Source organism: Ureibacillus manganicus DSM 26584 (assembly GCF_000772945.1).
GTDB lineage: Bacteria > Bacillota > Bacilli > Bacillales_A > Planococcaceae > Ureibacillus > Ureibacillus manganicus.
Window position 1 is genome coordinate 57,672 of the sequence record NZ_JPVN01000007.1, and the last position, 57,671, is coordinate 115,342.

Annotated in this window: 47 protein-coding genes and 2 pseudogenes (1 of these 49 only partly in view); 33 read left to right on the forward strand and 16 right to left on the reverse strand. The window is 34.4% G+C overall.

Annotated elements, in window-relative coordinates; genetic code table 11:
• The 6 genes and pseudogenes from CD29_RS07125 to CD29_RS07150 all read left to right on the forward strand — a co-directional run.
• Window positions 1–635, forward strand: the 3' portion of a protein-coding gene (locus CD29_RS07125) for a transporter substrate-binding domain-containing protein (protein ID WP_036184697.1). It extends 202 nt beyond the left edge of the window; only the last 635 of its 837 coding nucleotides appear in the window; the start codon falls outside the window, past its left edge; the stop codon is at window positions 633–635.
• Between the two features lie 39 nt (window positions 636–674).
• Window positions 675–1,409 (forward strand): amino acid ABC transporter permease, encoded by a 735-nt coding sequence (locus tag CD29_RS07130; RefSeq protein ID WP_036184699.1) that lies wholly within the window; start codon window positions 675–677, stop codon window positions 1,407–1,409.
• A 43-nt stretch (window positions 1,410–1,452) separates the two neighbouring features.
• Window positions 1,453–2,148 (forward strand): amino acid ABC transporter permease, encoded by a 696-nt coding sequence (locus CD29_RS07135; RefSeq protein WP_036184701.1) that lies wholly within the window; start codon window positions 1,453–1,455, stop codon window positions 2,146–2,148.
• A 21-nt stretch (window positions 2,149–2,169) separates the two neighbouring features.
• Complete coding sequence (locus CD29_RS07140; protein ID WP_036184704.1) at window positions 2,170–3,201, forward strand: uroporphyrinogen decarboxylase family protein; 1,032 nt, start codon at window positions 2,170–2,172, stop codon at window positions 3,199–3,201.
• A 226-nt stretch (window positions 3,202–3,427) separates the two neighbouring features.
• Window positions 3,428–4,066, forward strand: coding sequence for a DNA-3-methyladenine glycosylase family protein (locus tag CD29_RS07145; protein WP_036184958.1), 639 nt, complete (start codon window positions 3,428–3,430; stop codon window positions 4,064–4,066).
• 17 nt (window positions 4,067–4,083) lie between these two features.
• Window positions 4,084–4,623 (forward strand): annotated as a pseudogene (locus tag CD29_RS07150) (methylated-DNA--[protein]-cysteine S-methyltransferase).
• Between the two features lie 271 nt (window positions 4,624–4,894).
• Here the strand turns inward: CD29_RS07150 and CD29_RS07155 are convergent.
• Window positions 4,895–5,362, reverse strand: a complete 468-nt coding sequence (locus CD29_RS07155; RefSeq protein ID WP_036184706.1) for a DUF2975 domain-containing protein — start codon at window positions 5,360–5,362, stop codon at window positions 4,895–4,897.
• A 277-nt stretch (window positions 5,363–5,639) separates the two neighbouring features.
• The gene (locus CD29_RS07160; protein ID WP_052124043.1) at window positions 5,640–6,233 is read right to left on the reverse strand and encodes a TetR/AcrR family transcriptional regulator; all 594 of its coding nucleotides are present in this window, start codon (window positions 6,231–6,233) and stop codon (window positions 5,640–5,642) included.
• A gap of 140 nt (window positions 6,234–6,373) precedes the next feature.
• Between CD29_RS07160 and CD29_RS07165 the strand changes: the two genes are divergently transcribed.
• From CD29_RS07165 to CD29_RS07180, 4 genes and pseudogenes are all read left to right on the forward strand, one after another.
• Window positions 6,374–7,144 (forward strand): SDR family NAD(P)-dependent oxidoreductase, encoded by a 771-nt coding sequence (locus CD29_RS07165; RefSeq protein WP_036184708.1) that lies wholly within the window; start codon window positions 6,374–6,376, stop codon window positions 7,142–7,144.
• Window positions 7,145–7,233: 89 nt separating this feature from the next.
• Complete coding sequence (locus tag CD29_RS07170) at window positions 7,234–8,187, forward strand: zinc-binding dehydrogenase (RefSeq protein ID WP_036184710.1); 954 nt, start codon at window positions 7,234–7,236, stop codon at window positions 8,185–8,187.
• Between the two features lie 384 nt (window positions 8,188–8,571).
• A pseudogene (locus CD29_RS07175) lies at window positions 8,572–9,828 on the forward strand (pyridoxal-phosphate-dependent aminotransferase family protein).
• Window positions 9,829–10,372: 544 nt separating this feature from the next.
• Window positions 10,373–11,647, forward strand: coding sequence for a Rid family detoxifying hydrolase (locus CD29_RS07180; RefSeq protein ID WP_036184712.1), 1,275 nt, complete (start codon window positions 10,373–10,375; stop codon window positions 11,645–11,647).
• A gap of 74 nt (window positions 11,648–11,721) precedes the next feature.
• On the opposite strand, the gene CD29_RS07185 is transcribed toward CD29_RS07180, so the two are convergent.
• Window positions 11,722–12,720: a DoxX family membrane protein gene (locus tag CD29_RS07185; RefSeq protein ID WP_036184713.1), complete on the reverse strand. Its 999-nt coding sequence runs from the start codon at window positions 12,718–12,720 to the stop codon at window positions 11,722–11,724.
• A 297-nt stretch (window positions 12,721–13,017) separates the two neighbouring features.
• Between CD29_RS07185 and CD29_RS07190 the strand changes: the two genes are divergently transcribed.
• The 8 genes from CD29_RS07190 (at window position 13,018) to CD29_RS07225 (ending at window position 24,153) form a co-directional block, all read left to right on the forward strand.
• The gene (locus CD29_RS07190; RefSeq protein ID WP_052124044.1) at window positions 13,018–13,929 is read left to right on the forward strand and encodes a hypothetical protein; all 912 of its coding nucleotides are present in this window, start codon (window positions 13,018–13,020) and stop codon (window positions 13,927–13,929) included.
• 131 nt (window positions 13,930–14,060) lie between these two features.
• Window positions 14,061–15,563 carry an amidase family protein gene (locus CD29_RS07195; protein ID WP_036184714.1) on the forward strand — a complete coding sequence of 501 codons (1,503 nt, stop codon included), beginning with the start codon at window positions 14,061–14,063 and terminating at the stop codon, window positions 15,561–15,563.
• Window positions 15,564–15,723: 160 nt separating this feature from the next.
• Window positions 15,724–16,527, forward strand: coding sequence for a bifunctional DNA-formamidopyrimidine glycosylase/DNA-(apurinic or apyrimidinic site) lyase (gene mutM / locus CD29_RS07200; protein WP_036184716.1), 804 nt, complete (start codon window positions 15,724–15,726; stop codon window positions 16,525–16,527).
• 54 nt (window positions 16,528–16,581) lie between these two features.
• Window positions 16,582–17,343, forward strand: coding sequence for a PdaC/SigV domain-containing protein (locus tag CD29_RS07205; RefSeq protein ID WP_036184717.1), 762 nt, complete (start codon window positions 16,582–16,584; stop codon window positions 17,341–17,343).
• A gap of 156 nt (window positions 17,344–17,499) precedes the next feature.
• Window positions 17,500–18,840 (forward strand): DUF262 domain-containing protein, encoded by a 1,341-nt coding sequence (locus tag CD29_RS07210; protein ID WP_036184719.1) that lies wholly within the window; start codon window positions 17,500–17,502, stop codon window positions 18,838–18,840.
• Window positions 18,840–20,690, forward strand: a complete 1,851-nt coding sequence (locus CD29_RS07215) for a GmrSD restriction endonuclease domain-containing protein (RefSeq protein ID WP_036184728.1) — start codon at window positions 18,840–18,842, stop codon at window positions 20,688–20,690. Before CD29_RS07210 ends, CD29_RS07215 begins: the two co-directional genes overlap by 1 nt.
• Window positions 20,691–20,915: 225 nt before the next feature.
• On the forward strand, window positions 20,916–22,607 hold the full coding sequence (locus CD29_RS19620) for a TRAP transporter substrate-binding protein (protein WP_052124045.1): 1,692 nt from the start codon (window positions 20,916–20,918) through the stop codon (window positions 22,605–22,607).
• A gap of 247 nt (window positions 22,608–22,854) precedes the next feature.
• Window positions 22,855–24,153 (forward strand): phenylacetate--CoA ligase family protein, encoded by a 1,299-nt coding sequence (locus CD29_RS07225; protein WP_036184730.1) that lies wholly within the window; start codon window positions 22,855–22,857, stop codon window positions 24,151–24,153.
• 230 nt (window positions 24,154–24,383) lie between these two features.
• Here CD29_RS07225 and CD29_RS07230 read toward each other — a convergent pair whose 3' ends face one another.
• The 3 genes from CD29_RS07230 to CD29_RS07240 are packed head-to-tail and all read right to left on the reverse strand — an operon-like array spanning window position 24,384 to window position 27,518.
• Entirely contained in the window at window positions 24,384–26,000 is a 1,617-nt protein-coding gene (locus tag CD29_RS07230; RefSeq protein ID WP_036184746.1) for a YndJ family protein, read from the reverse strand.
• Window positions 25,987–26,601: a DUF4166 domain-containing protein gene (locus tag CD29_RS07235; RefSeq protein WP_036184749.1), complete on the reverse strand. Its 615-nt coding sequence runs from the start codon at window positions 26,599–26,601 to the stop codon at window positions 25,987–25,989. Before CD29_RS07235 ends, CD29_RS07230 begins: the two co-directional genes overlap by 14 nt.
• An 8-nt stretch (window positions 26,602–26,609) precedes the next feature.
• The gene (locus tag CD29_RS07240; protein ID WP_036184752.1) at window positions 26,610–27,518 is read right to left on the reverse strand and encodes a DoxX-like family protein; all 909 of its coding nucleotides are present in this window, start codon (window positions 27,516–27,518) and stop codon (window positions 26,610–26,612) included.
• Between the two features lie 349 nt (window positions 27,519–27,867).
• On the opposite strand from CD29_RS07240, the gene CD29_RS07245 reads away from it, so the two are divergent.
• The 5 genes from CD29_RS07245 to CD29_RS07265 all read left to right on the forward strand — a co-directional run bounded on the left by CD29_RS07245 (window position 27,868) and on the right by CD29_RS07265 (window position 34,697).
• Entirely contained in the window at window positions 27,868–28,866 is a 999-nt protein-coding gene (locus tag CD29_RS07245; RefSeq protein WP_081976175.1) for a tRNA dihydrouridine synthase, read from the forward strand.
• Between the two features lie 360 nt (window positions 28,867–29,226).
• Entirely contained in the window at window positions 29,227–30,081 is an 855-nt protein-coding gene (locus CD29_RS07250) for a hypothetical protein (protein ID WP_036184758.1), read from the forward strand.
• A 172-nt stretch (window positions 30,082–30,253) separates the two neighbouring features.
• On the forward strand, window positions 30,254–31,132 hold the full coding sequence (locus CD29_RS19955; RefSeq protein ID WP_036184761.1) for an HD domain-containing protein: 879 nt from the start codon (window positions 30,254–30,256) through the stop codon (window positions 31,130–31,132).
• A gap of 61 nt (window positions 31,133–31,193) precedes the next feature.
• A complete protein-coding gene (gene dpaL / locus CD29_RS07260) occupies window positions 31,194–32,387 on the forward strand; it encodes a diaminopropionate ammonia-lyase (protein ID WP_036184765.1) in 1,194 nt (397 codons plus the stop codon).
• 33 nt (window positions 32,388–32,420) lie between these two features.
• Entirely contained in the window at window positions 32,421–34,697 is a 2,277-nt protein-coding gene (locus CD29_RS07265; RefSeq protein ID WP_036184772.1) for an ATP-binding cassette domain-containing protein, read from the forward strand.
• Window positions 34,698–34,944: 247 nt separating this feature from the next.
• On the opposite strand, the gene CD29_RS07270 is transcribed toward CD29_RS07265, so the two are convergent.
• The 3 genes from CD29_RS07270 to CD29_RS07280 all read right to left on the reverse strand — a co-directional run bounded on the left by CD29_RS07270 (window position 34,945) and on the right by CD29_RS07280 (window position 36,883).
• Window positions 34,945–35,313 (reverse strand): RidA family protein, encoded by a 369-nt coding sequence (locus tag CD29_RS07270; protein ID WP_036184773.1) that lies wholly within the window; start codon window positions 35,311–35,313, stop codon window positions 34,945–34,947.
• Window positions 35,310–36,269, reverse strand: coding sequence for a threonine ammonia-lyase (locus tag CD29_RS07275; protein ID WP_036184774.1), 960 nt, complete (start codon window positions 36,267–36,269; stop codon window positions 35,310–35,312). The genes CD29_RS07270 and CD29_RS07275 overlap by 4 nt, the downstream gene beginning before the upstream one ends.
• Window positions 36,270–36,442: 173 nt before the next feature.
• Entirely contained in the window at window positions 36,443–36,883 is a 441-nt protein-coding gene (locus CD29_RS07280) for a YtoQ family protein (RefSeq protein WP_036184775.1), read from the reverse strand.
• Window positions 36,884–37,029: 146 nt separating this feature from the next.
• On the opposite strand from CD29_RS07280, the gene CD29_RS07285 reads away from it, so the two are divergent.
• Both CD29_RS07285 and nadX read left to right on the forward strand, forming a co-directional pair.
• The gene (locus CD29_RS07285; RefSeq protein WP_036184776.1) at window positions 37,030–37,638 is read left to right on the forward strand and encodes a DUF421 domain-containing protein; all 609 of its coding nucleotides are present in this window, start codon (window positions 37,030–37,032) and stop codon (window positions 37,636–37,638) included.
• 213 nt (window positions 37,639–37,851) lie between these two features.
• The gene (gene nadX, locus CD29_RS07290) at window positions 37,852–38,631 is read left to right on the forward strand and encodes an aspartate dehydrogenase (protein ID WP_036184777.1); all 780 of its coding nucleotides are present in this window, start codon (window positions 37,852–37,854) and stop codon (window positions 38,629–38,631) included.
• A 76-nt stretch (window positions 38,632–38,707) separates the two neighbouring features.
• On the opposite strand, the gene CD29_RS07295 is transcribed toward nadX, so the two are convergent.
• From CD29_RS07295 to CD29_RS07310, 4 genes are all read right to left on the reverse strand, one after another.
• Window positions 38,708–39,388 (reverse strand): phosphoribosylaminoimidazolesuccinocarboxamide synthase, encoded by a 681-nt coding sequence (locus tag CD29_RS07295; RefSeq protein ID WP_036184779.1) that lies wholly within the window; start codon window positions 39,386–39,388, stop codon window positions 38,708–38,710.
• A gap of 266 nt (window positions 39,389–39,654) precedes the next feature.
• A complete protein-coding gene (locus CD29_RS07300) occupies window positions 39,655–41,709 on the reverse strand; it encodes a S9 family peptidase (protein WP_036184781.1) in 2,055 nt (684 codons plus the stop codon).
• A gap of 164 nt (window positions 41,710–41,873) precedes the next feature.
• A complete protein-coding gene (locus tag CD29_RS07305; protein WP_036184783.1) occupies window positions 41,874–43,130 on the reverse strand; it encodes a GNAT family N-acetyltransferase in 1,257 nt (418 codons plus the stop codon).
• Between the two features lie 50 nt (window positions 43,131–43,180).
• Window positions 43,181–43,801 (reverse strand): TetR/AcrR family transcriptional regulator, encoded by a 621-nt coding sequence (locus tag CD29_RS07310; protein ID WP_052124046.1) that lies wholly within the window; start codon window positions 43,799–43,801, stop codon window positions 43,181–43,183.
• Between the two features lie 301 nt (window positions 43,802–44,102).
• Here CD29_RS07310 and CD29_RS07315 point away from each other — a divergent pair, with 301 nt between their 5' ends.
• Both CD29_RS07315 and CD29_RS07320 read left to right on the forward strand, forming a co-directional pair.
• A complete protein-coding gene (locus CD29_RS07315; protein ID WP_036184970.1) occupies window positions 44,103–44,834 on the forward strand; it encodes a glucose 1-dehydrogenase in 732 nt (243 codons plus the stop codon).
• Window positions 44,835–44,877: 43 nt separating this feature from the next.
• Window positions 44,878–45,648, forward strand: a complete 771-nt coding sequence (locus CD29_RS07320) for an SDR family NAD(P)-dependent oxidoreductase (RefSeq protein ID WP_036184786.1) — start codon at window positions 44,878–44,880, stop codon at window positions 45,646–45,648.
• Between the two features lie 217 nt (window positions 45,649–45,865).
• On the opposite strand, the gene CD29_RS07325 is transcribed toward CD29_RS07320, so the two are convergent.
• The gene (locus CD29_RS07325; RefSeq protein ID WP_036184788.1) at window positions 45,866–46,867 is read right to left on the reverse strand and encodes an EAL domain-containing protein; all 1,002 of its coding nucleotides are present in this window, start codon (window positions 46,865–46,867) and stop codon (window positions 45,866–45,868) included.
• Window positions 46,868–47,066: 199 nt separating this feature from the next.
• Between CD29_RS07325 and CD29_RS20860 the strand changes: the two genes are divergently transcribed.
• Window positions 47,067–47,975: a methyl-accepting chemotaxis protein gene (locus tag CD29_RS20860; protein WP_036184791.1), complete on the forward strand. Its 909-nt coding sequence runs from the start codon at window positions 47,067–47,069 to the stop codon at window positions 47,973–47,975.
• Between the two features lie 138 nt (window positions 47,976–48,113).
• On the opposite strand, the gene CD29_RS07335 is transcribed toward CD29_RS20860, so the two are convergent.
• Complete coding sequence (locus tag CD29_RS07335; RefSeq protein ID WP_235801794.1) at window positions 48,114–48,983, reverse strand: alpha/beta hydrolase; 870 nt, start codon at window positions 48,981–48,983, stop codon at window positions 48,114–48,116.
• A 343-nt stretch (window positions 48,984–49,326) separates the two neighbouring features.
• Here CD29_RS07335 and CD29_RS07340 point away from each other — a divergent pair, with 343 nt between their 5' ends.
• The 5 genes from CD29_RS07340 (at window position 49,327) to CD29_RS07360 (ending at window position 55,190) form a co-directional block, all read left to right on the forward strand.
• Complete coding sequence (locus tag CD29_RS07340) at window positions 49,327–50,292, forward strand: 2-hydroxyacid dehydrogenase family protein (RefSeq protein WP_036184972.1); 966 nt, start codon at window positions 49,327–49,329, stop codon at window positions 50,290–50,292.
• 31 nt (window positions 50,293–50,323) lie between these two features.
• Entirely contained in the window at window positions 50,324–51,682 is a 1,359-nt protein-coding gene (allB, locus tag CD29_RS07345) for an allantoinase AllB (protein ID WP_036184801.1), read from the forward strand.
• Between the two features lie 30 nt (window positions 51,683–51,712).
• Window positions 51,713–53,038 (forward strand): allantoinase, encoded by a 1,326-nt coding sequence (locus CD29_RS07350; RefSeq protein WP_036184802.1) that lies wholly within the window; start codon window positions 51,713–51,715, stop codon window positions 53,036–53,038.
• Window positions 53,039–53,118: 80 nt separating this feature from the next.
• Entirely contained in the window at window positions 53,119–54,786 is a 1,668-nt protein-coding gene (locus CD29_RS07355; RefSeq protein ID WP_036184804.1) for a PucR family transcriptional regulator, read from the forward strand.
• A gap of 20 nt (window positions 54,787–54,806) precedes the next feature.
• Entirely contained in the window at window positions 54,807–55,190 is a 384-nt protein-coding gene (locus CD29_RS07360) for a RidA family protein (protein ID WP_036184806.1), read from the forward strand.
• 372 nt (window positions 55,191–55,562) lie between these two features.
• Here CD29_RS07360 and CD29_RS07365 read toward each other — a convergent pair whose 3' ends face one another.
• Entirely contained in the window at window positions 55,563–56,888 is a 1,326-nt protein-coding gene (locus CD29_RS07365; RefSeq protein ID WP_036184808.1) for a uracil/xanthine transporter, read from the reverse strand.
• Window positions 56,889–57,671 lie beyond the last annotated feature (783 nt).

Consider the following 57,671-nt stretch of genomic DNA (forward strand, 5'->3'; position numbering starts at 1 on the left):
TTTTAAAAGCAGTAGATGAAAAACTAGAAGATTACTCATTCAATTTATTGGGTGTTCACGATAGTGCTGCGGAAATTGGTTTAGATACTGGAAAATATCAAATGATTGCACAAGGTTTATTCAAATCACCAACGCGTGAGGAAAAGTATTTAATCCCAGAACAACATAACGGTGCAAGTTTAATGCGTGTGTATTCCAATAAAAAATATTCGAATATTAAATCTTTAGATGATTTAGTTGGATTAACAATATTTCCTCCATCACCAAGTGGAGGAGTATATAACTTATTAATGGCTCACAATGAAGAAAAACCTGATAAAAAATTAGAGTTTGCTACATCTGATGCTGGATTTACGGTAGCTGAAAGATTAAAAGATATAGAGAGTGGCAAATACGATGCCTTAGTTTTACCTTCAAATCTGGGAGCGGCAGACATAATAAAATTACAAAATTTAGAGGTTAATATTTCGGATCCAGTTAAAGTTTTCCCAACATTCTTCATGATCTATAAGTCAGATGAAAACAAAGAGTTAGTATCGAAGGTTAGCGAGGCTTTAACTGAATTAAAAGACGAAGGCGTACTTTCAAAAATTTCAATTGAATATTACGGTGAAGACGTATTCATTTATGAATAAAAGCCTAGTAGCTTAAAGCTACCCTTAGGAGGGGGATACATGAATATAGGCTATATGATAGAAGTATTTCCAAAATTACTTGCTACCTTACCTATTACACTATTAATAATTATAGTATCCGCTATTCTTGGTCTGTTACTAAGCATAGGTGTAACATATCTAAGACTAAAAAACTTAAAAATTCTTGGGCCATTTTTAGAAATGTATGTTTCATTTATGCGTAGTACGCCAATTCTAATCCAGCTATTCCTTGTTTTTTACGGCTTACCAGTTTTAATGAGAAGTTTAGGGTTTAATATGGATTTTGGTGCTATAACATCTTGTATTGTTGCGTTAATTGTTTATAACGGTGCGTATTTATCGGAGATTTTAAGACCTGCTTATTTAGCTGTTGAGAAAGGCCAACATGAAGCTGCTGATAGTCTTGGGTACACACCTTTTGAAAAATTTCGTAAGGTAATACTTCCTCAGTTAACACCAATCGCATTACCGGGATTAGGAAATGCTGTCGTTTACTTAGTTCATGACACATCTCTAATCTTCACAATTGGAGTTGTCGATATAATGGGGCAGGCAAAACTAATCTTAGCTAATAATTACGGTGAAAATAAAATTGAAATGTATCTAACAATTGCTCTTTTATATTGGCTAGTTTGCTTAGTTTCAGATCGTACTATTAAACTACTTGAACATTTCACATATCTAAAGAAAATTGAAAGAAAATCAAAGTTTAACAAATCTAAAGTAAATAAAGAGCCAGTATCGATACAATAGACTGAATATTCAGATTAAAACATCTTTGAAAGGGGGGAGCCTTTTGTTTGATGTAGGTGTTTTCCTTAATGGAATACTTGAAATTTTAAAAGTTGTACCTAGTACACTATTGTTAGCTGTTATTATTTTGTTACTCGCAATAATGCTTGGCTCAATAATTCACCTTATTGTCCAGCATAAAGTTCCAGTATTATCTCAATTAATAGTGGTTCTTCAATCATTTCTTAGAGGAACACCCAATGTTGTACTTCTTTATTTCATGTTTGCAGCATTACCGGAACTCCTTACTATTATTACAGGAAGTTTAGGTATTCCATTCGATGCAAACAAAATTAACCCTGTTTTTATTGTAATATTTACTTTTTCAATTACTTTATCAGTTTTCCAGTCTGAGATTATAAGAGGCGCTATATTATCTGTAGATAAAGGACAGATTGAGGCAGCACATGCCTTAGGATATAGTTTCTGGCAAACATTCACAAAAGTTATTTTCCCTCAAGCCTTGATTGAAGCATTTCCGGATTTTATGAACTCACTTTTACTTGTTATTAAAGGTCTATCATTGGCGTACTTGTTTACAGTTATGGATATTTTGGGACAAGCCAAACTTCTTGGTGGCTATACACAAAGATACCTTGAAGCTTTTGCGGCAGCAGCTTTGATTTACTGGTTGTTATGTATCGTGTTAACGAAATTCGCAAATAAGGTTGAATTTAAAATGAGAGAAGGATTCCATTAAACATTAATAGGAGTGAATAGAGTGAATAAGTTTGAAAGAATAAAAGCAGCATTAAGTCTGGAGGAAGTTGATCAGGTTCCAATTAACCTTTGGATGCATTTGTCAGCTGTTGACCAAAATCCTAAAAGTTTAGCTTTAGCTCAAGTTGAATATGCACGTAAATACGATTTTGATTTTATAAAATTAATGCCATTTGGTTTATATTGCGTAGAAGACTGGGGAGTAGAAGTTGAATATTATAGCCAGGTTAATAAACCACCTGTTGTAAAGAAGTTTGCTATAGAAAAAGTAGAAGATTGGGCAAAGCTTGAAGTGTTACCACCTATTTATGGAACTTATGGAAAGCAACTACAACTGTGTAAGTACGTAGCTGCTGAAGTGAAAAACGAAATTCCTTTTGTACAAACAATCTTCAGTCCATTAACAGTAGCACGTAAATTAGGTGGGGATAGACTTATTTTGGATATGAGAGAAAAACCTCATTTAGTTAAAGCTGCTTTAGAAGTTATAACAGAGACGACGATTAACTTTGTAAAAGCAAATATTGAACTAGGTGTAGATGGATTCTTCTTTGCAACCCAATGTGCATCGACTGATTTTATGACAAAAGAAGAATATGAAGAATTTGGTGTTCCTTATGATTTAAAAGTTATTGAAAGTTATAAAGATGAGACTTTCTTTAATATTGCCCATATGCACGGAGATAACATTATGTTTGATACCATTGCAAAATATCCAGTAAACTGTTTAAACTGGCATGATCGTTGGACTTCACCATCATTTGCTGAAGCTCGAAAACTTACGGATAAATGTCTATTAGGTGGAATTAGAGAAGTTCCGTATTACGATCAAAATAAGAATGTCATTAAAAATAGTTTGCTCTTAGACGGAACAATTCCAGAGATTGAAGAACATATCAGAGAATCAATAAATCAAGTGGACGGAAAAGGAATTATTCTTGGTCCAGGATGTGTTGCTAGTCAAAATATCCCTGAAAAGAACATCTTTGCTGTACGTCGCAGTGTAGTTGAATATACTAAAACTTTAGCTTAAAAATTATTTAGAAATTTTCTAATACGCTACTAACAATTTTGAGAGTTTTCAAAAAGGCAGGTATACATTACTTGCCTTTTTTAATTGGATGTTTTACATAATCATATTGAGAGTGATGTAATTTAATTGTGCCCAATGAACTTTTTTCATATGAAATGGGAAAGCAAGTAATTAAAATAATAATTAAATAAAAAGTGACACAATAGAAGGTGATTAGTTGAGTGATATGTATTTTAAATATGGAGAAACAGAAATAAATTATCTAAAAAAGAAAGATAAGAAACTCGGAGAAGTAATCGATAAGATAGGCCATCTCAACCGTGAAGTTAATTCAGACTTATTCTCAGCTATTGTTAACACTATTATCGGACAACAAATATCAACCAAAGCTCAAATAACGATTTGGAAGAGAATGAAGGATGAACTGGGAGAAATAAATGCAGAAACTATTTTGAATGCTGGTGTTGAAAAGATTAAACAATTTGGCACCTCATTTCGTAAAGCAGAATATATCATAGATTTTGCAAAGAAAGTTAAATCCGGTGAATTTAGACTTGAAGGTATAAATGGTATGACAGATGATGAGGTTATCGCAGAGCTTTCTTCACTCAAAGGGATTGGTGTTTGGACCGCCGAAATGATTATGCTTTTCTGTTTGCAAAGGTCAAATGTGTTCAGCTATGGCGATTTAGCGATACTAAGAGGGTTGCGCATGGTTTATCACCATAAGGATATTGATAGAGAACGGTTTGAGAAATATCGTAAACGCTTCAGTCCTTATTGCAGTGTAGCAAGTCTATATTTCTGGGCAGTAGCTGGTGGTGCCATTGAAGGAATGAAAGATTATAAAATCAATAAAAAATGATATCAGAGGAGAAAAAAATGTACTACTCGACAAATTACAAATCTCCGGTTGGGGAGATCTTGCTAGCAAGTGATGAAGTTAACATTATTGGTCTTTGGATTGGCGAGCAGAAATATATTGGAAATACAATGCCAAAAGATATCATCGAAAAAGATGATTTTCCAATATTACAAGAAGGGCTCACATGGTTGGATGATTATTTTTCTGGAAAAAAACCGAAATAGTCCAGACTGCCTCTTGCTCCGATCGGTGGCGAGTTCAAACAGCAGGTGTGGAAAATTCTCACTGAAATACCTTATGGTGAGCTGACAACATACGGTAACATTGCAAAAGAAGTTGCAAAACGTATGGGAAAAGATAGGATGTCTGCGCAAGCTGTAGGTGGTGCTGTCGGACACAATCCGATTTCTATCATTATACCTTGCCATCGTGTGGTGGGCTCTAACGGAAGTTTGACGGGTTATGCAGGTGGGATTGAGAAAAAAATCAAACTACTAAAGCACGAAGGGACAGATTTGACCGAACTGTTTGTGCCAGTAAAAGGAACAGCACTTTAGAAATAGTAATTAATAGAAGGAACGGTATTGTTTAAAAAAGGCTATTACGTTTGAACAATCAGATCCTAGAGCGTACATTTGTATTGAAGTTATAGATTACTATTTGTACTAAAGAGAGGCGTTTCTTTAAGAGAGAGAAATGCCTTTTCTTATTGAAGTAAAGGGAAGGTTAGTTGAAGAACAAGTTTTTAGCTTGTTCTAACAATCGGGACTTTAATTGAACAGGGAAGGATGTTATTATACTGCAAAATAATTACCTACATTTTTTACTTCATTTTTCTAAGATATTTTTTAATGCTTTTTGAAGTACGTCCACAATGGCAGCAATGATAGCTGTTGCAAAAATACCCATTAGACCGAGTGCTATCGGACCTGCTGCGTCATCACTCGTGAACATTGCATACACCCTCAAGTAAACTATTACTAACAAAATTAAGAAAATAATTGTAAAAGAGCATTTTTTTATAACCTTCAAGGATTTAAGGGATAATTCGGAAAAAGCGTTATTTTTATCGATATAACTCAATAGTTTAAATGCTTGATACAACGCAACAGAAAACGTAATACATACTCCATACGCACATATTAATAATGGATATATCGAGTAATCTCCTGGACGCACTATCGAATCTCTTCTGGCTGCTTCAGGCAACAAAAATATACACACGGCAAGTACCGCAATTCCAATAAGAAGAGTAACGACCTTTAAGAAAAAAGTTGAACCTAGTTTAACATTCAATTGAAGCACCTCACTGATTTAATGATATTGTAAGTTTAGTACATTAATTATTGATTTACAATAAATTTATTTCGTTTTTCACTAAAGTATTATTGTTTATTATATATAAATTTAATTATTATGTGAGAATCGTAACTTAACAATCGGCCGCTATTCTTGAATAAGAAGCGGTTGAAATGAATAAAAAAAGCTAGATTCCTAAAAATAGGAACCTAGCGTATATAATTTCGTAAATTAATAATTAACTATTCATACAACTTATGATTTCTAAAGTTTGTTAAGTCTCGTTTTCTTTTATATAAAATCCTCTTGCAAAGGTATTAAAAATACGTATTAGACGTTCTGTCATATCACTGGGTGTCACATCAAAATCCTTCGCAATCCAATCCATTATTGTCCCCGCCGTACCATAGGCCATATAGCGTTTTTGGGCGTGGTCATCAACGCTAGTTACTCCGTATTGAATATCAAATTTATTCTTAAGTAAATTAAAAATAGCTTCAGGCAATTGTTGGTGAATGTAGGGTAATGTATCTTCTAAAAGTATTAATGTGAAGTAATCACGGTGATCGTAAATGTAATACAACAATTCGAAGGAGTTTGTGGTCAACTCATTTACTTTCATCTGACTATCGCTTTGGTATTTCGACATGCTGTAATACTGTATGGCTTCAAACATTTCATCCATTAATTCTTCTACTAATTCGTATATGTTTTGATAATACACATAAAAGGTTGTTCGATTATATTGGGCATAATCAACCACGTCCTTCACCGTAACAGCACTAAATCCTTTCTTATGTACCATTTCAATAAATGCCTTTTTTAAGAAACTCTTGGTTCTTAAAGCATGGGTGGAATTGGATTTCATATTTCCCTCTCCTATTATTCGACAGATTGATTAAAAGTGTTGGTTTCTTCGACATTATAGCAAATGTTAAGGATTGTGTACAAAGCGTGAAAGCGATTACACTTTAAATGTAACCAAAATCTTTAGGGGAGGAATTAAATATGAGATTTGAAAACAAAGTCGTAATTATTACAGGTGCTGCTGGAGGCATAGGTAAAGAAATTGCTCGTAAACTTGCAAGTGAAGGTGCAAAGTTAACACTTGTGGATTTAAATGAAGCTGCTGTGATTGCGGTTGCAGAGGAACTTAACTTAGGTGAAAATCGCGTTCTAACATTAAAGGCAGATGTTTCTAAAGAAGCAGAAGTAAAGAATTATGTTGAGCAAACTATGGAAAAGTTCGGTCGTATTGACGGATTTGCAAATAATGCAGGAGTAGAAGGTCCAGCAAAAAGTATAGAAGAAATAACAGAACAAGATTTTGATTTCGTATATAGCATCAACGTAAAAGGTGCTTTCTACGGTTTAAAATATGTATTACCAATAATGAAACAACAAAAAGCAGGTTCAATAGTAAATACTGCTTCAGTAGCAGGACTAATTGGTTCACCACAAATGATGTTATATAATTCGTCGAAACATGCATTAATGGGTATGAATAAAGTAGCGGCGTTAGAAGCTGCTCCATTTAATGTGCGTGTGAACACAGTAAACCCAGGTGTTATTAACACACAAATGATGCGTAATATCGAATCAAAAGTTGCACCAGGTGCAGCAGAAGCAGCACAAGCAGCTTATAACGATGCAGTGCCAATGAAACGCTACGGTGAACCTGAAGAAGTAGCTAACGTGATTGCGTTCTTACTTTCTGATGAAGCTACTTATGTTAGTTCATCTTCATTCACGGTTGATGGTGCATTATACAACGTTTAATTCATTGAGATAATGAGTCCTTGAAACTGGCTCAAAAGCTAGATTTGGACTGATATATTAAAGTATTAAAACAATTAGGAGGAGATAGTATGAGAGGTTGGGAATTTAAAGGAACTAACATTCCATTAGAATTGATAGAAAAAGAGGATCCAAAAGCGATTCCAGGTCATGTTGTTATTGAAGTGAAAGCTGCTGGTCTATGCCATTCAGATGTTGCAGCATTACAAGATCCAGGTTGGATGCCACTTTTCCCAAATGGTCCTGTTATTATGGGACATGAGTTTGCAGGGGTTGTTATTGAAGTGGGTGAAGGTGTAGAAGGTTTTAAAGTTGGAGACCGCGTTGGGGCCAACCCAATGAATCGTGAAACAAAAGTAACTGCTGGGTACAACTATGATGGCGGATATGCAGAAAAAGTGCGTGTTCCTGCTGATCAATGTGTAATTATTCCTGAAGGGGTTTCCTTTGCAGAAGGTGCAGCTTCAACAGATGCTGGAATCACATCTTATCGTGCTCTTTTCAGTATTGGACAAGCAAAAGAGGGTACAAAATTAGGAATTATCGGTATCGGCGGACTTGGTCAATTTGCTCTTCAAATGGCACTAATTAAAGGTTGCGAAGTGTACGCTACAGATGTTTCTCCAGAAGCTCGTAAACTAGCTGAAGAATTAGGGGCTACAAAAGTATTCGACACTGTTTTAGATATGAAAGAAGCAGGATGTGACGTAATTGTTGACTTTGCTGGTTTTGGACAAACAACTTCTGATGCACTAGAAGCTGTAAGACCACAAGGAACAGTTGTAATTGTTGGTATGGGTAAATTAGGATCTAATATCAATACTTATTTAATGATTACAAAAGAAATTAAGCTTTTAGGAAGCAATGGTGGGTCAGTTGAAGATCTAAAAGGTGTGTATGATTGCTTCGCTACTGGAAAAATGAGTCCAAATCTTATTACAATTCCATTTGAAGAAGTGGACAAAGGAATTGAAAAATTGAAAAATCATGAAGTTAAAGGCCGCTTAATAGCTGTTTTTGAATAAATGTAAGTTTTCATTAAAAAGGAAGAAGTTGGAATAAGACAATTCTCTGAAATAAAGAGCCTGTGAAATTTTATCATAAAAATTTCACAGGCTTTTATTATCCTATTTTCTCTATTAGTTTATTTTTGGTGTTGTCGAAAAATATTAGAATAGTGTTGAATCCCTAATGCAATTTATATAAGAGATTTTAAGAATTAAATTGTGTATAAAAATTTAGTAAAATTGAAAACGCTTTATTTATAAAATTTAGAATCTTCTGTTGAACAAAGGGTTTTATCCTGTTAAAATCATATTATTAATTTTTTAGAAAATTGCTATTTTCAGAAAATATTTTTATGTTTATTCATTTGATATTAAATTTATACGGGATAGGAGCTAGAATATATGACCAAATATACAGATTTAAATGTCCCACTTAGAACCATTATGACACCAGGTCCGGTAGAAGTAGATCCGCGAGTATTGAGAGCGATGGCTACCCCGATTTTGGGGCAGTTTGATCCAGCATTTACAAATATTATGAATGAAACAATGGAGATGCTCCGAGAGGAAAATTAATGGGCATTTCCGGTTGATGGAACTTCCAGAGCAGGTATCGAAGCCGTTCTATGCAGTATTATTGAACCTGGAGATAAGGTTTTGGTACCAATCTACGGTAGATTTGGCTACCTATTAACTGAAATTTGTCAGCGTTATGGAGCAGAGGTTACGACAATGGAAGTTCCTTGGGGAGAGGTTTTTGATCCGGAAGTAGTCATCAATAAGATTCATGAGGTTTCTCCGAAAATTGTTGCCATTGTTCATGCAGAAACATCAACTAGCTGTATGCAGCCGTTAAAGGAAATAGGAGAAGCTTGTCGAAACGCAGATGTTCTGTTAGTTGTTGACGCTGTAGCATCATTAGGTGGAGTTGATCTAAAAGTGGATGAACTTAAGCTTGATGCAGTTATTGGCGGAACGCAAAAATGCCTATCTGTTCCATCCGGATTAGCCCCGATTACTTTTAATAAACGAGTTGAAGAAGTTATAAATAAAAGAAAAAGCATTGAATTAGGATTAAGAACATCTCAGAGCGAGTTATCTAACAACCGAATTGTTAGTAACTATTTTGATCTAGCGCAGCTTCAGGATTATTGGAGTCCTACACGTCTTAATCATCATACTGAAGCGACAAGTATGCAATATGCTTTAAGAGAAGGGCTTCGTATTATTCTTGAAGAAGGACTTGAAACTCGATTTGCACGCCATAAGTTAAATGAAAAAGCATTAATTGCAGGAATTAAAGCGATGGGCTTAGAGTTATTTGGTGATGAAAAGAATAAGCTACCTGTTGTTACTGCTATTCAAATACCTGATGGAATTAACGGTGACGAGATACGTTCCATGATGTTAGAAGATTTCGAAGTTGAAATTGCTAGCTCTTTTGGACCGCTTCACGGAAAGATTTGGAGAATTGGAACAATGGGTTATAGTTCACGTAAAAAAAATATTCTTCATGTTCTTTCAGCATTAGAAGCGACGCTAGTTCGAAAAGGCTTTAATGTTCATAAAGGTGAAAGTTTACAGGCTGCATTAAACGTATATGATGAATATAAAAATCTTTATACGAATGTGCAAGCCCAAACTCTGATTGAATGTTAAATAAGTTAAGTTTTGTATTTAAAAAACTTATAATCCAATTGTTTTTTATATATTCAATGATCTTAGGTTTCCAATTTATAGAAAAAATGTATGTTGGAACTAGTATAAAGGAAGAAGAACGAATTTCTGATGAAGGAAATTTGTTCTTTTTTTGTGGAATAATTTACTAATGTTATCGTTCTTGAATGAAGTTAGGAAAAATAGTGAATACTAAAAAATAAGGAATATTAATTAAATATATATCTATAAAAGCGATAAAATCTTTGTAAATAGTTATCCTTATTGGTCAATGACTTTAAAACAATAATCATTATAATTGAATTATAGATGGTAAGAATCCAAATGATGATTATTACGGAGCGATGGTTTTCAATTTCTTTGGGACAATAATTTTTATTGTCTTACCGGTCTTGGCGATTCACACAGTGAATCCGTTTTTTTTTGGCTTTAATATTGACAGCTCCATAGTTTAGTCCGGTTTTTCGGTGCAAAACATGAATTTAAAAAATATCTAATAAAAATTTATTCTAAAGGAGAATACATCATGAGCGGTTATAATGCAGTTTTAGCAAGAAATACAGAAAATGCTCCAAACGGTAACGGTCTATATTCACATAGTGTTGCTTTCTCACATTACAATAATCTTTCGGCTCAATTACCTATCGAACCTGAAACTGGTAAATTGGTAGCTGGTGGTATAAAAGAACAAGCTGAACAGTGCTTTAAAAATATTAAGGCAATTGTAGACAGCATCGATCATGTTATGAGCGATATTGTTAGAATTACGGTATTCGTTAAGGATATTAAAGATGTTGACGCTGTAGACGAAGTTTATAAATCATTCTTCCCAACTTATGTTCCTGCACGTACAACAGTTGCAGTTGCAGCTTTACCAATGGACGCTATGGTGCAAATTGAAGCACTTCTTTCACACGGTGAAGGTACAATACCAAATGCACCACAAGCAGGCGACCTAATTAAACTTACAAATAACACGGCAAATGCACCAACTAGTGTACTATCTACACAAACTGTAGCTTTCTCTCATTACAATTATCTTTCAGCGCAATTGCCTATCGATCCTAAAACAGGAAGATTGGTTGTTGGTGGTGTAAAAGAGCAAGCTAGACAGGTTCTAAAAAATATCAAGTCAATTTTAGAAAGTATCGACGTTCCTGTTGACGATATCGTTAAAATGACAATTTTCCTTAAAGACCTATCGGATATTGAAGCGGTAAACGAAGTTTATTCAACATTCTTCCCAGATTCTGCTATCGCAAGAGCAGTAGCTTATGTTCCTGCACGTACAACAGTTGAAGTTTCAGCTTTACCAATGGATGCTTTAGTACAAATGGAAGCAGTGGTGTCACACGGAGACGGTACACCTCCACAAGAGATTGAAGACAGACATGGTATTGTTATTTGGGCAAACAACACTGAAGATGCACCAAAGAATTCACTATCTACACAAACTGTTGCGTTTTCTCACTACAATCACTTATCAGCACAATTACCATTAGAACCAAAAACTGGTGAAATTGTAGCTGGTGGTGTAAAAGAGCAAGCTGAACAGTGTCTAAAAAATGTTAAGGCAATTGTAGAAAGTATCAATCACGTTATGGACGATGTAGTTAAAGTAAACATCTTCCTTAAAAATATCGAGGATATTAGTGCTGTAGATGAAATTTACACAACATTCTTCCCTGGCGGCACTCCTGCACGTAGAACAGTTGGCGTATCAGCTTTACCTAATGATGCGTTAATCCAAATTGATGTAGTCGTATCAAACGCTGAAGGAACACCTCCAAAAGCAAAATAAGCATTCGTTTGTTAATGCTTAGATGAGAAAAGAACGAATTTCCGAAGGTGGAATTCGTTCTTTTTTGTATTAATTTATTGTGCAAATCGATAATAAATCAATAGAAATGTACTTAGAGCAAATAAAAAGTTTAGGAAAACAAATATCATTTGGTCCAATCGGGTCTTATGCATTTTAACTGGTGGATAATAAAAGGATACTCCCTCGATAATAAATATTAGTAATACAATATGAATCATCCCATGTCCGACTACTTCGGTATAGCCAAATATCATCGTTGTTAGGGTAAATAAAATTGTTAAGGCGACAGCTAATACACGGTTAAGAATACCAACGATTAATAGGTAACCAACGACGAATTCAATAAATGCGGAAAGAACAACAAATAGGTCACTAGGAAAGCCGAAAGTAGGAACATTATGTCTGTGAATAATATCAATCGTCATTAATGGGTAAACCCACTTTTCAACTGCAACCCAACATAAACTTAAACCTGTTCCAAGATAAAGAAATGGAAAACCTGCTGTTTCAAATTTGGTTTTCCCTACCAAAAATACACCGATAATAGCAAGGTAAAACCCGTAATCTAACATATGGAACCAACCAGAATAACTCCAAATAAATAGAAATAATCCAAGCATCAATATGGAAGCTATTTTCGTTGCATAATGATGTGGTATCAAAAGTAAAACAATAATTGTCCACATAATTACTGTTTGCCAACTATTGTGGATGGTGAACTCAGGTGCAAACATAGTTCCATTAACTACCTGTAAAATAAAAGCAACAGCTGTACCGTACTTAAGAATAGAACTAGAATATTTCCGGTACCCATCTAATTTCATATCAATTTTGGCGACACCGGGAATCTTCATTAAAAGCGGAATGAATTGAGATAATAACGCCAAGAAAAGAGCAATTAGTAAAGATAATACTATAAATTGTATTGAAAGTATTTGTTCGATAGGAACCTTTTCAGGTTCTTTCTCCGTAAACCATTTGACATGTGCATTTGCAATAATTGGTGAGAGACAAATTAATCCTATTAACAGTATAATTTTGTATTTTTTCAATGAATATACTCCCTTTTTGTAACAATGCTTAAAAGTTATTATTCCTTAACTAATTTCGATTATGCTGAAGCTTTCTATAAAATAATGCACCTAACAAAGAAGGGCTTTTATTACATTATGTGTAGAATGCAAATTTATAAAATGATAATGGTTTAGAAACTGAATTCGAATAGGAGTTCGTTCTTTTAATTGAACGTATATAAAAAGAAATGTGAAGAATAATAGTAACTAAAATATTTGTATTATTAAATTTAACTTGGTATTCAGGAAAAGATTTGTATTTTGGGGGCGTTAATATTGAAAAAGTTTATAACAATAATGTTTGTATTTTCACTAGCTTTAATAGTTGCAGCTTGTAGTAGTTCAACAGATGATAATAACGATAAGACACCGGTTGATGAAACAGCCGAAAAGCAAAATGGTGAAAACACTAAGGATGAAAGTACAAAGACTGACAATACCGATGTAACTCTAGAAGAACAAGTTATTTATGAAGAAAATGATATAAAAGTTACCGTGACAGGATTAAAAAATGATAGCTTCTATGGACCTGAAATAACGGTACTGATTGAAAACAATTCGACAAAGAATATAACAGTTCAATCTAGAAGAAGCTCAATTAATGGTTTAATGGTTGATACTATGTTCTCTGCCGATGTTGCTGCAGGTAAAAAAGCAAATGATGGAATAACATTTTCAACTTCGGAATTAGAAGCTTCAGGAATTACAACAATAAAAGACATTGAGCTTGCTCTTCATATAATTGATGCAGATACTTGGGATGAAATTGCAAATAGCGATTTAATTTCATTGACAACAACTGCTGATGCATCATTTGTGCAAGAATATGATGATTCAGGTTTTGTTGCATATGATGCAGACGGCGTAAAAGTAGTTATAAAAAAATTAAACAGCTCTGAAAGTTTTTGGGGATCGGATGTTTATCTGTATATTGAGAATAATTCCGATACGGATATTACAATTCAAGCGAGAGATGTAGCTGTAAATGGTTTTATGGTTGACCCGATGCTTTCTAGTGATGTAGGTGCCGGCAAAAAAGCATTCGATACGATGACATTTATGGAATCTGATTTGACGGATAACGGGATCACAGATATTACTGATTTAGAATTTAAACTCCATATTTTCAATACTGAGTCTTGGGATACAATTAAAGATACGGATAGCATAAAAGTAACTTTTGATTAATTTTAATAAATCCATTAGAACGAATTCCCAAATAAAGGGGTTCGTTCTTTTTTATTGAAATTATATTAAGAGCTTAAAGAACATAAGTAATTTTATAGGATCTATAAACATGAGCGAAGGGGAGCGATCACTTGGAGGGGTTTATCTATAAAAATTATGATGGTCTCGGTTTGGCAAAGTTAATAAAAAACAAAGAATTGCAGTCAAAGGAAGTTCTCACAGAAGCAATTAAAACAATCGAAAAGCATAATCCAACGTTAAATGCGGTGATCAATAAATTTTATGAAAAAGCAGAAAGACACGCTGAAAATGTTGATTTGACAGGGACCTTTGCTGGTGTGCCGATGCTTTTAAAAGATATTGCACAAGAAGTTGCAGGGGAGAAAATAACTCAAGGGTCGAAAGCTTTTCAGAATTACCGTGCTCAAGCCGATTCGGAGTATATCAAGCAAGTACGGAAGACGGGGGCGGTTTTTGTCGGTCAAACAAATGTTCCAGAGTTTGCTTTAATGGGAATTACGGAGCCTCAAGTTTATGGGCCAACACGTAACCCATGGAATCTTGACCATACACCCGGGGGATCAAGCGGAGGCTCTGCTGCAGCAGTTGCCAGCGGTATGGTTCCAATTGCCGGGGCGAATGACGGTGGTGGTTCAATTCGAATTCCTGGTGCTTACTGCGGGCTGTTTGGGATGAAGCCTACTCGAGGTCGAACGCCTGTTGGACCAAAGTATGGTAGGAACTGGCAAGGTGCATCAGTTGATCATATTTTATCAAGGTCAGTTCGTGACAGCGCGGCTATGCTGGATGAAATCAAAGTTTTTGAAAAAGCTGCTGCTTTCCACGCACCACCTTTTGAAGGTTCGTATCTTCAAATGATGAAAGTAACTCCAGTTAGCAAGTTGAGGGTTGCCTTTTCGGTCCGTTCGCCACTAGGTTCGGAGGTTCACCAGGATTGCAAGGAAGCAGTGTATAATGCAGCAAGGCTTCTAGAGTCAATGGGTCATCATGTTGAGGAAGTTGATGCACCTGTAGATGGAAGAAAAATTGCTAAAAGCTATTTGACGATGTATTTCGGTGAAGTAGCTGCAGCCATTGCCTCCTTAGAGGAAATCTTAGGACGAAAGGCTGTAATGACCGATGTGGAACAGACTACTTGGATTTTAGGATTAGTCGGAAAGGCAACATCTGCGGAGGAAGTAGTTCTTAGTATTCGTGAATGGGATCACGCCGCTTATTCAATGGAAATTTTTCATGAGACTTACGACTTCTATATGACACCTACCACCGCGTTTCCTCCGGCCAATATTGGAGAACTTGAACCGAAGAAATCAGAAAAGCTGGCAATGCAGGTTGCTGGTAAACTTTCAATGGGCGGCATACTGAAAAAAGCTGGGATTGTCGAGCAGGTTGCGGAAAACAATTTGATGAGAACCCCATTCACACAACTGGCTAATTTAACTGGTCAGCCCGCAATGACGGTGCCGTTGCACTTGACCGCTGATGGTCTCCCGGTTGGTGTCCAGTTTATGGCAGCAAGAGGCAGGGAGGATTTGCTTTACTCATTAGCGGAGAAACTAGAACAAAGTGAACTATGGGTGCCCGCTGAGAAAAATCCGATGTTTTTGTTGTAAAAGTGTAATTATATTAGAAGAACGAATTCTTGATTGAGAGATTCGTTCTTTTTTTTACAAAGTGTATGTTTGCGACTCAATTTTGAAAGTGTGCCACCATTAATAATAACCAACCAGTAGGAAATACTGTCTTAAACGACGTAAAATGGAGGACAGAATTATGCCTGAATTGCCAGAGATGGAAACTTATAAAACATTACTGGAGTCATTGATAGGTGGAAAAACAATTTCAGATGTTGAGATTGTGCGGGAAAAATCGATTAACGTTCCTGTTGACCGGTTTACAACTCAAGTTTCAAATCAAAAGATAACAACGGTTACTAGAAGAGCTAAATATTTAATTTTCCGACTAGAGGATGGGTCATGTTTACTATTACACCTCATGCTTGGCGGGTGGATGTTTTTTGGTAAAGAGGAAGATAAACCAGACAGGACGATTCAAGTAAAGCTATTCTTCGGTGAACAACATTTATACTTCATTGGATTGCGATTAGGCTACCTACATCTTTTATCACCTGAAGATGTGAAGAAAGAGTTTGAGAACCTGGGTCCAGAAGTGCTTGATGCGGACTTTACTTTGGAGAGCTTCCACAAGCTAATGCAAAATAGAAGAGGTGCAATTAAAACAACACTAATCAACCAAGATGTGCTAGCTGGAATAGGGAATGCTTATTCTGATGAAATTCTTTGGCATGCAGAGATTCGCCCTGATAAGAAAATCAATGAACTAAACGATCAACAACTAACGCGGGCTTATCATTCCATTCAGTTCATCCTAAAAAAAGGAATCCAAGAAGGTGGCTATATGGAAAACCCACTATATAAGGGAGATTCCAAAACCGGCGGCTATCAGTTCTATGTGTATGATAAAGAAGGAGAAGAATGTTCTCGTTGCAATACTCCAATAATTAAAGACGAGATATCTTCACGAAAAACATTCTTTTGTCCTAATTGCCAGCAGTAAAGGATTATTTTTCGTTGTAGAAGCGAGGAAGTAATTAATAGATGGAGGGGTAAAGTGGATAAAAAATGGATTTCCAAAACATTGCTGGTGACGGTTGTATTAATATTGTCGGCATGTAGTGCTGAAAAAAGTACATCACTTTTAGAAGTAACAAAAATGGATGATGAAAAAAAGCAAAATGTCTCAAAGCAGATTGCCAACGATCAGGGATATGAACTCATCACTGAAACTTATTCTAAAGAGAATGTAAAATTAGAATATCCTCAAATCATTAATTTCAATGATGAAAGAAAACGACAGGAAATAAATGAACTGATAAAAAAAGAGGCACTTACTCCTTTTCAAGAGACAATTCAAAATTTAGAGCAAGACCAGAAATATAAGGCTGAAGGAAAATATGAAATTAAATTAAAGAATAATCAAATTTTAAGCATTGCTTATAATAGTTACAACAATATTAGTCCATCTGCCCATCCTTATAATTTGTTTTTCACAACAAATATAGATTTGACTACTGGCAAGCAATTGTTTTTATCTGATTTTGTATCGAAAATTGATAAGGATTTTATTAGGCTATTAAAAAATGCAAAATATGTGGGAGATTTAGGAGATGATTTTGACCCGCAGATTAAAGAACTAGCATTTGGTCAGTACAGTAGTGATGAAGATTTAATATTAGCGCTAACTAATAATAAAGAGAACGGTATTTATGTCTATGTAATAGAAAATGCTCTTGGTATTAGCATGCCGGTAGCTCATGTTGCGGGTGATCATGCTGAATTTGAAATTAATCTAAATTTATTAAACAAAAAGTGAGAAACGATTACTGTACTGGGGACAAATAATATATTTCCGCTACAAAGTTTTAATTAGAAAAACTTTGTAGCTATTTTTATGATTATACAACGGATTAAACTAGTTTGAATTTGATATAATTTGAACTATCTAAATAAATTTAAGGAAGGTATCTGAATGAGCCAACAAGTAGAAACTTCCATATTAAACCTCAAGGAATTGCTTGAACTTTATTTGTCTATTCCAGAATATCAAAGACCATATACATGGACACAAAAGAATGTTTTCCAGCTTCTTGATGATGTAATAAGGTTCTCTGTGTACCCAGAATATCGAATTGGAACAATAATTTTACATAATAATAATGGGAAATTAGATATAGTTGACGGGCAACAACGTATTATTACGAGCTTGCTTATTTCTAGATTTTTAGATTATAAGGATACAGAAAAACTAACTAAACTAGACATTCCTATGCATGAAAAAACCATTGAGAATATTAAAAGTAATTTTAAATTGATTGAAGAATATTTCGACAGTAATCCTAATGCGAAAGAGATTCTTAGAGACTATTTTTTAGAACACTGTACAGTTTTAGTTTTACAATTGAGTAATTTAGACGAGGCTTTTCAATTATTTGATTCATCCAATAACCGTGGGAAGGCCCTGTTCCCTACTGACTTATTAAAAGCCTACCATTTGCGAGAAATAACAGGAAACGATGAGAAAAAAAGAGAGATGGTTGATTTATGGGAAAACATTAAACCTGAGCACGTATACATACTATTTTCTGATTACTTCTTTAGGATTAAACAGTGGTCAAGGAATAAGCCTGTTAATGATGTTGGTTTCACAAATCAAGAGATTGATTTGTTCAAGGGAGTAAGTGAAGCAAACGATAACAAACATAATAATTGGTCAAAATCGCTATTAATGGCGAAGAATTTTGTAGATAACTATAATAGTCAAAATCAAACGATGATTGAATTTAAAGCGATGCAACCTTTGAATTATCCATTCCAGATAGACCAACCAATGATTAACGGCGAGTACTTTTTTAAATTTGTGGAGTATTATTATTCATTAGTAAATAAGTTAGGATTCTTTGAAGGAAATAAACAAATTGAAACTCACACATCTAAGATTAATATGCTGATTAACCAATTTGAAAATAATAAATATTTCAGATATGTAAATTCTTTGTACAAGACTGCTTTGTTATATGTAGTAGATAAATTTTCTCAAGATGAAGTAGATTCAATTGAAAAAATATGTTTTAAATATGCGTTCTATCCCCGTTTCTATTTCGAGCAAGTTCAGAAGAAAACTATCAATAAATATGTGACTGATAGTGATGCAGGTGTTCATAACTTTTTTAATTATGTAAATGAATCGTATTCCATTAGGGATATACTTCATTTTGAAGTAAAGACAAGTGAAGAAAAACTAAAAAACTCAAAGAAAATGAAAGAAAAATGGGAAAAAGTATATAGCTTATACTTTGAAGGTGGTAACTAATGATAGAGAAAGAGTTTAGTATTAGGGATATATTTAATGGTTACTATAGCATTCCAATCTATCAAAGAGCGTATGCTTGGACTGATAAAGAAATAGAAACTCTCGTCGATGACATCTATGATTATTATTCTATTAGTAAAAATCAAAATTATTATATCGGTTCATTAGTCGTTCACAAAGGTGATCATGATTTTGAAAATGTCATTGATGGACAACAACGATTAACAACATTATCATTGCTCATTTGTTATTTGAAAAATGAATCTAACTATAAAGATTTAGTGAAAGGCATTAACGTTAATCTTGATTTTGAGAGTAGAAAACGTTCAACTGATATTTTTAAGTATTTAAAAAAGAATTACGCGAAAGTAATCAATGAATCAAATGAATTAGTTGATGGTTATCGAATTTTGAAAAAGAAATTGAATAACGAAAAATATAATGAAGGATATTTTCGATACTTAATTGATAATGTAATTCTTATCAAGAATGAATTGCCAAAAAGTACTGATCTTAACCATTACTTTGAAATCATGAATAACCGTGGGGAGCAACTTGAAAAGCACGAAATTGTGAAAGCTTATTTAATGGGAAAACTAGATGACTCTGACGATATTGGTCGTAAGGTTATTGCTGAAGTTTGGAATGCATGCCAACGATTAGATAAGTACGTGCAAATAGGGTTTAAACCGAGTATTCGTCGGGAGATTTTCGGCGAGAAATGGGATGAGATTGTCCCAAATAATTATTCTGAGATGAAAAGAATATTTGAAGAAGATAACGAGATTGAAAGCTCGTTTTTAGGAACAATAACAATCGATGACATAATACAATCAAATTCAAAAACAGGTGAAAGTGAGAAGAAACGCAAAGAGGACGATGATACTGGAAGATATCATTCTATTATTAACTTTCCGAATTTCCTATTGCATGTATTGAAATTATTTAAGAATGACCGTTTTAACTGGAGAAACGAGTCAGATGGCATTTCTCTTGATGACAAGAAATTAATCAGTCATTTTAAAACTAACATCCACAATGTTAAAGATGTTGAAGACTTTGTTTACTTGCTGCTGAAGACACGGTATGTTTTTGATAATTACGTCATCAAAACGGATAGTTTAAATGATGCAACAGATGATGGCTCTAATTGGAGTTTGCATAAACCATATATGCTGCCTAGTAAAAGTGGTAATAAGTTATCGCCGCGTAATACTTTTTATAATGATGAGGATATGCAAGAGATAGTTGTCAAAATTCAGTCCATGTTCCAAGTAACAGATCCACGTCAAATCTATAAGAGCTACCTATATGGGATTCTAAGAATATTGAACTCATGGATTGATAGCAAAGATGATAAACATCTTGTAGATCAATTGATTAGTTTTGCAAAAGAACGTTTTAAAGCTATGACTGTTAAGGATACAGTTTTTGATGACGGCGTTAATACTCCAAACTATATCTTTAATTTCTTGGATTTCGTTCTTTGGTACCAACAAAAATTTGAAGGCAAAGAACATGGTGTAAAAGCGAATGAATTTGAATTTAAGTATAGAAATTCAGTAGAACACTTTTACCCACAAAATCCTAATCAAGCTGAAAATCATGCACGTCTTGAGGATAAATATCTCGATAACTTTGGCAACCTTTGTATAATGGCAAGAAGTCATAACTCTCTCCGTTCAAATCTAATGCCATCAGCAAAAATCAAAGAATTTAGCTCTACGAGTCAGAGTTTAAAATTTGAGCTAATGGAGAAACTCGCAAAACAGAAAGATGATTGGAATAAAAATGAAATCATACAGCATGGTAATGAAATGAAAAGATTGTTATCGGAATTTATTTCTTAACAGTTTTGATGGAAATAAAGGATTGATGAGAATCCCTTGGAAATGAGCAAATAAGATCATTTTCGAGGGTTCTTTTTATGTAATGGAACCAAGTTGTAATGTGTATATTAGTTAACTAATGTAAGTAAATTAAAAACTCAAACAATTGAAAAAAGATATAAATTTGATACTAGAAGAATTATAATATACTAATCCGCGGAAATTTATTGAAAGTTGAGGGTTATCATGGTTAAGAAGTTGATTGACCTTATGCGACCTACTTATTTTCTAGTTATCATCGCCTTATTTGTTTCTTTAATCATTCCTTTTGTATTCAACAAAGTGTTAAATTTAGAGTTTGCTAAGCCAGATACATTAGCATATGTTGGGTCAATTATAGGTGGAATTTTGACACTAATAGGGGTTTACTTAACAATAAGACATTCTGATAATTCTTATAAAAAGGCATTCGAAAAAGAATTAGAAAATGAATTTATTAATTCCTTTCCTCTGAAAATAGAAGCTATTAACAATGTGAAAATAGAAAGTGAAAGACTTCTTTCAGAATACAAATCTATTATTGGTAATGTTATTGAACAGACTGAAGTAGTAGGTATACAATACGAAACTCTTAAAGAGCTAAAAAATACATATAGCAATAAACTATTACCAGTGGCAGGGAAGTTAGACGGTCATGTCTATGTTGAAGTAATACACTATCTAGAGGAAATCGATCATTTTAACAATTTTATACTTGATAAAGATCGGTTTATCCAACGTAATAGTCTTGAACTGTATATCGAAGAATTCAAAGTAAAGTTTGCACATATGTGCTTAAAGGTAAACCGTTCCATTGAGTTCTTTGGTGAATATCAAGAATCAATCGGAGATTACTTTACAAAGATCACAAAAGATAAGAATCTTTGGAAACCTAACCCAATGCTTAGTCAACAACAGTTTAAAACAAGCTTTTATGAGAAGTTCTTTCAAAGTGTCGTTAAACCTAATAAAGAAAAAGTTAAAATTGCAGTAGCACACAATCAAACTTCCCTTGAAAACCCCTATCATTTAGGATTGGAAAAATTTAAAGAAATAGCAGAAAAAATATCTGATGATACACTTCAAGTAGAAATTCATCCTGGAACGCTAGGAACGAACGAAGTTGAACTGTTAGCTAAGCTTCAAAAAGGAGCCATTGATGTAGTTGTCGTTTCACCGAACGTAATATCGTCAAAAACAGGGATTACTGAACTAGATCTGTTAACTCTACCTTATCTTTTTGATAGCTACGAGCATTGGGAAAGAGCTGTTGATGGTAATGTTGGACGGCACATTTCTACTTTAATTAAACGAAAATCACATAACTTACACGTCTTAGGTTACTTTTCAGCAGGGGTAAGGCATTTTTATGGGAAAAAGCCTATTGATGGATTAGAAGATTTAAATGGAATGACCGTACGTACACAAACAACAGGTGTAGTAGCTGAATATTTAACAAAGATCGGTGTTATTACTACCTCAATGGTTTGGGGTGAAATCTATCAAGGACTCCAACAAAAAGTGATTGACTTTGCAGAGAATGCCTATCCTTATTTTGTTGAACAGAACCATCATAAAACAGAAAATGGAAAGCATATAACGGAGACGGGCCACGATTACACGACTCGTGTATTGATAATGAATGAGAAAAAATATGCTGGACTATCGAAAAAACAGAAAAAAGCTCTTATGGAAGCAGTAAATGCAGCAGTTGAAGAAGAACGACAGGCCATTTATGAACAAGAAGCAGTATATAAAGAAATTGCTTTACAAGATGGAGCCCAGATATACAAAGTGGATCCAAAGCCATTTAAACAAGTATTGGAACCAATACAGCAAACGTTTGCCGAAAATATTGAATCCGAAAATTTGTTAAAAATGATTAAGGAATTAAAGTAGGTTAACTAAAGTGATGTGACCCCGAAAAGTTAGAGTTTTATTTTATGCAGCTAATTGGCAGGTATGAAGACAGTATTGTACTGGACTCATACCTGTCAATTTTTGTTTCATGCTTTTGTTAGGCATTAAAATTCACTCTTTTATCTTCACCTGTCTCCAACTTCAGCAAATCTTCATACCATATACTCAGGTACTTCGTTTTCTTTCAAGTATAAATACCTACTATGAATATGGAGTGTGGTAGTTTATGAATTTAAGAAAGATAGGATATAATATTATTTCAAAAATAAAATCAAGTCCTGTCAAAGAGTTTATAAGAGAATTTTATTTTAGTGATGAAGAAAAAGACACACTTGCTTCAAAGCGTTTAGAGTTAATACTTAGTGTCGCAAAAAACAATACTAAATTTTATTCTGAATATAATACATTTGAAGAATTTCCAATTATATCAAAAGCCACTTTAAGAGAAAGATATGAAGATTTTTTATCTAACAAACTTGATAAAAAGGAAGCTGTGATCACCACCACTTCAGGATCGACTGGTCAACCTATGACTTTTTACTTGTCTAAAAATAAAAAATATAGGCAAAATGCAGAAGTGATTTTTTATAACAATTGGGCAAACATTGATGTTGGTGATTATCATGCCTTTGTTAGAGTTACGAATCTAAAGTCAAAACTTAAACTTTTTTTGCAAAATGAAGTATTAATGAATCCTAAGCACCTTTCTGACGAGTGGTTAGAAGAACAAGTGAATATATTAAATAAAAAACGTGTGACTGGAATTATTGGTTATCCTTCTTCAATTTCAGCTATTGCACAAAAAGCTAATGAAATTAATTTTAATAAACAAAATTTCCATTTAAAAGGGATTGTGTGCACGGGAGAATCCCTGAAAGAAAAAGATGCGGAAATAATGGAAAAAGTATTTGGAGTAAAGCCAATTAGTCGATATTCTACAGAAGAATTTGGCGTATTAGCTACATCTTGTCCTCGATGCGGTAGGTTTCACGTCAATGATACAGGGTATATAGTTGAAATATTAAGATTAGAGGATAATATGCCTGTTGAAGTTGGCGAATCTGGCAGAGTGGTTGTTACAGATTTGTTTTCAGATAATCTGCCTTTGATTCGTTTTGACACGGGTGATATTGCAATTTACGGTGGAAAAAGTAATTGTTCTTTTTATCCTACAGGAATAGTCTTGGAATCAATTGTAGGTCGTCAAATTGATACAATTTATGATATACATGGGAAAGCTGTATCAGCTTTCGCTATAAATGGTTCATTGAGGAATTTTCATACTATAAAACAATTTCAATTTATTCAGGACTCTTTAAGTGAAAACACCCTTTTATTAGTAGTCAATAACGAATTTGATAATAGAGATAAACACATAATTACGAATAGATTTATAGAGATATTAGGGGAAGAACCGAAAATTAAAATAGTTGATGAAATAACAGCGTTAAAATCAGGGAAAAGACCGTATATAATAAGTAATTATAAAAAGAAAAGTACACATCAGTCTCAAATTTTGCAGTAACTATGTGATTAGCCGGAATAAAATTACGTTAAACAAGCAGTTAATACGATTGTTAAATTTTTTATAGTCAAACCCTATCTTCCGGAGATTAACCTACTAAACTAAATCCTATTTTACTAGTAGGAACGTATTTCCATTCTCCACTAATTTTCTTCATAAAAAACACTCCAAAAGTTAGTTTATTTACTCTAACTTTTGGAGTGCAGTACATTTTCTTTTGATTGAAATAATTAACTGTCCTTTTGTTCCAATTGCTCTATATGATACGTAATTTTCAAAAATGGAATTGAAAAGATCCACATTTGATGCTCTGCATAAAGGTTACCTTCGTGCGTTTCTTTCACATGAAAAGTTTCTTCAATTGGTAATGATAGTAGGTGTTTATTCCATACTAAATAGATGCCCGCATCAGAATTGGAATCAGACTTTTTGCTTGATAGTTGAAGCTCATTGCCAATTTGATTTAACTCTAATATCCCAAGCATGGATGACCATGGAAGGGGGAGAGCGATGTTCATAAAGTTTCGATCATTTGTTTTGTGCCATGAATATAAAGCGATAAAGGTAACATCATTATTTATTTTTCTTACCCAAGCTCTGGGGCTTCTTCGTCCATCCAATTCTTCATTGATTTTAAGGATGTCACCACTCATCTCCACTTTTTTATTAGATAAAGGGAGGTTGATTTGTTTAACTTGTGAGCTAATTAAATGATACACGGCAGCAAAAGGTTTAAACCAATTCTTCCATTGAACAGTAGCATAAAGCTGGTAATCGATTGTATTTTCATAAAAATCACGAATCGTTGGTGAAAGTGTATTTATATTGATATGTGGCTCATAAACATGCATTTCATCTACTAACCCTTTAAATGTAGCTGTTGCTTCTTGATCTACTAGTTTAGGAAGAATATTTTCACCAATAACCATTGTTCCTCGTACTTTACTAATAGGGAATGTCCAATTTTCCTTTTTTTTTAGAGGAATGAATATCGACCATCCAATAACGCCTAGTAAAGCAAATAATATGCAGTTTAAGAAACCGTGAAATTGAAGCATAAAGTCAATACTAACCGAAAAGTTGCTTGTTAACCGCCCAAAGGCATATAAGAATGAAAACAAAATGGTCACACCTAATGATCCAAATGATAATAGGATGAATCCTTTTTGTAATCTACGTGCAAAGTGGGCCCGCCAAGTATAGTAAATAATCATGTAGATTCCTATCATATAAAACACAACTGACACCCATTCAATCCACACTGAAAAAGTAATTCCGATGGCTAAAAGCATAAGTGAGATTAATAAAATACCTGCAGCGAAGGTATAAAATCGTGGCTTATAAAGCCTACCAAGGAAACCTACAAAAACAGGAAGTAAAAATGCTGCGTAATGAAAATGTATCGCAGTAAGCCAAGTAATCATTGGAGAAAATCCGGTATCGATATGGGTAATGTGTGCAAAGTACCACATTCCACCGATAGATAAATATACCAGTGCCAGATCAATAGAAAATTCCTCAAATCGAATAAAGCCCCTCTTTAGAAATCTACTAACCCCATAGACAGCTACGATACAAGTAAATAGCAAATAAATCCCTGCAAGTAAACCATCCCATAATGATTGATGAGTTATATGTAATAGAATTACAGAAATATAAGCCGGGAAGGCAAAGTAAGTGTAATAACGGCTAAACCAATCATCCTTCTTAGTAATCATTTGTAAAATAAGTGGAACGTAGACAGTCTGCGCCACTGTTAGCATTAAAAAATAAGGAGAATCTTGTCCAAAAACAACAGCAACTAAAAACAAAATAATCGAAAGAAGTGTCCAGTTATTCCAGTACATGTGCACTGAACTCTCCTTTATACGAGAAAATATGACCGATTAATGGATTTCGCACATCCACTGCTATTTCAAAAGAGCCTTTTTCTTCGTTATATTTTTCTTTGACAGTCGCTAATCCTTGAAAAAGTTTAGGTAAAGGAATCTCAATTCTGCCTAGGACTAATCGTTGTTTTCTAGATTCAATTTTTAAACCTCCATCGGAAGAAACAGTAAACACTAAGTCTGAATAGACTACACTTGGCTCACCTAAGTAATCTTTAATTATGTTTCGTTTAGAGTCCAAACTCATAAGTGCATTGAAATGTCGTTTCTTCTTTCCAAAATAAAAGGTTCTTTCCCAATGGATTTGTTCCTCTCCATTTGGACCAACTATGGGAGTATTTATAATTGTAAAAGGGATATCTATTCCCTGTTCAGGGAATAGGAGTTTGTTTTTTGTACCTAACGAAAATAATGGATAGAGAATTTTTGGTCCCCCATTAATCGTTTTCATAATACCTGTTGCATGAAAAGGTGCGTTATTTGGAAATCGATATCTCTTTTGTAACATAGGGTGCAACCTATCAAATTGTTTATCTAATACTTTTATAAATATTGACATCAATCACTTCATCTCTTTCTCTTACAAGTAGTTGCTGAAGGTAGATCTTTACTTACAAAATAGCCTATTAATGAAATTAACAAAAGACTAAAATTAAATGTTAATGGATTAAAAGGATGAATCAATGTACTAGGTTGCGCTAGTATCGCTGTAATAGTGAGTAGTGGGAATATTAGTACCTGCATACCAAATAGTATTCTTTTATTCTTATACAGTAACCAGAGTAATCCAAAAATTACTTCGCAGATTCCAGTAATAATAACAATCCAAGAGGCAACTTCATGAGAAACCGAAACTAAGCTTTTCACCATTGAGATTTCATCTGGGTGCATGTAAAAAAGCTTTGGAATAAGTCCATGATAAAGCCATATAAAGCTAAAAAGGATTGTAATGAACCAGTTTGTGAAAAAGCGAAAATATTGAGAAGAAGGAGTTTCTTCTTTTTCCATCCATCTTTTTAACACATCGAAACTAAGCGCAGTTCCCCAACCAATCATTGGACGAAACATTAGCAGATCTAATAAGCGACCAAATTTACCAAAATTCACATCATAATCATATTGCGTTAAAAATGTGATAGAGTTTTGGCTGTTGTTCGGAACATACTTCCAATACCCTTTTCCTTCCATAATCGGTGAGATGGTATTTTCCGTTCCAAAATGTAATGACGATGTTCGTTCACCATTATTACCGTCATGACTACCGGCAGTAATTCCCCATCCCTCTACTTCTAGTCCAAATCCAATCTTTCGTTTATATGAAAAATGTTGAGGTTCATTTTCTTTCTTTGGTAAATATGTAATTGAAGAAAATCGAAGATCCCATTGTTCATGCATTTCCGGTGTTTGAGTTGCTTTCCATAATTTGTCCATCTGGGTTTGAATCTCAATTTCAACATAAACAGGCTTATTTTTCATTATGCTCATCCCACCTTTATTCCTATTTGTTGAAAAAGTTACCAAATACATATGTTTTTAGTATAACATGGGTGTTTAAAAATTTTGGGGTTGTTTATGAACCGAATTATTAATTACTTCTAGAAGGATTCTTTTCCAATAATTGGATACTACTAAAAAGGTTAAGGAATGCCATTTAGGTCGGTTATCTGTTAAAATAAACAGTTGTGATTTTCAAAAAATAGTTTTTACAAACTTTTAATTACTGAAGTGTAGTTATAATTAATAGTTATTTATTAAGCATGATATAAGTTGAAAAATAAAATAGAATCATTCAGATTTTGTTGAAGATTTTGAATTTGGGATTATGATGAGAGGATTTGAATTTAACATGATAGATAATTTTTGGCGTGAATTACCAAGACCATTTTTTGTGCTTGCACCTATGGAAGATGTGACTGATACCGTTTTTCGCCATGTCGTAAGTAAAGCTGGTAGGCCAGATGTGTTTTTTACTGAGTTTACAAATACAGAGAGTTATTGTCACCCAGAAGGTCAAAAAAGCGTACGTGGACGTTTAATTTTTACAGAAGATGAACAACCAATGGTAGCGCATATATGGGGAGATAAGCCGGAATATTTCCGCCAAATGAGTATCGGAATGGCGGAGATGGGATTCAAAGGAATCGATATTAATATGGGCTGTCCTGTGCCGAATGTGGCATCTAGAGGAAAGGGAAGTGGCCTAATCCTTCGTCCAGAAGTCGCTGCAGATATCATACAAGCAGCAAAAGCAGGAGGATTACCTGTTAGTGTAAAAACACGACTTGGTTATTCGAATATAGAGGAGTGGCATGACTGGCTAACACATATATTAAAACAAGATATTGCTAATCTTTCGATTCACCTTCGTACAAGAAAAGAAATGAGCCAAGTAGATGCCCATTGGGAGCTCATTCCAGAGATTAAAAAACTTCGTGATCAAGTAGCACCAAATACATTACTAACTATCAATGGAGACATCCCTAATCGACAAATAGGCTTGGAACTCGCTGAAAAATATGGTATTGATGGGGTTATGATCGGGCGCGGTATTTTTAAAAATCCATTTGCCTTTGAAAAGGAACCAAAAGAACATAGTCCTAAGGAGTACCTTGAACTACTTAGATATCAACTGGATCTGCAAGATAAGTTTTTAGAAGAATTACCACGTTCCATCACAGCACTCCATCGCTTCTTCAAAATATATGTAAAAGGATTTAGAGGCGCGAGTGAATTGAGAAATCAATTGATGAGCACAAAGTCAACTGATGAAGTGCGAGCAATGCTAGATCACTTTGAAAAGAAATTTGAAGTGACGGGAGAGTAGAAAAAAATTATCACATAAATAAAAGGGCTTCAAAAGTTTCACAATACTTTTGGGAGCCTTTTTTAAATACAATTTTTAGCAAGTGCAGAGAACAAAATTTCATTTTACCTCTTGGTAAAATGTGTTGTCAACAAGAAATTTGTGAAATTATCAGAAAAATGTTATAATAACTTTATCAATTGTTTTTCAATCGTATTCTGGTTTTGATGTTTTTCTGCAAGTAGATGATGGATACGTTTTTTAATATTTTTCCCAAAGTAAAAATTCAAACAGTTGTGTGCGCTTTAAAAGAAGTTAGTTGAATTATCGAATTGCAATTTTTATGTAACAAAGTTTTCATTCTCAAGGAGGACTAGAATAATGAATCTAATCAATAAAAAAGTTACACACAAGAGTTTTGGCACGGGTAGTATAGTTAAGCATAATGAAACAAGTATTGAAATACATTTCGCTTCGGAAAACAAAAAGTTTGTGTTTCCAGATGTATTTGAAAAGCATCTTAAACTACATGATCCAAGTGTTGCAAATACACTTGAGAAAATTATACAGGATAAGGAAATGGAACGAAAAGAAGAAGAACGAAGAAAGGAAGAAGAAAAGAAAATACTAAGACAAAATCATGAACTTCGCTTGGAACATGAAAAGCTGATGAAAAACCATAAACTCCATCCAGAATCACAAATGGTTTTTTGGTGTGACGAGGAAGAACAGATTAGCTCACTTTCTGAGTGGAAGGTCTTTTCAGGGGAAATCAAAAGTGGTAATAACAAAGGGAAACCAAATAAACCGATTCGCTTACACCAAAATAGTGCAGTCTTGTTAACTGCAGTAGATTCTAGCGTGCCTGAAAAAGACAGACGTATCCTGGGTGTCTATATGGTGCATGAGAATTTTATCGGTAAGCTTTGTGAAGATGGATTTATTCCAGCTCATTCAAAATACAAACTCCAACTTACAGAACAAGAATCTGATCAGTTGCTATTTTGGAACTATTATGTAAATGAAAAATCACCGGATAAGATGACATGGAATACTGGGAAATACCGTTATTTCGATAATGTATGGATGGCACAAATTTTGCGTGATATAGCTTCGTTGAAAACTGACCCAATGGAACAAGAGCTTGCGCAACAGTTCTTTAAACATTTTTGTAAAATGAATAAGATATTAGCACAAGAGTTACCTGAACCTAATGGTGCATTAAAGCGAATGTAGACGTTAGATTTGGAACGATGAAAACCATAAAATTTGCAACCCTTGATAATGCCTTTTATACGGCGTTATCGAGGGTTTTCTTTCGCCAATATTATGTAACGATTGTAAAATATTTGAAATAGGCTTATCGTAATCAGTAGTAGAATCTGCAATACGGAAGGATGGGTTCAAGTTGGATTTAATAGAAAAGGCAATAAATTTTGCTGCAAAAGCGCATAAAGATCAGACTAGAAAAGGGACGGAGATTCCTTATATTACCCATCCTTTTGCTGTAGGAATGCTGTTGCAAAAAGCTAAATGTTCAGAAGAAGTAATTGCTGCAGGGATTTTACATGACACACTAGAAGATACTGAAACTTCTTTTAAAGATTTAACTGAAACGTTTGGTGTTCGTGTGGCAAACCTTGTTTTAGCTGCATCTGAAAATGATAAAAGTTTGCCTTGGGAAAAACGAAAACAACATACAATTCATAGGTTAAAAGATGCATCTGTAGAAGAACTCCAGGTGATAATTGCTGACAAATTGCATAATTTGAAATCAATCCGTACTGACCTCAACCTGAGTGGAGACATCATTTGGCAACGTTTTAATCGAGGAAAACGCGATCAGCACTGGTACTACGCTAGTATTGTGAAAGCCGTATCTCATAGAAAAAGAGAATTTAAAATGATTGGTGAATTAGAGTACGAAATAAAAGGAGTTTTTGGATCATTTGAATTTCTCTCCACAGAAGAAATCGCACTTCTATTTACTTGTGCATATCTACACATGGATGATGTTATAGAAACAAATTTAGAATCAAAACAATTAATTCATTTTGCGAAAGAATTAGTAAAAGAGGCGGATACAATTTATCGCAATCAATCCGAATCCGATGAGATTACTGCAAAATTAGATGATCTTCAATCTAGAGGAATTGAGTTTCAGTCAAATTCAGAAGGACCTTTCCTTCTTGCGGCATTTTGTATCGCACTCCAAAACAAAATGCACTGGTCAAATGAAGAATTATATAAACACGTTAGGAAAAATCTATTGAATTTGGAATATTGATTTACGTTAGAATCCATTCTCTAGAACTAAAATTAATGATGTAAAGTGAGGCGAATGTTAAATGCAAATGATTAAGTACGATCGTAAAGCTAGCTCTAAAACAGACATCAACTTCTTAGGATTAGAGCAGGCTCAAAAAGTACTGAGATTTCACAAGAGTTTTCCAAATTATCAACCTACACCACTTGCAGAATTAGATCATTTAGCAAAAGAGCTAAATGTAGGGAAAGTCTTTGTGAAGGATGAATCTTATCGTTTTGGTATCAACTCATTTAAAGCTTTAGGAGGTTCTTATGCAATTGGAAGCTATTTAGCAGCACAATTAGAAATGGATATTAGTGAACTCCCATATAGCGCGTTGATTTCTGAAGAAGTGAAAGCTAAGTTAGGGGAACTAACCTTTGTTACAGCTACAGATGGAAATCATGGAAGAGGGGTAGCATGGACAGCGAAGCAATTTAAGCAGAAATCTATTGTTTATATGCCTAAAGGATCTTCAATTGAACGGCTAAACCATATCTTAGCTGAAGGAGCGGAATGTTCGATTACAGATGTAAATTACGATAGTAGTGTCAGATTAGCATCTGAAAATGCCAAAAAGAATGGATGGGTATTGGTGCAGGATACTTCATGGGAAGGTTATGAAGAAATTCCGAAGAAAATTATGCAAGGATATTTAACGATGGTGTTAGAAGCCTATGAGCAACTCTGTATGTTGGATGAAATACCAACCCATATTTTTATTCAAGCAGGTGTTGGATCAATGGCGGCTGCAGTTCAGGGCTTCTTTGCAAGCGTATATGGTGAAAATCGCCCGATTATTGTAGTAGTAGAACCTGACAAAGCTGATTGTATTTTTAGAACTGCTGCGGCTAACGATGGAAAGTTGCATTATGTAACAGATGATATGGATACAATTATGGCAGGATTAGCTTGTGGGGAGCCAAGTAGTATAGGATGGCCAATCCTTAGGGATTATGCGGATGGCTTCATTTCATGTCCCGATCGTATTGCTGCACAGGGAATGAGAATATTAGCAAACCCATTAAATAATGACCGTCGTGTTATTTCGGGTGAATCCGGGGCTGCTGGAATCGGAGTAGCAAGTGAAATATTAAGAAGACCTGAATATTCAAACTTAAAAGAACAGTTAAATCTTAATGCAGATTCAAGATTATTATTTTTCAGCACAGAAGGAGATACAGATGCTGAAAATTATAAAAAAATTGTTTGGGACGGAGCTTATTCTATCTAACTTTCAATCAGCCAGAGAGGAAGGGGTTGTACGATGTCAGAATCGAAAGATGAAATCATTTTGAGAGGGCTTAAGGAAAATAATTTAAAAAATATAGATTTAAATATCCCAAAACAAAAAATCATCGTATTTTCTGGTCTTTCTGGCTCAGGGAAAAGCTCGGTTGTATTTGATACATTGGCAACAGAAAGCAGAAGACAAATGACTTTAAACTATCCACTCTATGTTAGAAATCAAATGCCAAGGTATGAAAGACCTCATGCCGACCTTATGCAAAATTTAAGTCCAGTTGTAGTTGTAGAGCAAAGGCAGATAACAAGTAATTCACGCTCGACAGTTGGTTCCTATATGGATATAAATCCGCTCATTAGACTTTTATTTTCAAGAATAGGGTTTCCATCCATAGGTTCTTCTGCTAATGATTTTTCAAGTCAAAGTTCCTTTGGAAGATGTCCACAATGTAGTGGATATGGAGAGGTAGTTGCCCCAGACCTAAATAAGATGCTGGATTTTGATAAGCCCCTTCGAGAATATGCCGTGAAATTCAAGCCATTATCTCCTTCTGGTTGGCAAGGTAGATGGATGATAACTGGAGGATTATTTGATCCGGATCAACCAATCAAGGATTATCCGAAAGAAAAACTCCAGCTGTTATTATATGGTCCAAAAGAAGGGGAACGAGTTTTTGCACCGTTTCATACAAAAAATGGACCCCAGCCTCATGAGTGGGATGGAATACTACCAAGGTTCACTCGGCTATATATTAATAGAGATATTTCAAAGTTAAAAGAAGTATCACAAGAAGATGTTCTAGCAGTATCGACACAAAGCCTATGCCCAACCTGCCAAGGATCAGGTCTAAATCCTAAGGTATTAGAATGTAAAATTAATGGGCTAAATATTGCAGAATACGACCAATTAGAACTAACAGACCTACTTGAGGAACTAAAGAACATAGATGACCCGATAGGAAAGTCTATAGCACAACAAGCAGTTGCGCATATCTGGCAGCTCGTTCAAATGGGATTAGGATATTTGAGCCTATCTAGAAAAATGGGTACCTTATCCGGTGGAGAAGCTCAAAGGGTAAAAATTGCTCGACATTTAGGAAGCAGTCTCAATAATTTGACCTATATTTTTGATGAACCTAGTGCTGGACTCCATCCGGAAGAAGTATATCTGTTAATACAGATGATGAAAAGACTAAAAGAGCAGCAAAATACTGTTATTGTCATCGAGCACGATTTAACAGTAATAACAGCAGCGGACGAAGTTATTGAGATGGGACCAGGTGCAGGAGTTAGCGGGGGTGAAGTTGTTTATCAAGGAAGACTAGAAGGAATAAAAGACACACCTACTGCATTAGCCTTAAACCAAATTCTAAAGCTAAACAAAAATCCTAGGAAGATAGAAAGTTATTTTAAAATAAATCGTGCAAGATACAATAATTTAAAAAATATTAGCGTAGATATTCCTAAAAATGTGCTGGTTTCTATATGTGGAGTTTCTGGATCTGGAAAAAGTACTCTAATGTTAGAAGCTTTTACGAAAAAGTATCCTGAAACAATAGTAGTTGGACATGGCACGATAGGCATCTCGAGCCGTTCAACACTTGCAACATACATGGGAATTATGGATGATATTCGCTCCATATTATCAAAAGAAACAGGACAACCAGTCGGTTTGTTCAGCTTTAATTCCTTAGGTGCATGTCCGATCTGTAAGGGAAAAGGGGTTATAACGCCAGAAGTTGCATTTGCAGATCCCGTGACTGTTCCGTGTGAAGCATGTGGTAGTACGAGGTATTCAAACGAAGCCCTTAAGTTTTGTTATCAAGACAAAAATATCGTAGAGATTCTAAATTTAACAATTGATGAGGCTATGAACTATTTTTCGATGCCAAAGATCATAAAAAGAATTAATACGCTAAAAGACGTAGGATTAGGGTACCTGACTTTAGGACAGACGACAAGTTCTCTAAGTGGAGGAGAACTTCAACGTCTAAAACTTGCAAGCCATTTACAACATGAAGGACAAATCTATTTATTAGACGAGCCATCACTAGGACTACACACAAAAGATAATGGAATCTTGTTAGAAGTATTTCAAGGTCTTGTAAACAAAGGGAATTCTGTGATCATAATTGAACACAATTTAGACTTTATAGCTGCGAGCGATTGGATAATTGAAATGGGACCTGGTGGAGGAAAACAGGGAGGTCATATTCTGTTTGAAGGCACACCAGAAGATATGATAAAAACAGATACATTGACTTCAAAATGGTTAAAGAACGGAATAAATGAAGTGTGAAGAAAACAACCAAAATACTAATTGGTGTAGCTTGCGAATTAAAAAGTTGTATTGGATTGTTGTCTAACATGAAAATCTTCATTTTTCTTATCTACAGAAAATGACATACGACATAACCAGAATTAAGTGTATGTTTCACGTAATTCTAGATATGTCGTATCTCAAAACAGTTCAAACCCTTTTGTTAAATAAAAAAGTAACTAGCAAAAAATTAATTCCAAAGTTGAAAATATATATGAGTAAAATCTTAGTCTACTAATTCGGCAATCGCTTCTAATTCAATTTTACATCCATTGTTTAATTCAAGTATAGGTATTACTGCGCGCGCAGGTTTATGTTCACCAAAGAATTGGCTGTATACATGGTTTACAGAGTCCCAATCGTTTGCTGAGGTAATATATACTCTACACATCACTACTTGTTCTTTGGTACAACCTGCATTCTCTAATACAGTTTCCAGTTTTTCTAAAGCCATTATTGTTTCAGCTTCAATACCACCTGGTACAGGCATACCTGTTTTTGGATCTGCAGATGTTTGTCCAGATATGTAAACTGTGTTTCCACTAATCATTGCAGGACTGTAATGACCTCGTGGTGAACCTGTAACTGCTCTCATATGCTCATCTCCTCAAATTTGCTAAACTGATCCATTCCGATATTCCCACCTGAAATAAATAAAACAATTTTGTCATTAGGATTAAATGACACCGCTCCCTGTAAAAACGCACCTAATGTAATACATGACGAAATTTCAGCTACTAATTTTCCCTTAGTTAATAATATCTTCGTTGCTTTTAAGATGTTTTCTTCATCCACTGTAACGATTTCATCTACATATTTTTTTACCACAGGATAGTTTAATTCACCTGGTTTTAATGTTTGTAATCCATCTGCTACGGATTTTGAATCATTTGGCAAGGTAACTGGTTGACCTGCTGCAAAACTAGTACTATAGCGAGCTACTAAAGTTGGTTCAACTCCAATAATTTTTATGTTTGGGTTTGTTTCTTTAACTGCTGTTGCTAATCCACCAATTAAACCACCACCGCCTATTGGAACAACAATAGCATCGACATCTGGAAGTTGTTCCATTATTTCTAATCCTGTTGTGCCTTGTCCAGCCATGATGTCATAATCATCAAACGGAGATATGAAGCTCCAATTGTTTTCTTCCTTAAGTTTGTTCGCTACTTGGAATCTTTCAGATGGAACACTCAAAATTACTTCTGCACCATAAGATTGTATACCTTCGATTTTAATTTTCGGTGTATTTTCTGGAACGACAACGTGAGCCTTTGTACCAAGTAGTTTTGCTGCATATGCAATAGCTTTACCATGATTCCCTGATGAAGCTGTAACAATTCCTTTTTTTAATGCGTCTTCTGGTAAAGATAATAATGCATTTAGAGCACCTCGTAGTTTAAACGAGTTCGTTTTCTGGAAAGACTCAAGTTTAACATGTACTTGGCAACCAAAATCTGCATCTAAATTACTTAAATGAAGGAGTGGAGTTTTGTGGATATATGGAGAAATACGTTTTTGTGCTTCCTGAATTGATTCAAATGTGAGCATGGATACAACCTCCAAAAATCAGAATATTTTAAACTATAAATCAAATATTAAGGTTCTGATAGATATTTGTAAAATGATTAATTTAAAAATTTCATATTTATGAGATTTGATTAAAGAATAAAAAATAAAAGGAACAGTGTGTAAACATCTTTACATGCTGTTCCAAAGTACTATTATTCAAAAATATAACTGATTACTTCGATTGCTTGGTCAACCGTTTCCACAGTGACATTTGCTTTGTTAGATAATTCCTTTAACGGGTGAATTAATGAGTCGGGTCTAATGATAATTGTCGGCTTATTCATAGCAATTGCAGTACTAGCATCCATTGCTGTATTCCATTGTTTATACTTTTCCCCAAAAAGGGCAATGACAATATCAGCTTTTTGCATTAATACTTGAGTTCTGAAATTATTAATATCTGAAGCTGCATCATCTTTGTAAAAGTTTGATGGCTGTTTTCCTAGAATATCTTCACCAATATTGTCTGAACGATCGTGGTTAGTTTGTGGAGCTACAAAGTGAAGTGGAAGATTCTTTTCCTTTGCTTTTTGAGCAACTTCCTCTCTCCAATTATCATGAATCTGACCTGCTAAATATACAGTAAGTTCCAATCTAATTCCTCCAATACATTTTACTTTATTTAATAGTATCTAATTTAGTGAAGGTTTTCAAAGTAATGAACACAAATCATTTTAATAGAATTGAAATATTAATATTGCGTAACATAAGAATGTAATCAATATTAGGAGTTGATACAATGGATAATTTACATTGGTTTTGGCAGACAGTCATTATATTTTATGTAGGACGATTACTTTTAAGATTAGCCGGAAGAAAATCTATATCACAAATGACAATTACTCAAGTCATCGTTATGATTGGAATTGGTTCATTATTAATTCAGCCTGTAGCTGGAGAAAATTTATTTCGTACTTTAGCAATCGGCTTATTAATAACACTTTTAATGGTACTAACGGAATACTTAGAGATGAAATTTGATATTTTAGAAACAATATCTACTGGAAAAGCAAAAATTGTTATTGAAGATGGTAACTTAAATCAGAAAGCCCTTAGAAAACTTCGAATGTCGGTGGATAGACTGGAAACAAGACTAAGACAGTCCGGGATTCCCTCTATTGATGATGTTAAATATGCGACGATTGAGGTAAGTGGACAGATCGGTTATGAATTAAAAGAAAATAAAAAGCCAGTAACAAAAGAAGAATTCGATTTACTAATGAAGGAAATATTGAATTTAAAAAAGTTAATGGGAATGAATACAAGTTCACAATTAAATGAAGATCACAGTAATAATATTTTTTCAGAAATGAAATCAAAGAAATTTGAAGGGGGAAATGAGCCCTAACTTTCTTCCAATATTCAATGATACAACCACTTATGATGTTTCTGGTAAAATAAACTAATAATCCACTATAAGACAAGACCTTCAGAATAAAGCATTCTCAAGGTCTTTTGTTATATCCCTCTGTGCCCACAGAGAAACAAGATATAATAATACATAGGTGAATATATTAGAAGCAAAATAGTATTCTATTACTTAGAAATAAGGAGGCAAACGATGAATATCGGTTTAATAGGTGCCGGAGCAATCGCAAATTTTTTGCTGGAAAAGCTAAATGGAGATCAGGGTGAGAACTTAAGGATTAAGAGTATCCTTGTTCGGGATAAGGAAAAATATCGATCTATAGAATCCAATTTTCAGGTTAAATTGTTTACTAATTTAGATGCATTCTTGAGTTCGGATATTGATATTGTTGTGGAGGCTGCAGATATACAGGCGGTGAAGTCTCTAGTACCATCTGTTTTAAAAGAGAAGGATGTCGTATTAATTAGTATAGGGGCTCTTGCAGACGGGGAACTACTTGAAGAAATAAGTGAACTAGCTCAAGCGTATAAAAAGCAGGTTCACTTACCTTCAGGTGCAATTGGTGGTTTGGACTTATTGCAAAATGCACACGCCCTTGGCACAGTTACAAGTGTTTCGTTGACAACTCGAAAACCAGCTAGCTCACTAATTGAGGAACACATTGATGAAGCGAAGGTTGTGTTTGAAGGTAAAGCGTTAGATGCCATTAAGCAATTTCCTAAAAATATGAATGTGGCAATTGTTCTCGCATTAGCTGGATTAGGGATGGAGAAAACAAGAGTATGCCTTGTGGCTGATCCGAATATTGAAAAGAATGTGCATAGTGTGGAAGTTGCAGGTGATTTTGGGGAAGCAACGTTTACTATTACTAATAATCCACTCCCGGAAAATCCTAAGACAAGCTATTTAGCAGCGATGAGTATATTGGGAACTCTAAAAAGGCTGGATGGTAAGCTTAGAATTGGCGGGTAATGCTGTTTAAGGCTGTAAAATAAAAACATAAAAGCTAAAGAAGTAAGTTCAGTTACTTCTCTAGCTTCTTTACAATTTATAAGAACAATTTTTCTAATTCTAATGGTTCAATATATTTCCCGTCTTTGTATGCACGCATGTTACCGCCAGAGATTTCATCAATCAGAACAATTTGGCGATCTTCACCTGTACGACCGAATTCAAATTTAATATCGTATAATTCAATGCCTTTTTTCGCGAGTTCTTCTTTCACAACGTTTCCGATTTGTTGTGTTAATTCTTTTAACACTTTATATTCATCTTTCGATAATACACCAAGCATATCTAGCGCATCTTCACTAATTGGCGGATCCTGGCGATCATCGTCCTTAATTGTCACTTCAACGAATGCATCAAGTGGTTGACCTTCTTCAGCATATAACCCATATCTACGTAAAAAACTTCCTACTGCTCGGTAGCGGCAAATCACTTCAAGCCCGCGACCAAAAACTTCAGCAGGTTTTACAGTCATTGTAGCCTTTTCGATATCTGCATCAACATAATGAGTTGGAATTCCTTTTTCTTTTAGCACTTCAAAAAAGTATTTAGTAAGCTTTAACCCAGAACGTCCAGCACCTTCAATAGTCAAACCGACTGTATTGGCACCAGGATCAAACACTCCGTCAACACCTGTAACATCATCTTTAAATTGCAGAAGGTAGTTGCCATCTTCTAATTCATATACGTCTTTTGTTTTCCCTGTATAAATATGCTTCATGTTAAATCTCCTTTATGATTCTAGCCATAAGCTTGGATTTTTGAGCTATATAGATATAATAAAGCAAAAAAATATAGTTGTACAACGATTCTGAGAATTCTAGATAATAATATCTAAAAATATTATTTTTAAAAAGAAGAAGTTGAATCCATAACTTGTAGTATAGACATTAAGAAAGAACGTATTTCTATAACGGAAATACGTTCTTTAATAATAGTATAAAGTTAAACAGCAGGTTTGGAACCTGGTTATTACCTCATGAAATATTATACTTCTACAAATACTCTGAGTTTATCTAGAATGAAAGCGTAACATTCAGCAGCTTCTTTCAAATGGTTAAATCGACCAGATGCACCGAAATGTCCAGCACCCATATTTGTTTTTACAACGAGAGTATTGTTATCCGTTTTCATGAATCTTAAACGGGCTACCCATTTCGCTGGTTCCCAATAGCCAACGCGCGGATCATTTAACCCTGTTGTAATGTACATATGAGGATAATTTTTAGCTTCAACATTGTCATAAGGACTATATGATTTCATATAGAAATAATCTTCAGGCTTTCGTGGGTTGCCCCATTCGTCCCATTCCAAAGTAGTAAGAGGAATCGTGTCATCTAGCATTGTTGTAACTACATCTACAAACGGTACTTCAGGAACAATTACCTGAAACAGATCGCCTGCCATATTTGCTACTGCTCCCACTAGTAAACCTCCAGCACTGCCACCTCGAGCAGCCATCTTGCTAGAAGTTGTATATCCTTTATCGATTAAATATTTCGCTGCAGCAATGAAATCAGTAAACGTGTTCCGTTTATGTTGCATTTTTCCGTTCATATACCAACTGCGTCCCATTTCAGAACCACCGCGTACTTGTACAGTGACAAATATTACTCCCTGATCTATCAATGGTAGACGATAAGAATTAAAATATGGATCGTTATTTGCTCCATAAGAACCATACCCAGATAAAATCAATGGTGCTGGTCCATTATCAAGCGCACCTTCTCGATATACAACAGTCATTGGAATTTTTACGCCGTCATCAGCTAACGCCCACAATTGCTCTTGTCGATAATTTGAAGATTCATATTCTCCACTAACAGGCGTAACTTGTAAAATAGTCTTTTCACCAGTTTTCAAATTCAGAGCGTAAGTTGTTTTAGGTGTTAGTAAGGATTCGAATTGAATTAATATTTCTGTTGCATCGTAGCTTTGGTCGTCAATCATGGACAATGTATAGATTGGTTCATCCCACTCAAATTGTTCTAATTTATCGTCTTTAAGTACCCACAATTGTGTTAATCCAGATTCGCGACCTAAAAGAAGTAAAGTGTTCTGGAATGGGTACATTGCCTGAATAAAGCGATTTTCGTTATATGCTAATAAATTGTTACGTGAAGATGGATCGCTTATAGGACAATGAAGTAGCTGGAAGTTCAATGCATTTTCATTTGTTAGAATGAGCAATTCATCTCCCCAATGCTCAACATCATATTCTATTCCTTCACGTCGAGCATCCAACAGTTGTAAAGGTGACAATGGGGTCTCCGTATTAATAAGTCGGATTTCACTTGTTGTACTAGATTTTGAATGTACAATAATAAACTTGCCACTTTGTGATTTATAGATATATAGAGTAAACGTTACATCTTTTTCTTCATAAAGTAACTCGTCACTGTTAACATCACTACCTAAACGGTGTCGCCATAATTGATAGGGACGTTGCATCTCATCTACCGTAATGTAAAAAATAAATTCATCACAATGACTCCATTCAATGCTACTGTACAAAAAGATATTTGGAATTTTATCCTTTAGAAGTTCGCCTGTTTCCAGATTGTTAATATTTAAAGTATAGCGATCTGAACCATCGCGATTTTCTAAATAGGCTAATAGGTTATGATCATTGCTCAATCGGCGTTCTGTCACACTTAAATAATCATCCCCAGTAGCTAATTCATTTAGGTCTAGTATAACTTGTTCTGTTGCATTTGATAGAAGCTCCCGGTTGGCTGCTTGCTTACGGGCATAAATTGGATATTGTTTGTCCTTATCTAAACGAGAATAATAGAAGAAGGGACCACGTTGAACAGGAACCTTTACCTCAGATTCAGGGACACGGTCAACCATGCTTTGATAAATTTGTTCAGTATGTTTCTCTAGTGGTTTCATGTTTTCTTCATAATAACGGTTTTCTTCCTCTAAATACTGAATGACCTCTGGGTTCGTACGATCCTTCAACCAATAATATTCATCTTCACGGCGATCGCCATGCAATTCATGCGTGTAAGGAACACGTTTTGCTTCAGGTAGTTTCATAGAAATTCTCCTTTCTTTCTGTCTACTGAAAGGTTCTAGAAAATGTACTTAAATCCTTCTTTTATTAGCTTGAAAGGGGATTATACACTATTTCTCATGCTATCAACAAAATGAAAAAGTGCTATATATTTTAATACAACACTCAAAATCACAAAATATCTATTTTAAAAGGCGGTTGTACAGACTGGTTTATCTAATACAGTAAATATAGAATTTAAGACTGGAAGGAAAGTAGGGTCGCTTATCTCTACTTTACTATACATATACAATTCTTTTAATGTGATAACACCCATCAACAAAGAAGACAGTTCTGTTATATCAATTTTAACCTCTACTTCAACAATGCCAAAATCTATAACTTCTAGTAAACCATCCTTCACTTGAAATATATATTCCCCTTGATTTTCAGGAAAGAAAGAATCTTTCACATAGAGTTTCCATTTCAAGTCAGGTACATTAGAAAAACGTTGACTAATCTGTTGCATAAAACCTTTCACATGAATAATTCGATACATTAATCCTACACCTGCTGTTGCACTTGGATGGTACACACTCGGTATCAAATCTGATGAGCCATTACGGGCATCATTTACGAAAAATCTCACATTTTCATCCTGTGTGTTCCATTCAATTCGTTGTACTTGGTCTGCTTGACTATTTAAAAATGTGCTAAGTTCTAATAATGCTTCTGGGGTTTCATATATGAATTCCTTAATAACAATCTTATTTAGCATAAAATTTGTTTCGCTTTGTTTTTGAAATGTAAAGACTAGATAGCCTTGTACTTTTTGATTCTTTCTAAAAGCTACGATTCGGTTTTCAGTATTTTTAAACAGAGCTTTCCATTCGTGCGCGGTTTTGTAAAACATCCCATGTCGGCTTTCGACAACACGGTTATAACAAAATGATAATAGCTCCATGTCTTCTTCATTTACATAGTGTAAATGCTGTTTCGAAGGACCTTTTGGAAAACTAGCAGGCTCTAATAAGTATTGATAGATGCTAGAACCATAGCCAAACCCCATATTCTTATAAAAATCAGGTCTAAAAGGATATAAAGCTACTTGATGAACCCCTTTTTCCTTAAATATTTGGAGAAACTGTTCAATCAGTTTTTTTGCAGCTTGCTCTTTTTTACGTAGTAAATCGACCGCTACGAGACCAACACCTCCAATGCTCACCTTATTCCCGAATAAATTCATTTCATAATAATGAATGCGCATCCCCGCAATTAGCTTCTGATCTCTAAATAATCCAAAGAAATCTACAGCTGAATCATCTTGTTGCTTACTTATTAGAAATTCTTTAAATTTTTGTTTTTCATGAGGAGTATTCGCTAATATTCCTGGGTAAGCATTGGCAACAATATCTACGAACTCTTTAAACTCTGTTTCCGTAACTAACTTTCTTATTTCCCCCATCTAAATTCTCCTTTTACATTTCAGAATCTCATAAATTGATAGATGCATAGTTAGAAATTGAATCGATTTTCTACACCATCAATAACCAGCTTTGTGTGATATACCTGTAAGGGTTGATAATTAATAATATTTATTAATTGTTTCGCCATCTCCTCAGAAGTAGGTGAAAAATCATTTTTAATCCAATTCATGATTAACCCCCAAACCCCATAGGCCCGGTATGTGATAAAAAAGTCATCTTCTACTTCATCAGAACTATAAGATATATCCTCTTTATGAAGCAAAATCATAGTATTAATAAATTTGTTTTGAAAGCCAGGAATCCCTTCTGAAAATTTCCATAAACAATAAAAGTTTTTATGCTCAAAAATATAGTCAAAAATAGCTACTTTAGATGGTGATAGATTATCTACTTGAACAAATTTTGCATTTTTATAAGGATAGCGAAATGCATCTCGAAGCTTCATCAGCATTTCATTCACTAAATCTTCAACCAGTGCTTCTTTATCTTGGTAATGACGATAAAAGGTTGTTCGGTTGTTGTCTGCGTTTTCGACAATATCTGTAACGGTAATACTATGGTACGGTTTTTCCATCATTAGCTGAATAAATGTATTTTTTAAGTTTCGTTTTGTTCTACGTATACGGCGATCTTCTTTCCAATTTTTCATAGAATTGCTCTCCTTTACTTTGAGAATTACAAGTTACTACCAATTAGAAAAATCTATAAGAAAAATTCCATGAAATGCAACAGTTTAAATACTTCTGTTGCTTAACGATACAACAACGAAAAGTTTAATGATTGTTAATGACTACCATTCTTTTATACTTAAAAGCAAGTAAGAAATGTTTGGTAGTTTCAAAAATGTAAACGGATACAGTATGTTTTTATTAACTATTTTAACATTCTGAAATCTAAAGTTCTAATCTAGTACACTTTTGAATTGGTAAATAATGATAAGGGGGAGTCTAATTATGAGATTGCATGAAAAGGTTGTCATTGTTACAGGTGGAGCAAGGGGAATGGGTGCAAGCCATGTTAGAAAGTTAGTAGGTGAAGGAGCAAAAGTCGTATTTACTGACATTCTTGAGGAAGATGGAAAGAGACTAGAAAGTGAACTTGGAGAAAATACGCTTTTTGTAAAGCATGATGTGACGAGTTCAACAGATTGGGAAAATGTCATCCAAAAAGCAGAAGATGCTTTTGGCCCTATAAATGTTTTAGTGAACAATGCTGGTATCGATGTTCCAGAAGTAAGTACTGATGAATATCCAGAAGAAACATACAGAAAAGTCATCGAAGTAAATCAAACGTCCGTATTTTTTGGAATGAAATATGTTGTGCCATCTATGAAAAAAGCTGGTGGCGGATCAATCATAAATATATCTTCACTTGCAGGAATTGTTGGTGCATATAAAAAGATAGCATACACAGCATCAAAATTTGCAGTTAGAGGAATGACAAAAGCAGCTGCGCTTGAACTAGGGGATTATGGAATCCGTGTAAATTCGGTTCACCCTGGTTTTATCCGAACACCAATGACTGAACACTTGATAAATGATGAATTAGTAAAGATGTTCCCTTTAAGAAAAGCTGGAGAACCAGAAGATGTTTCGAACCTAGTTGTATTTTTAGCATCTGACGAATCGAGCTATTCTACGGGTTCTGAGTTTGTCATTGACGGTGGTTTAGGGGCGCAATAATAGTACATTAGTTAAATAATTTTAGAATAGGAGAATATGAACTATGGGAAGATTAGCAGGAAAAGTAGCAATTATTACTGGTGCAGCTAGTGGAATGGGATTAGCTGGAGCACAACTATTTGCTAAAGAAGGTGCGAAAGTAGTCGCAACGGATATTTCAAATGCACTCGAAGAAAGAGTAAGTGAAATTGTTGCAAATGGTGGTGATGCCATTGCAGTTCGTTTAGATGTAGCAAGTCCTGATTCTTGGAATGAAGTTATCGAAAAAACGATTGATAAGTATGGAAAGATTGATATTCTTGTAAATAATGCAGGAATCCATATCGCTAAAGGGATACTAGAAGCTGAATTAGATGACTGGAATAAAGTAATGACAATTAATACTACAGGAGTTTGGCTAGGTATGAAATCCGTCATTCCTCATATGCAAAATAATGGTGGAGGTTCAATTGTCAATACTTCATCTATCGCAGCAATCGTAGGTGGAATTGCTGATGCAGGAGGCGCGGCTTATAGTGCATCTAAAGGAGCAGTTCGTGCGCTGACAAAACATGCTGCTCAATGGTTTGGTAAAGACAATATTCGTGTTAACTCTGTTCACCCAGGTGCAATTTATACTGGTATGGTAGCAGCAGTAGGTATAAAATCTCAAGAAGAAATGGGTTCAAACTATGAAGGCAGAGCAGCATTAAAACCTTACGCTGGAGAACCAATGGACATTGCAAATGCATATTTATATTTAGCTTCTGATGAATCTAAATATGTAACAGGATTAGAACTAGTTGTTGATGGTGGATGGACAACAAATTCATAATTATGTAATTTTTATAGAATAGAATAGAATAGAATAGAATAGAATAGAAGTTAAGAGGAGACCTATCAAAAAAACTAGGTCTCCTTTTTACGATAGCACAAAAAAGTATCGATTCTCTGATTTAGTATCATAACTTAAAAGTTTTTCAATATAAAACTTCTTGATGTTCTAAAGGGAATTGTTAATGGTGTACAAGCATAACCAATTCTTTGACTTATCATGAATCCACTTCCTTGAACCCGATTGGGGTAGCTGCTGGTTTTCCGAATAGATAGCCTTGGAAAAGCTCATACCCAATTTGTTTTAACCAATTAAAGTCTTCTCTCGTTTCAACACCTTCTGCTAAAGGAGTGGAACCAATCTCAATCGCTTTTTCTAAAAAGGATTGTGCAGTTTGTTGTTTGTGAGGATCAAAGGCTACACCTTGTACATACTTCATATCTAGTTTCATATAACGCGGCTGCAGATGTGCTAACGTATCAATCGTACTAAAGCCTTCTCCAACATCATCTAATGCGTATTGGAATCCTTTGTCTCTATAGTAAGTTAGGATATTTTTTAAATGATCTAAATCTTCAACTTGCTCTGTCTCAACCACTTCAAACACAAAGCGATTTGGGTTGATTCCTAATTGATTTGCTAATGAGATTGTCGATTTTAAACAAAACTCAGGTGAGTAAATTGAAGTAGGTATAAAATTGATAAATGCAATAGTATCGATTTTTGTAGAATGTTGTACTGCAGTCAGTCGACATAAACGATCTAATGCATATAATCGCCCACGTTTTTTGGCGGCAGTAAAGATTTCATTTGGATATATTGTTGATCCATCCTCATGTTGAAACCTAGCAAGCAATTCATAGGCATATATATTTTCTTTTCTATCAACAATAGGTTGAAAATGACAAGTAATTAGTTTTTTTCGTATGACTTCATCAATCCATCCAGCTTGAATATATTGTTGTATGTCCCTTAGTGGATTCCACGGTAGGTTATCTATGCGAAAAAATATCTTCTCTGTTTCCATATGAACTTCACAAAAATCTAGAAATTCTCTAATCCCCGATTCTTTTATTTCCAGGTGCTCATCCTCTACTTTTACCCATAAATTTCTCCGCTTTAAGTGATTAACTATATTTTGCATCATCGATAAATTTTCTGTTCCCTTTAACTTAACCTTATAGATTATTTCTAACATTAAACAACTATGGCACTCCAAATCAATTGTCCTCCTTAACATATGATTGTTAGTAATTACATTTTTTTGGTAATGAATAAATAACTCTATTTACATTGTAATCTATTTAGATAAGGTTGTATAATATTTGTATAATGATGTTATACAAAAATTATACAAATGAGGTCAGTATATAAAAAGTTGGTATTGATATTCATAAAATAGATTGGGGAGTAGAAAGATGAATAGTGCAGCTTATCATGTAACGAATGAACATATCATTCAAGCCATTGAAGACAATCTTGCAATTATTAGATTTGACTTAAATCGGCAGGTAGTTTATGTAAATAGACTATTTGCCCAATCGTTAGGTTATACAGTAGAAGAAGTATATGGAAAAAGACATGAAGAATTTTGCTTTCCAACCTTTGTAGACAGTTCGGAATATGAGAAATTTTGGGCAAATCTATGTTCCGGAAAAAAATTCCAAGATAAAGTAGAAAGAATCGATGCTGGCGGAAATCGAGTTTGGTTAGAAGCAACTTACATGCCACTATTTGAGAAGGAAAGTGGGAAAGTGATTGGGATATTAAAAATAGCTACTAATATTACAAAACGCCAAAACTCTGTTGTAGAAGTTGCTAATGAACTAAATCAAATGTCCGCGGAGTTGTTCAATCGTTCTAAAGCTGGAATTTTGAGAAGTGAAGAATTAGGGGATACGTTAAAGAGAATTTCCACAGATTCAAAGGATAATATACAAAAATTGTTAAGCTTACAAAATCAAACAGATTCTATTAAAGGAATTGTTAAGACTATTAAACAAATTGCTTCTCAGACGAACTTGTTAGCCATCAATGCAGCAATAGAAGCAGCTAGAGCTGGAGAGTATGGACGGGGATTTGATGTAGTTGCAAAAGAAGTTAGAAAACTAGCTATCCAAGTTGAACAATCGATTTCCGAGGTAAAAGATACAATAGAAGAAATTGTTCGTGAGATGGAACATGAGACCCACAATATTACACGCATATCCAAAAACATAGATGAAATGCATAAACAGGTGGATGTGGCAATCAATGATTTTTCACAAATCATGTTGTCGGCTGAAGCTCTGGATCAGAGAGCACATCAATTTAGGGAGATTATTTAATAAAACTATGTATGTAAGACATTATGGGCTTCCAATTTAAACTATTAGGAAGCCCATACTATATATCAAAAATTATAATTTATAAACTATCGTTATAAAGAGCCCATAAAATCTTAGTACTTTTCCATGTACAATAACTTAATGAAGATGCTTTTTTAAAAAATGAAGTACTTCATTAAAAGCATTTTGCACAGTTGAATCATTCCAATCTTCGTCAAATACATGTTTACCATTTGGAATCGTTACTAACTTATTTTCAACTGAAGCTTCTACCAATGCTTTCGACATAAGTACTGACTGTTCATATGGAACATCCTCGTCCAATGTACCGTGTAATAATAATGTTGGTGGAAAACTTTCATTCACGGAATGTAGTGGACAATAAGGTAAAAGTTCAACATTACTCATACCACTTATTTTTTCAATCCATCCACCACTTTGTCTAGCGTGCATATATATTGCGTAACGTTTTTGAATTGGTCCAATCGTAATTACTTCTTTAGAAACGAGCATATCAGCTAACTCTTTTGGAACTTTTGTCATCTTTTGATAATGAGGACTTGGCTTTTGTGCCCAATCTGCAGTGATATCACCGTATCCATAGAATGAAACAATCGCTCTTGGCTTTTTATCAAGGGTTCCTGTTAGTAGAGCTAGATATCCACCAGCTGAACCACCAATAACAGCAATTTTTTTTGGATTATAGTTAAACTGTTTTGAACCTTCATTTTCCAGCCATTTAAGAGCATCTTCTATATCTGTTTTAATGTCGGGAAGCTTTGTTTCAGGTGCTAGACGATAATCAATCGAAAATACATTAAATCCTGCATTTAAGTAAAATTGTACCTGTTCAGTCTTTATATCTTCTCTCGATCCCCAAACTAGTCCTCCACCGTGGATATAAACAATTAATGGAGCAAATTCTATAGTAGTCGGATAAAAATCCGCGTGTATTTGGAATTTCTCTGCTTTTTTATAAACGACAGTTGTTTTCATCTCGTTGTTCACACACCTTTAACAATTATTCAATTTTTCATTATAGTGTAACAGCAAAGTGAAAGAAAAGCTTTAAGGACCGTTAGGACTGAAAAAGGCTTGGTTACAACACCTTTAAACTTATAAAGATTAGTTTCTTATTTGGAGAGATCTATTTTTATCCAATTTTGCTAAAAATTTATTTAACTTTTATCCTAATTATCAAATGTATCTTAATGTTACCATTTATAAAATTAAAGTATATATTGAAAGCGCTTTCGACTAATCCTAACCAATAAAACGATTAGTTTTAGGGAATAACTTATTGTTAGGAAATGATCCTCGTATCAAAACTATTGAAGAGGGGTCTTTAAAAATGGCAAAAATTTTAGTGGCAGGGGATATTCCACAAAAGGGATTAGACTTGCTAATGGAAAAACACGAAGTTGAAGTATTTCATGGTGAAATACTAATTACTGAAGATGAACTAAAAGAACGCATTCAAGATAAAGATGCTCTATTAAGTTTACTATCAACACCTGTGACTAAAGAGATTATTGATTCAGCACCAAATTTGAAAATAATAGCGAATTATGGAGCGGGCTTCAATAATATAGATTTCGAATATGCGGCTTCGAAAGGAATACCAACAACAAATACTCCTTTTGCGTCAACTGCTGCAACAGCAGATTTAACAATTGCATTATTGTTAGCTGCTGCAAGAAGAGTAGTAGAGGGAGATAATGTGTGCCGAACTGTTGGGTTCAATGGGTGGGCTCCTTTATATTTTAGAGGAAGAGAAGTAACTGGTAAAACAATTGGAATTGTCGGTTTTGGACAAATTGGACAAGCAGTAGCGAAAAGAGCTGCTGCATTTGATATGAAAGTTTTATATTACAGTCCACATCAAAAAAGTGCTGATGTAGAGAAATCATTAAATGCAACCTATGTCTCATTAGAAGAACTGATTAAACAGGCTGATTTCATTACACTTAACTGTTCCTATAATCCAAGTATGAAGCACATGTTTAGTACTGAACAATTTAAAATGATGAAAGAAACAGCCTATCTAATTAACTGTGCGCGCGGACCTATAGTAGATGAGGCAGCTCTTATAAAGGCTCTTGAGGAAAGAGTTATCGAAGGAGCAGCATTAGACGTTTATGAGTATGAACCTACTATTGGTGAGGGCTTAAAGTTTCTTAATAATGTTGTTTTAACACCTCATATTGGGAACGCTACATTCGAGGCGCGAGATGATATGGCTAAAATGGCTGCTGAGAATATTGTAAAAGTATTAAATGATGAGAAACCTTTCTATGTAGTAAACGGTGTAAATTAAAATTACAATGAAGCAATAAGGAGGAACTGTAATGATGTATGATTTAATTATTAAAAATGGAAATGTAGTATTCCGAGATGGTGTCCGTAAAGTAGATATCGGTGTAAAAGATGAAAAAATTGCATGTATTGCACAAGAAATTACAGATACAGCAAATGAAGTAATTGATGCTAGTGGTCAATATGTTATGCCAGGAATGGTCGATACACATGTACACATTAGTGAACCAGGCCGAACAGAGTGGGAAGGTTTTGAAACAGGTTCAAAGGCAATGGCAGCTGGAGGAACAACTAGTTATGTGGAAATGCCTTTAAATGCACTTCCTGCAACAATTAACAAAGAAGCCCTAGATTTAAAACTTGAAGCAGCTGTAAATCAAAACTATGTAGACTACGGCTTCTATGGCGGACTTGTCCCTGAAAATTTAGATAAACTAAAAGAAATGTGGGACGGTGGGGTATTAGCATTTAAATGTTTCCTTTCTGATATTACAAGTGATGTTCCTGGTGACTTTACGCATGTAGATGATTATTCCATGTATAAAGGGATGCAAAAAATTGCTGAATTAGGTGGCATATTATGTATTCATGCTGAGAACCCAAATGTTACAAAACGACTTACAGAAGAAATGGTAAGAGAAGGCCGCACATCAGCAGCAGACTATGTAGATTCTCGCCCTACTTTTACTGAGGTTGATGCTGTGCAACGTGCAATTTTGTTTGCTAAAGAAACAGGGTGTAAATTGCATTTAGTACACATTAGTACATCTGAAGCAATTCAAGTAATTCAAAATGCAAAGGCTGAAGGTGTAGATGTAACTGTTGAGTCATGTCCACACTATTTTGCAATGAATGCTGAGATGCTACCTGAAATTGGACCAAGAGCAAAATGCCAGCCTCCACTACGTAGAGCAAAAGACCAAGAGAAATTATGGGAAGAATTACTTAACGGAAATATTGACTGGTTAACTTCTGACCATTCACCATGTACTGAAGATTTGAAACAAGGTAATATCTTTGAAGCATGGGGCGGTATAAGTGGAGTTCAAAACAATGTAGATTTAATGTTCGATTTAGCTGTTAAACAACGTGGTTTAGCTGTTGAAAAATTTGTTGACTTAATTGCATACAATCCTTCACAAAGATTTAATTTACCAAACAAAGGTGAAATTGCAGTAACAAAAGATGCTGACATTATTTTAGTAGATCCAAATCAATCGTATGTTGTAAAAAGAGAAGATTTATATTATAAAAATAAACACTCTGCATATGAAGGACGTAAAATTGACTGTCGCGTAACAAAAACAATCGTTCGTGGTAATGTTGTATTTGACTTAGAACAAGGAATTGTTGGCGAACCTAAAGGGAAACTTCTTTCAGCTGGGAAATAAACAACGTTTGTGTAAAGGGAGATCATATAGATGGCAACTTACGATTTAATAATTAGAAATGGTCAAATTGTAACTTCAGAATCCGTAACAACAGGAGATATTGCCATTAAGGATGGCAAAATTGTTGAAGTAGGATCACAAATTAGTGGTCAAGGAACGAACGAAATAAATGCAGAAGGTCTCCATGTGTTCCCTGGGTTAATCGATACACATGTTCATTTTAATGAGCCGGGAAGAACAGAGTGGGAAGGTATTGAAACTGGAAGTAAAAGCTTAGCGGCAGGTGGAGTAACATCCTATTTCGATATGCCATTAAACAGTACACCTCCAACGATTGATAAGGAAAATTTAGACATAAAGAAAAAACTTTCAGCTGAAAAATCAGTGGTAAACCCGAACTTCTGGGGTGGACTAGTTCCAGAAAATATCGGTAAATTAAAAGAGCTTCATGAAAATGGAGTTATTGGCTTCAAAGCATTCATGTCCCCAAGTGGAATTGATGATTTCAATCGTGCGGACGATGAAACCCTCTATAAAGGAATGAAAGAAATAGCAGCTGTTGGATCTAGACTTGCTGTTCATGCAGAAAGTACAGTTATGTGTGATCAACTTGCAACAGAGAAAATTAGAGCTGGTAAAACATCAGCACGTGACTTTGTTGAATCTAGACCAATCATCTCTGAGATTGAAGCAGTTCGTAGACTAATTTCTTATGCAGAAGCGACAGGCTGTAAAGTACACGTAGTACATGCAAGTAGTAAAAAAGTTGTAGACGTTATAAATGAGGCAAAACAAAAAGGCGTAGATATAACTGTTGAAACATGTGCACATTACTTAGCGTTAACAGTTAAAGATTTAGAAGAAAAAGGTGGATTAGCAAAATGTGCTCCTCCACTACGTGACCAAGATGAAGTGGACGATCTATGGACTGCTGTGCTAAATGGTGAAGTTGACATGATTGCTTCTGACCACTCTCCAGCACCAACTTCAATGAAGACTGTAACAGATAATTACTTTGAAGGTTGGGGAGGTATTTCTGGTGCACAATCTACATTAAATGTATTGCTTACTGAAGGACATTTTAAACGAAACTTGCCTTTAGAAAAAATCGTTACATTAATGGGGACAAATCCTGCTAAAGTATTTGGTTTAGCAAACAAAGGTAATATAGCTGTTGGATACGATGCAGATATTGCAATTGTAAACATAAATGAGAGCTTTAAATTAGAAAATGATGACTTATTTTATCGTCATCAACATTCCCCATATGTAGGAATGACGTTTAATGGAAAAGTAAAAACTACAATCGTAAATGGTAAAGTAGTGTTTGAGAACGGCACTTTTCTAGATGCTTAAAAAATAGTAAGATCTCAATAATAAAGGGCTGAGGGTTATAATTCTCCGCCCTTTTCTTCTATAGGGAAGGAGGATTGTTATTGGAGTTTTCCGTTAAAGACTTGTTGACATTATCATCTCTTAAAAATGCAAATGTATTAAGTGGGAAACAATATTTACATAAAGTGGTCAAAGGATCGACTATTATGGAAGCGCCAGATATTACTGACTGGTTACAGGGTGGAGAACTACTTCTAACAAGTTTATACCCAATTCTTTCATTTAATGAGGAAGAACAACGTCAGTTTATTGCAAAATTGGCTGAAAAGGATATTAGTGCTTTAGTAATTAAAACCCATCGATTTGTAAAAGAAATTCCCAAGTCAATTATTGATGAAGCAGAAAAGTGCAGGTTGCCGATTATACAAATACCCAAAGAGGTTCCTTATGTTGATATTATGTATCCTGTAATGGAAGAAATTTTAGATCTTCAGGTAAAAAGACTTCAGTATTATAAAGAAATCCATGACCAGTTTACTGCTTTATCATTAGCAAATGAAAGTGAAGAAAAAATTATTGAAACATTAGAGAAGCTAATTGGTAATCCTGTTGCTTTGTTTGACCGTAATTTTATATGTTTAGCATCGACATCGCCATACTTAACAAACTTCGAGATTGTTGCAAAAAACTACCATGTAAATGAAAGTGAAATGATGAAATTTCCTCATTATCGTCAAGTAGTTAAGTATCGTGAACAACAAGAGAAAGTAGGGCATCAAATTGTTGTCCAGATCGAGACTATTAATCATATAAAAACTTATTTATTAATCGGGGAAATGAATAAACCCTTACAAGAACTTGATTTTATTGCGGTAGAAAATGCTGCAACTTCTTTATCTCTTGAATTAGTTAAAAAGTTTGCAGTTGCTGAAGTAGATAAACGGTTTAAAAATGATTTACTAGAGCAGTTAATAGAAGGAAAAGTACCCCCGAATATACTGTATCATGATGCCAATTTAATTGGTTGGGATATTGAAGGGTCTTTTGCAGTTGTACTATTAAAACTAAGAAAAAGTGCAGACCGGGTATCAACGAAAAAATTACGGCGTGGAATATCCAAAGGTGGTAACGAGGAAACACTTCTAGATGAGAGTATGTACCGCTATTTACCTCAAGCTATAACTGGCAATAAGAGCGGATTAAAAGTTGTTCTTTGGAAAGTCAATTTAGAAGATCGCCATTGGTTAAAGAATATTAAAGACAATGTAACAAAGATTATTGAATGGGTAAACAAACAAGATAAGGATATTATGATTCAAGTTGGTATTGGGACGTTGTCAGAAGATGTGAAGACTATTTCAGATAGCTATATCAAAGCTAGAGATGCCTTGGAATATGGAGAAGTATTAAATGGTAAAGAATCCATTACATCGTATTCTGAATTAGGAGTCTTTAGAATGCTAGGGCAGTTCACCGATACAGAAGATTTAAAGTCCTTTATTCCACCATCATTACAGATGTTGTTAGATTACCAACAAGCAAATAAGTCTGACTTGATAACCACATTAAAAGTATTTTTACAGTGCAATCAAAATGCAACAAAAGCATCTCAACAGCTGTTTATCCATCATAAAACGGCTGTGTATCGTATTGAACGAATTAAAGAAATTACCGGAATGAATTTTGATGATGCTGAAGAAATGTTATTAGTACAAATCGGATTAAAGATAACCGAACTTCTTGAACGAGAAAAATTAAATAAATATTAAATTAATAGGAGTGTTTTGTAATGGTTAGAAAAACGTATCGTGGAAAAAATGTAACAGCTTCAGGACCGTATTCTCATGCAGTTGATGCGGATCCGTTTGTATTCTTTTCTGGACAAACAGCTATGAATTCTGAGACTGCTGAAGATTTAAAAGGAAATATTGCTGAGCAAACTAAACGATGCTTTACAAATTTAAATGACGTACTTGAAGCAGCAAATTTAACGTTTGATGATGTAGTCAAAGTAAATGTATATCTTACGGATATGGGTAACTTTAATGCCATGAATGAAGTATATAAGACATTCTTCAATGATCCGTATCCAGCTAGAACATGTGTAGCTGTATTAGCATTGCCATTAGGTGCAGAAGTAGAGATTGAATTTATTGCTAAAAGAAAAGCATAAATAAAAGTTAGATTATGCTTGTTGAAATAAATTGGCTGGGATTAAAGATAACTTTCAACCAAAGTAAGTATTACGTATAATAAAAATCTGCTAACGCTATATTAGAAAGTCGTTCGTTGGAGAGGCATGCGAAGACTCCAGCAGGACGTAGAAGCAGTCATGAGACCCCGGAGAGCTTTAGCTCCCGGAGGCTCATGGCTTCCCTGCGGAAAGCGAAGCATGCTTCGGAAACGAACGTCGCTATATCAAAAGGTACAATCCCAATGAATGGTGGATTGTACTTTTTTACTTATGTCCCGGCCTGTTTTATACTAGAAACAAAAAACGCAACTATATAACAATCGTCATACAGTTGCGTGTATTTAAAAGGCGTTAGACATTCTTTTGAACATTTGCTTTTTCTTCAATACCAACCTTGTCCCAATCCATTGTATTCTCGACAATTATTGCTATAATCGAACCCATCAATAAGCCACTTGATAGTAAAGGTTGAGCAAATTGAGGTAAAGTTGACCAAGCTGAACCTGGAATAGCAAACAAAACTAAACCGATAAACAACGGAATTGCTGCACGGTAAACGTTAGTTGAGTTAAATGATACTTTTTTATACCATTCAAGAGCAGATCCAAATAGTGTTACGTACGATACGAATAGCACGGCACTACCTATACTTAATGGAAGTAGTGTAAAGAAATAACCTACTGGAGGAATAATCCCCATAATAAAGAACATAACAGAACCGAAAATGAATGGCATTCTATCATATATTTTTGTTTGTTGGATGAAACCGATAGATGACACAAACGGTGAATATGGTACTAACCCTAAGACACCAGATAATAGACTTTGAACACCAGTAATTACAAATGAATTACGATAGTCTTTACTTGTTGATGGTTGCTCTGGATACATAATGTCTGTACCTTTAATTGAACCATATTGTTTTGAAAGATTTAAAATACCAGTTACAACTACTGTGATAATAATCCCCATATTCCAAGCAGGTTCACCTAGAGGGAATAAAAATAATTCAAGAGTAAGTGGAACTTCACCGCCGCCTAATTGGCTGCTAGAACCTAATAGTATTGCAAATAAAGGCCAACCGATAATGATACCAATTAACATTGAATACTGAGCTACTTTTTTCGAACCTTTTATAGTTAAGATTAATACCAATAATACAATAGCAATTGATAAAAGGCCCATTCCTATATCAATCGTACCTTCAGCTGAAATAAACATACCTTTAAAGAAACTGATACAAAGTGAAACACCAAATAGTAACATGAAAGTTCCCATTACACTTGGGTTAAATAATTTTTCTAAAACATAACCAAAGCCAGTAACACCGATTAGTATAGTTAAGATACCCGCAATGATTACACCAACTGCAATACTTCCACCAACCTCTGCTAAAGGAATACCTTGTGCAGCAGACATTGAAGATAGCGCTAAAATTACACCCCACCATAGTCCCGAAGGTCCATCCATTATTGGTCTTCTATGACCAATAATTGCTTGTAATAAACATCCTATCCCACCAATTATAAAGGAAAATTGCATCATACTTACAATTTTTTCTTGACTTAAGTCATATGCAGCACCAATCGTAATTGGTACTACAACTGTGTTAATAAAAATAAACATTAACCATTGTAAACCGCCAAGCCAGTTATCGACTTTTTTTATTTCATTCATATTATATTCACTTCTTCTTTCCTGAAAAATTTACTAATGAACAACAGCTTTACTGATCTTTTCTTTGTTATGTGATGATGTAACATTTGTATACACTGTTGAAATATTTGCTAAAATCACTAGGATTAACGTTCTTAAAAAAAAATGGGGGACGATGATGTACCTTGATGTATGATAGTTTCCCTTTGTTAATAAAAAGTTATGTTTGTTTGGCGTTATGAAATTAAAACACCATGCATTCATACTTTTTTATTAAAATAATCAGCTTATATAGTGTAGCAAAAAGCAAATTCGATACAGAGAACTACAAAGGATGAAATTTTATTTTTTTTTTATCTACAATTGCTAAAGAAAAAATCTAATTCGTCCATAGTGAGGAGTAATTAATAAAAACTAGAGCAGATTATTCAAAGGGAACTTTTTGAGAACTTTTTATGTATTGATGATTAATAAAAAAACATAAAGACAACTTTTAGCGCACTTCAAAAGTGCGAGTAATTAATAGTTTATTCCCACAATTCTTAATAATTTATACTATTGAATGCTATTTTTCCTTGATTTGTAAAAATTTTTTTTGTCTATTTTGTACAACGGTTTGTACGAATGAACTGTAATTATGATTATTGTTATGCAACGTTTATAGCGAACGGTTGTCCATTTTGTTTAATTGACATAAAGACCATACGAAAAAACCTATGTATAATAAAAAATGTTCAAGGGTGAAAACGTTTTCGATAGGATTATTAGTTGAACAAAGTGATAAATTTTTTGCAAATTGAAGTA

Coding starts and splice junctions, on each gene's coding strand:
- CD29_RS07130 (WP_036184699.1), top strand. CDS start 675: ATGAATATAGGCTATATGATAGAAGTATTTCCAAAATTACTTGCTACC.
- CD29_RS19620 (WP_052124045.1), top strand. CDS start 20,916: ATGGTTAAGAAGTTGATTGACCTTATGCGACCTACTTATTTTCTAGTT.
- CD29_RS07320 (WP_036184786.1), top strand. CDS start 44,878: ATGGGAAGATTAGCAGGAAAAGTAGCAATTATTACTGGTGCAGCTAGT.
- CD29_RS07180 (WP_036184712.1), top strand. CDS start 10,373: ATGAGCGGTTATAATGCAGTTTTAGCAAGAAATACAGAAAATGCTCCA.
- allB (WP_036184801.1), top strand. CDS start 50,324: ATGATGTATGATTTAATTATTAAAAATGGAAATGTAGTATTCCGAGAT.
- CD29_RS07160 (WP_052124043.1), bottom strand. CDS start 6,233: ATGAAATCCAATTCCACCCATGCTTTAAGAACCAAGAGTTTCTTAAAA.
- CD29_RS07295 (WP_036184779.1), bottom strand. CDS start 39,388: ATGAAGCATATTTATACAGGGAAAACAAAAGACGTATATGAATTAGAA.
- CD29_RS07250 (WP_036184758.1), top strand. CDS start 29,227: ATGAATCTAATCAATAAAAAAGTTACACACAAGAGTTTTGGCACGGGT.
- CD29_RS07170 (WP_036184710.1), top strand. CDS start 7,234: ATGAGAGGTTGGGAATTTAAAGGAACTAACATTCCATTAGAATTGATA.
- CD29_RS07165 (WP_036184708.1), top strand. CDS start 6,374: ATGAGATTTGAAAACAAAGTCGTAATTATTACAGGTGCTGCTGGAGGC.
- CD29_RS07235 (WP_036184749.1), bottom strand. CDS start 26,601: ATGTCAATATTTATAAAAGTATTAGATAAACAATTTGATAGGTTGCAC.
- CD29_RS07275 (WP_036184774.1), bottom strand. CDS start 36,269: ATGCTCACATTTGAATCAATTCAGGAAGCACAAAAACGTATTTCTCCA.
- CD29_RS07265 (WP_036184772.1), top strand. CDS start 32,421: ATGTCAGAATCGAAAGATGAAATCATTTTGAGAGGGCTTAAGGAAAAT.
- CD29_RS07240 (WP_036184752.1), bottom strand. CDS start 27,518: ATGAAAAATAAGCCTGTTTATGTTGAAATTGAGATTCAAACCCAGATG.
- mutM (WP_036184716.1), top strand. CDS start 15,724: ATGCCTGAATTGCCAGAGATGGAAACTTATAAAACATTACTGGAGTCA.
- CD29_RS20860 (WP_036184791.1), top strand. CDS start 47,067: ATGAATAGTGCAGCTTATCATGTAACGAATGAACATATCATTCAAGCC.
- CD29_RS07365 (WP_036184808.1), bottom strand. CDS start 56,888: ATGAATGAAATAAAAAAAGTCGATAACTGGCTTGGCGGTTTACAATGG.
- CD29_RS07360 (WP_036184806.1), top strand. CDS start 54,807: ATGGTTAGAAAAACGTATCGTGGAAAAAATGTAACAGCTTCAGGACCG.
- CD29_RS07305 (WP_036184783.1), bottom strand. CDS start 43,130: ATGGGGGAAATAAGAAAGTTAGTTACGGAAACAGAGTTTAAAGAGTTC.
- CD29_RS07340 (WP_036184972.1), top strand. CDS start 49,327: ATGGCAAAAATTTTAGTGGCAGGGGATATTCCACAAAAGGGATTAGAC.
- CD29_RS07215 (WP_036184728.1), top strand. CDS start 18,840: ATGATAGAGAAAGAGTTTAGTATTAGGGATATATTTAATGGTTACTAT.
- CD29_RS07210 (WP_036184719.1), top strand. CDS start 17,500: ATGAGCCAACAAGTAGAAACTTCCATATTAAACCTCAAGGAATTGCTT.
- CD29_RS07225 (WP_036184730.1), top strand. CDS start 22,855: ATGAATTTAAGAAAGATAGGATATAATATTATTTCAAAAATAAAATCA.
- CD29_RS07230 (WP_036184746.1), bottom strand. CDS start 26,000: ATGTACTGGAATAACTGGACACTTCTTTCGATTATTTTGTTTTTAGTT.
- dpaL (WP_036184765.1), top strand. CDS start 31,194: ATGCAAATGATTAAGTACGATCGTAAAGCTAGCTCTAAAACAGACATC.
- CD29_RS07350 (WP_036184802.1), top strand. CDS start 51,713: ATGGCAACTTACGATTTAATAATTAGAAATGGTCAAATTGTAACTTCA.
- CD29_RS07310 (WP_052124046.1), bottom strand. CDS start 43,801: ATGAAAAATTGGAAAGAAGATCGCCGTATACGTAGAACAAAACGAAAC.
- CD29_RS07270 (WP_036184773.1), bottom strand. CDS start 35,313: ATGAGAGCAGTTACAGGTTCACCACGAGGTCATTACAGTCCTGCAATG.
- CD29_RS07300 (WP_036184781.1), bottom strand. CDS start 41,709: ATGAAACTACCTGAAGCAAAACGTGTTCCTTACACGCATGAATTGCAT.
- CD29_RS07145 (WP_036184958.1), top strand. CDS start 3,428: ATGTATTTTAAATATGGAGAAACAGAAATAAATTATCTAAAAAAGAAA.
- CD29_RS07285 (WP_036184776.1), top strand. CDS start 37,030: ATGGATAATTTACATTGGTTTTGGCAGACAGTCATTATATTTTATGTA.
- CD29_RS07245 (WP_081976175.1), top strand. CDS start 27,868: ATGAGAGGATTTGAATTTAACATGATAGATAATTTTTGGCGTGAATTA.
- nadX (WP_036184777.1), top strand. CDS start 37,852: ATGAATATCGGTTTAATAGGTGCCGGAGCAATCGCAAATTTTTTGCTG.